Source organism: Cryobacterium adonitolivorans (assembly GCF_004402695.1).
GTDB lineage: Bacteria > Actinomycetota > Actinomycetes > Actinomycetales > Microbacteriaceae > Cryobacterium > Cryobacterium adonitolivorans.
Genome location: NZ_SOFL01000049.1, coordinates 1 through 54771, shown reverse-complemented (window position 1 = coordinate 54771; position 54771 = coordinate 1). Strand labels below are relative to the sequence as shown.

Genomic DNA, 54771 nt, shown 5'->3' with positions numbered 1-54771 from the left:
ATCGGAGTGCGACCCGGTTTGCCGAGCTCGTCGAAGGTGGCGCCATTGCCATTGCCGCGCCGACGGAGCGCGACTGGGGTCACCTGACCGGCTTCTTCGCCGACCCGGAGGGCAACATTCATTCGCTCTTCGCGGTCATGCCCGCCTGACGCGGAGGGTTGGGTGGTGACTCCGACACCACCCCTAGGCTGGGCTTCATGCGATTCGGACTCTTCATTCCCCAGGGCTGGCGTCATGACCTCGTCGGCATCGACCCCGCCCAGCAGTGGGCCACCATGAGCGGCCTCGCGGCCCACGCGGACGCCGGCGCCTGGGAATCGATCTGGGTGTACGACCACTTCCACACGGTTCCGGTGCCCAGCGAGGAGGCCACCCACGAGGCGTGGACCCTGATGAGCGCCTTCGCCGCCACCACCAGCCGGGTGCGGCTCGGCCAGATGTGCACCTGCATGAGCTACCGCAATCCCGCATACCTGGCCAAGGTTGCCTCCACGATCGATGTCATCTCCGGCGGCCGCGTCGAGATGGGCATCGGCGCCGGCTGGTACGAGCACGAGTGGCGTGCCTACGGCTACGGCTTCCCCCGCGCGGGCGAGCGACTGGCCCGGCTCGACGAGGGCGTGCAGATCATGCAGCAGGCCTGGACCAAAGGAACCGCCACCCTCGACGGCGAGCACTACCAGGTGGACGGCGCCATCGTGCGTCCGCTGCCGCTGCAGGAGGGCGGCATCCCGATCTGGATCGCCGGCGGCGGCGAGAAGGTCACCCTGCGCATCGCGGCGCAGTACGCGAACTACACCAACTTCGACGGCACCCCCGAGGGCTTCACGCACAAGAGCGACCTGTTGCGCGAGCACTGCGCCACGCTCGGCACGGATTTCGATGCCATCGTGCGCTCGGCCAACTACAACACCGTGATCGGCCGCGACGAGGCCGAGGTGGCCGAGCGGCTGGACGCCATCCAGGCCCGGGTCACCCCGTACCTCGGCGTGGAGGGCGCGGCGAGCTTCATGGCCGAGTACCGCAGCGGCGAGGCGCAGGGCGTCGGCACGCCCGAGCAGATCATCGAGCGGCTGAACGGCATGAAGCGGCGCGGCCTCGGCTACGCGATCCATTACTTCCCCGAGGCGGCCTACGACCGGTCGGGCCTCGAGCTGTTCGAGCGCGAGGTCATGCCGGCCCTGCTGTAGCGCCGCCCCTTTTCCGCGATGTGCCCCGCTGCGGACGGGTTGGCGACGGATGCGATAATCGAACAGGTCGCGAGAGCCTTCTGCCAGGGCTGGTTCCGACCGAGCGTCCCCCGTGCACGAACCCGGGCGCACCGAAACCCAGCGGCACAAGATCGGACACCATGTCCAGCATGAACACCCCCGACAGCGCCGACGCCCCCGAATCCGGCCTCACCGTCGCGCGCGCACCCGACGCGGCGGCAAGCGATGCGGCCGCAAGCGATGCGGCCGCCGGGGCCGCACCGCACACCGCGCCCGCCGACATCCGCTGGCGCACCGGCGACGCCGAGCACACCGCCCGCTGGCACTCCGAGGGCGGCTGGCCGGCCCCCAAGCGGGTGGTCGTCGTCGATGACACCCTTACCGCGGATGCCGCGTACAGGCTGGCGAAGTCCGGTACCGGCCTGCTCTGGCAGGGCGACTTCCAGAACGCCCGGCAGTTGCTCACGGCGATGGCCCGTCGCGTGGACCGGCGCCGGCGCACCCCCGCCGACACGCTCAAGGCCGCCTTCGAGGTGCACCGCGCCGAGGCCCTGCGCCGCGCCCGCCTGTTGGGCCTGGTGCTCGTGTCGCTCGACGCCGACCACACCCTGGGCCTGCGCCGAGCCCCCGACGTGCGGCAGGCCTGCGATGAGGCGTACGGCCCCGGCACCGAACCATCGATCCTGTCACTCCGCGAACTGCTCGGCGTGATCGGCGCCCACGAGTGGCGCGTCAAGGGCGTGCCTGTCGCGGCGCTCGGGGACCGCATCCACCCGCACTACGGTGTATTCTCACCGGTCCGCGGCGAGTACCTCGACCTCGTCGCCACCGCCCCCCTGCCCGCGACCGGGGTGGCGTTCGACATCGGCACCGGCTCCGGAGTGATCGCCGCGATCCTCGCCCGCCGCGGCATCGACCGCGTCGTTGCCACCGACATGGAACCGCGCGCGCTGGCCTGCGCCCGCGAGAACCTTGGGCGCCTGGGCTTGGCCGACCGGGTCGACGTCATCGAGGCCGACCTGTTCCCGCCGGGCCGCGCCGACCTGGTGGTCTGCAACCCACCGTGGTTGCCGGCCTCGGCCGCGACGAGCACCGACGCCGCCGTCTACGACCCCGACAGCCGCATGCTCCGCGGCTTCCTCGCCGGGCTCGCCGGCCACCTCACTGGCGACGGTGAGGGCTGGCTGATCATTTCCAACCTGGCCGAGCTGCTCGGGTTGCGCTCCCGCGGCGAACTGCTCGACCTCATCGACGACGCGGGCCTCTCGGTGGCCGCACGCCTCGACACACGGCCCACCCATCGCAAGGTTTCCGACGCGACCGACCCGCTGCACGACGCCCGGGCGGCCGAGGTCACCTCGCTCTGGCGGCTGCGCCCAGCCTGACCAAAGGTCCGCCCCGGTCGGCCGCCCCGCCCGTGGTGTCTATTGGGGCGCGCCCGGCGCGCCCGGCGCGCCCGTCTTGCCCGTCATCCGCCAGCGCGCCCACGGCCACACGCCGTCCATCTCCACCTCGAGCGAGAAGCTCAGCAGCACCCGGATAATCACGATCGCCCCGAGCACCAGCACGCTCTCCACCGTGGGTTCCACCACGATGGTGCGGATGATGTCGGCCACGATCAGCACCTCCAGGCCCAGCAGGATGGCCCGGCCCAGCTCGCGCCGCATGCTCTGGTACGCCGTCGGCCGGGTGTCCGCGCGAAGCGCCCGCGGAATGCCCGCCAGGAGTGCCGCCAGACCGCCGAACACCATGATGCCCGCACCGACCACCTCGACCACCCGCACTGCCGCTTCTACCACTGCCTCGAACGTCATCCGTTGTTCTCCCGCCATCACCCTTGGCGCGAAGATACTCCACCTCGAAGGTCGGGCGGTACTCGACCAACCGCGCCGTAGGCTGATCGACACCCGCACACACTCGGCCGCACCGCCCACGCAACGATCAGGGATCCCGATGACCACACCCCGCCGTCCCTCCTCCGACACGGATGCGAGCGCGCACCCCCGACTGCAGCGCAAGGTCGTCAAGGTACTCATCCTCGGCCAGATCCTCGGCGGCATCGGCATGGGCGCCACGCTCTCGCTCGGTGCGCTGCTCGCCGCCCAGCTCTCCGGGTCCAACGCCTGGTCGGGCATGGCCGCCACGATGAGCACCCTGGGCGCGGCCCTGGTGGCCGTGCCGCTAGCCCGCCTGGCCCAGGCCAGCGGCCGCCGCCGGTCCCTCGCCACCGGCGCCGGCATCGCCGGGGTCGGCGCCGTTCTCGCGGTGACCTCGGTCGGGCTCGACACCTTCCCCCTGCTGCTGCTCGCCCTGATGCTGCTGGGCGCCGGCTCGGCCACCAACCTGCAGGCCCGGTTCGCCGCCACCGACCTGGCCGGCCCCACCACCCGCGCCAGGGATCTCTCAATCGTCGTGTGGTCGACAACGATCGGAGCGGTCCTCGGGCCCAACCTGTTCGGTCCGGGCGAGGTCGTCGGGGCGCAGCTGGGCCTGCCGCCGCTCACGGGTGCGTTCGCGTTCTCCCTCGCCGCGCAGGTCGGCGCAGCCCTGGTCTACACGGTCGGGCTCCGGCCCGACCCGCTGCTCACCGCGCTGTCGGTGCGCGAGGCCCGGCCGACGAGCACCCTGCAGCACGGCGGACTGGCCATCGTGCGCTCCAACCCGCTGGCGCGCTACGCCGTCGCGGTCATCGCCCTCAGCCACGCCACCATGGTGGCACTCATGTCGATGGCGCCCGTGCACCTCTCGGAGCACGGCGCCTCGCTCACGATCGTGGGCCTGACCATCAGCCTGCACGTAGCCGGTATGTACGCGCTCTCGCCGGTATTCGGCGCCCTGGCCGACCGGGTGGGACGAATGCCGGTGATCCTGGCCGGGCAGGCCCTGCTGCTGGCCGCGCTCGTTCTGTTCTGGCTCGCCGGAGACACCGCGACGGCCATGACGGTCGGGCTGATCCTGCTCGGGCTCGGCTGGTCGGCATCCGTCGTGGCCGGCTCGACGCTGATCACGGAGGCCGTGGGGGTGCACGACAGATCGGCGCTGCAGGGGTTCTCCGACCTGTCGATGAACGCCGCGGGAGCGCTCGGCGGCGCCCTGGCCGGCCTGGTCCTGCTGCTGGTGGGCTACTCGGGACTCGGCGTCGCCGCGATGGCCCTGGTCGCGGTGGTCGTGGTCTGGTCCCTGCTCCGCAGCGGCCGACCTGCAGATGCTCAGAATCGGTGACAGGGTCTGGCGCATAAAACCATGCAGCACTAGGTTTGTTTCTGCAGAAGAATCCTTCGCGCCATCACTTCCAAAGGAGCAAGTATGTCCAGCACACCCTCGGTCCAGCTTTACACCGTGAGGGATGCCATCTCCGCAGACCTCCAGGGCGCCATCGCCCGCGTCGCCGAAATCGGCTTCACCCAGGTCGAGCCGTACGCGTTCGTCGAACGCGCGGATGAGTTCGAGAAGGCCTTCGCGGCATCCGGCGTCACGGCGCCGTCCGGGCACGCACCCGTCATCGACTCCGACGACCCCACCCGCGCCTTCGACGCCGCGGCGCAGCTCGGCATCGGCACCGTCATCGACCCTTTCGTCCCGAGCGACCGTTGGCAGAGCATCGACGACGCCGCACGGATCGCCGACCGAGTGAACGAGCTCCAGGCCATTGCGGCCGAGAGGGGCTTGCGCTTCGGCTACCACAACCACCAGTGGGAGTTCGCCAACCACGTGGATGGCCGCAGCATCTACGAACTGTTCCTCGAGCGGCTCTCACCCGACGTCGCCCTTGAACTCGACACCTACTGGTCGACCGTCGGAGGCGCGGACACCCCCGAACTGCTGCGGCGGCTCGGCGACCGCGTGCAGTTCCTGCACATCAAGGACGGCCCGATCCAGGGCGACATCGCCACGTCGCTTCCCAGCAGCGAGAGCGCCCTCACGGTGCCCGAGGCCCTCGCCACGGCCTTCTCCAACCAGCTGCCGGCCGGCAGCGGCGACGTCGGCGTCGCCGCCATCCTCAAGGCAGCCCCGCATGCCCTGCGCGTCGTGGAGTTCGACGGCTACGCGGGCGATGTCTTCGAGGGCATCGCGGCGTCGTTCGCCTGGCTTGCGGAGAACGACAAATGAGCCGCACCGGACGGGTCGGCGTCGGCGTCATCGGCGCCGGGGTCATCAGCGGCACCTACCTTCAGAACATGACGGCGTTCGCCGACCTCGACGTGCTCTTCGTCGCGGACCTCGACCTCGATCGCGCTCGGGCGCAGGCAGAGGCCTACGGAGTTCCCGGCCACGGGTCCGTCGACGACCTGCTCGCCAGGGACGACATCGAGATCGTCGTGAACCTCACCATCCCCGCCGTGCACACCGAGGTGGGTGAGCGGATCATCGCCGCCGGCAAGCACGTCTGGAGCGAGAAGCCGCTCGCCCTGGATCACGAATCCGGCTCCAGGCTGCTCACCGCGGCGAGCAACGCGGGCCTGCGGGTCGCCTGCGCGCCCGATACCGTGCTGGGCGCGGGCATCCAGAGTGCCATGCGGGCGATCAAGCGCGGCGACATCGGGGAGCCGCTGACGGCCACCACGATGTTCCACGTTCCCGGCCCCGACGCCTGGCACCCGAACCCGGAGTTCCTGTTCGCGCTCGGCGCCGGGCCGCTCTTCGACATGGGGCCGTACTACGTGACGACGCTCGTGCACGCCTTCGGCCCCGCCAGCCGGGTCGGCGCGGTGTCGTCCACGTCCGCTGCCGTCCGCACCATCGGCAGCGGTCCCCGGGCCGGCACCGAGTTCCCGGCGGAGGTACCGACCCATCACGCCGCGGTCATCGCGTTCGCGGGCGGCCAGTCCGCGCAGTCCACGTTCAGCTTCCAGAACGCCCTGCCCCGGATGGGCTTCGTGGAGATCAGCGGCACCGAGGGCACCCTGGTGCTGCCGGACCCGAACACGTTCGAGGGTGATTCCACCCTGTGGCGGTTCGGCCATGAGGAGCCGAGCGTTCTCACGGCGACCGGCTCCATCTACGGTCGCGGGTCCGGCGTGCTCGACCTGGCCCGGTCCATCCGGGCCGATGTGCCCGAGCGCGCCAGTGGCGCGGTCGCGGCGCACGTGCTCGATGTGCTGCTGGCCGTCTCCGAGGCCGCCGAGACCGGTCGCACGGTCGACGTGGCGTCGAGCGTTCCCCAGCCGACACCGCTGGCCGAAGACTGGGATCCCGCGGCGGCCACGCTGTAGCCGGCGCTCGATCAGGCCGGGGACCCGCTCGCCGGCGGGCGGTTCCCGGCCCGGGCCAGGGCGATCACGGCCTCGACGTGGGCACCCATGTCGCGGGTCTCGTCGAACATCCACTGCACCTGCATGCCGTCGCTGACCGCCATCAGAATCGACGCCAACATCTCCGGGTCGACCGCGGCGTCGAGGCGACCGGATGCCTGCATCCGGCCCAGCCCGGCCGCGATAGTGCTCCGCGAGTGCGCGTAGCGTTCCCGAAAATAGCCGTGCGCCGGATGCTCAGGGTCAGTCGCCGCGGCGGCCGACAGGTTGGCGAACATCTGCACGAGTCCTGGCACCTCGGCATTGTGGCGGATCAGGGCCGCGAAGGTGGCCGCCGGGTCCGGGTCCTCGGGATCCTTCGCCTTGTCGATCTCGTCCCGGGTACGGAGGATGGCCACCCAGAGGTCGTCCTTGGACTCGAAGTAGTGCAGCAGGCCGGCCTGCGTGAGCCCCACCGCGGCGGCGATGTCCCGCACCGAGGTCTGGTGGAAACCCTGCCGAGCCACGAGCGCCAGCGCGGTCTCGAGGATCTCGGCGCGCTTCGCAACGCCTTTCGGGTATTTGCCCAGGGTCGCCATGGTGCAAGGCTAGCGAGGTTCCGCGAGCCGTGAGTTAAGCCCCAAAAACTCGCGTTCTTTGGGGCTTAACTCACGGCTCGCGGGATGGTGGGGGCGCTGGATCGCTGCATTCCGGCGTCAGTGCACCAGGATCTTCAGCAGCATGGCGAGCATCCCCAGGGCCGCCGTGGCCAGCGACCCACAGACCCGCCAGTACCAGGCGACCTTGAAGCCGCCGAAGGCGATCCAGCCCACTGCCGCCAAAATGGCCACCTCGACCCAGAGCGCGGTCCAGTAGGCCACTTCACCGTCGCGCACCCCGACGAGTCCGAACAGCAGGAAAATCAGCGGCGGGATTCCCGCCAACAGCAGCCCCTGGGAGCTGTGCAGCGCCAACCGCACCGACGCCCTGACCTGCACGGTCTCGGTATCCGGTCGACGCCGTTGCGCGGCGACGGCGTGCGCGAAGACCTCGGTGGCCCAGAAGACCAGCACGCTGATCAGCGTGATCGCGAAGACATCGAGGATGCCGCCCGACTCGTCGGCAACGGCGATCACGACGCTCACCAGCACGGTCCCTGAGACCAGCTCGGGAGTGATGAACCGCTCCCGCAGCCGAGCGGTCGACCAGGGCTTCGTTGTGTCTACATTCACCGGTATCCATCCCGCGCCGGCCACCCGGCGTTCATCGGTACGATCTTTGCCCCGACCATCCGGCGGTGTCTAGGCCCGCTCCCGTCGGTTGTGCCGCAGAATGGATGGACAGCGGAGGGGGCGGTATGTCGCGGAAGAGGCGAGCGGAACAACTTCGGGCTATCGCGGCACACGTTCTGACCGCACCGATCCTGCTCGAGGGGGATGCCGACGAACTCCTGACCGTGCTACGCACCGGCGCGCGAGCAGCGGAAATCCCGGTGACCGACCACGCGTCGGCCGAGCGTCCGGCGCGCGTCGTCGTGCTGGCCATCGACCGGGACGCCCGGCGATCCTCACTCGTGAAGGCCGCCACGCTGCTTCGAGAGCTGGAGGACCACATCGCCTCCGACGCCGTGCGGATTGTCGTGGTGCAGAGCGCCCGGTCCCGGCTCGCGCCCCCGAAGCTGCAGCGCCTGGTCGCGTCGGAGGTCCTGTTCCATGTGGCCCTGGCGCTCTCGAACGTCGTGCCGGGCCAGAAGGAACGCACCCTCCGGCAGCGGTTCGGTCTCACCACCCTGGACGCCGCGGGATTCCGCATCTTGCGCTTCGGCTAGCCGCACCCCGGCATTGCCAAGTGAGGGTTACCTAACTTAGAGTTGGTCTGGATGACTACTCCCACTCTTGCACCGGCCCGTCCCGTCAGGCCGCAAATCACCCTCTCGGTCGTGCGACGCGAGCAACTGAGTCCCCATTTGGTGCGGATCGTCCTCTCCGGCGAGCAGTTCGAGAGCTTCGTGACGAACGATGCGACCGACAAGTACGTGAAGATCTACTTCGCCAAGCGGGAGCTCGGCCTCACGCCGCCGTTCGATGTTCCGCTCCTGCGTGAAACCCTCGCCGCGGAGGACCTTCCGGTCACGCGCACATACACGGTGCGGAAAGTGGACACGATCGCTCGCACTCTCTCGATCGACTTCGTGGTGCACGGCGACGATGGCCTGGCCGGTCCGTGGGCCGACGCGGCCCAGCCCGGCGACCTGCTCACGTTCTCCGGCCCCGGCGGCGGCTACGCCCCCGACCCCGGTTCGGCGTGGCACCTGTTCGCCGGCGACCAGTCCGCACTGCCCGCCATCGCATCCGCCCTGGCGTCGTTGCCCGCCACGGCAGAGGGACTGGCCTTCATCCAGGCGGCCGGCCCGAGCGAAATCCTGGAGCTGGCGGCGCCCACGGCGGTGCAGATACAGTGGCTCTTCGGCACGGACCCCGCTCATCTCGCCGCCGCAGTGGATGCCGCGACCTGGCTGCCCGGCCGGCCGCAGGTCTTCGCACACGGCGAGCGCTCGGCGATGAAGGGTCTGCGCGATGTTTTCACGGCGCACGGCGTGCAGAGGTCCGAACTCTCCCTGTCGGGCTACTGGGCCCAGGGCCGCACCGAGGACCGGTTCCAGGCCGAGAAGCGTGAGCCGGTCGGCCAGATCCTCCCCGTTCCGGAGCAGTCACCGTCGCTCGGTCGATGACGTCGACGTCGAGCACCGCGGCGACCGCCTCGATTTCGACGAGCTGGTCGGTGTAGCCCAAGACCGTGACACCCAACAGGGTCCTCGGCGCGTCGTCTGCGCCGCACAGTCGCCGACCCCCGCCGGCTCCCGTCGAGGTTCACCGGGTCGGTCTGCCCGACCCGCACCACCCGACCCGTGAGCGGCGCGTTCGGCCGGGGTGGCCTCGGTAATGTCCCACTCGATGCCGGCATGGCCGAAAAGGGCCGTGATCGCGCGAAAGGACAGGGCGTGCACCCGGTTGTGGTCCCATTTGATGTACCTGATGCCGTACTCGGTGAGAATCGCGTCGACCTGGCCGAGCACGTGCGTGTCGGCGCCCGGGTGCCCGAGGTCGAGCACCTGCTGGTGCCGGGCCTCCGGCGGGATCCGCCCGCCGGCCCAGACCGACGGGTCCACGATCCAGTCGCCGAAACAATCTGACGCGCGGCGAAAGCACCTAACGACCCCTCCCCGGCACTGAGCCGACGTCACACCAGCGCCGCCCTGGATAGGGCCTACCGCGCTTCGGGGTCTTCTGTCACTCTGGGCGCCATGAACATCCGAGCCCGAGTGGTGGTGGGCGTCTATCCAGGCCAGGCCGACGGCGTCGTGCTGCAGGCCGCGGTGTTCGCCGCGCGGTTCGACGCCGAGCTGGTGTGCGCCTGGGTGGACCCGGGCCGGCATCCGCGGGCGGACCACGCCGAGGCGCCCGCACCGGGCGACGGCGCGGGCATCGACCCGTACCTCACCGCGCACCTGACCCGCATCCTGGGCGGCCACGACATCGAATGGAGCACCCGCCAGCTCTCCGGCGACCCGGCCAGAGCGCTTGGGCAGCTCGCCGAGACGCTCCGGGCCGCGATGATCGTGGTCGGCACCCGGGACAGCGCCGTGCGCGGCAGCTTGCAGGAGTTCTTCGCGGGATCGATCGCGATGCACTTGGCCCACCGGCAGAGCCGTCCTGTCGTCGTCGTCCCCCTGGCGCCGGTGTCGTTCGACGATGACGTGCCGTGGGAGTCCGATTGAGCGGTGTAGCCTTTTGCGTGGTGATGGATCCCACCTGAGCATCTGCTCGAACCGCCGACCGCGCTGATGGTTCCTACCGACTTCTTAGTCGCGCCGTCGCCGGCCGACGAGACTGGTGGGTGACGGTGACGAGCATGCCGAGCGGTGGTTCCCTCGTTCTGCTCCGCCACGGCCAGAGCACCGCGAACGCCGCCGGTCTCTTCACCGGCATCCTCGATCCGGGGCTGTCAGCGTCGGGCGCCGACGAGGCGCTGGCCGCGGCCGGCTTGCTCAAGGCGAACGACCTGGTGCCGGATGCCGTGCTCGTTTCCCCGTTGCAGCGCGCCGTGCAGACCGCGGCGGTCGTCGCCGCCGCGCTGGACCTGCCGGCGCACGAGGTCGGCACCGACTGGCGCCTGAACGAGCGCAACTACGGCGCGCTCACCGGCCGACACAAGGACGACGTGCGCACCGAGGCCGGCGAGGCCCAGTTCCTGGCCTGGCGCCGCTCGGTCGACACCGCGCCACCGGCCATGTCCGACGAGCAGCTCGCGGTCTTCGCGGCCACCGCCCTGTTCCGCGGCCTACCCCGGCGGGCGCTCACCCGCACCGAGTCGTTGCGCGACGTGATGGGCCGGGTGGCCGAGATCCACACCGAGCGGGTGCTGCCACTCCTGGCCGACGACCGCACCGTGCTGGTCGTGGCGCACGGCAACTCGCTACGTGCGTATTGCGCCGTGCTCGAGGCCCTCGATAAGTCGGCCATCCACCGGCTCAACCTGCCCACCGGGCATCCGCTTGTGTACCAGGCCGGCGGCCGGCGCTACCTCGACGCCCCGCGTGCCGAGGCGGCCGCGCTCGCGCTCGCCCTCGACGGCGGCACCTGATGGCCGTCCCGAACGATCGGTCACGCCCCGTGCACCTGCGCTGGCATCACCTCGCCCTCGTCTTCGCCGGCGGCACGGTGGGCACCGCGCTGCGCGAGCTCCTGGCAATCTCGGTCCCGCCGGTCGCCGGGGTGACCGTTTCGATTGCGGCCATCAACATCGTCGGCGCGTTCCTGCTCGGGTTGCTGTTGGAGACCCTGGCCCGCCGCGGCCCCGACGAGGGCAGGCGCCGGCAACTGCGCCTTCTGCTCGGCACCGGCGTGCTCGGCGGCTTCACCACATATAGCGCCCTGGCCACTGACACCAGCCTGCTGCTGGCCGACAGCCGGCTCGGCACGGCGCTGCTCTACGCGCTGGGTACCGTCCTCGTCGGCGCGGCCGCGTCCTGGGCCGGGATCGGCGCGTCCGGCGCCCTGCACCGCCGGCGCCCGGACCATCGCGAAGCGGTGGCCCGATGACCCCGGTGCTCTTCGTCGCCGTGGCGCTGGCGGGCGGTCTCGGCGCGACCCTGCGGCTGGTCGTCGACGGCGGCGTGCGGGCCCGGGTGCGCACGGCACTGCCGGTCGGCACCCTGCTCATCAACGTGGTGGGCTCCCTGCTGCTCGGCCTGATCACCGGGCTCGCCCTGGCGCTCTGGCTGCCGGGGGCATGGCACCTCGTGCTGGGCGGCGGCCTGCTGGGTGGTTTCACCACTTTCAGCACCGCCAGTTACGAGTCCGTGCGACTGGCGCAGGATCGTCGTTCCCTCTCCGCACTGTTCAACGGGTTCGGGATGCTCGCCCTCTCGGTGGGCTGCTCATTCTTCGGCCTGTGGCTGGGCCTGGGCGGGTAGCCCAGCGCACCGGTCAGATCGACTCGTTGTGCCGGGCCACCGCATCGGTCACCCAGGAGAGCTCGTCGACGAAGCGGCCGAGCAGCCGCGAGAACTCGGTGCGGTCTTCTTCCGTCCATTTGCCGACCAGGGTCTCGTAGACGCCCTGGGCGAGCTGGCGGTGCCGGGCGATTGCAGTACGACCTTCTTCCGTCGCGGTGATGAGCACGGCGCGGCGATCGGTCGGATCGGATCGCCGACTCACCAGCCCCGATTTTTCCAGCCGCCGGATCTCGGTTGTCATGGTGGATTTGTCGACCGCCATCCAGCCCGCGAGCTTCGACATCCGCAGGGGCCCGGCGACCACGACGCGTTCCAGCAACCAGGAGTCCGTGCTGGAGAGGGCGGCGCCGGTCGAATCGTGCAGCATCCGCTTGTTGTCGGCGCGCGTCGACCAGCGGAAGATCGTCGACAGGGCCGATTCCAGGGCCTCTCCCACCGTTGGAGGGGTTTCCCGGCTGTGCACCATGGCTGAAAGTTTCCTGACTTTTCGGAGGCTGTGCGATTAGTTGGACGGACCCAACTAATATAGTGGAGCTACCTTACCTTTCGGTAGGCATGCGAACGGTTGGGCGACCCCAACTAAATCACACCACTACCCTCGCGGAGAACACCACCCATGGACATACCCGGATACGTCTGGCTCCTCACGATCCTCGGCATCGTCGCCCTGCTCACCTTCGACTTCTTCTTCCACGTGCGCAAGGCGCATGAGCCGACCCTCCCCGAGGCCGCCAAATGGTCCGCCATCTATGTGGGAATCGCGATCGTCTTCGGGCTCGGCGTTCTCTTCTTCGGCGGCGGCACGCTGGGAACCGAGTACTTCGCCGGCTACATCACCGAGAAGGCGCTGTCTGTCGACAATCTCTTCGTCTTCCTCATCATCATGGCCAGCTTCAAGGTGCCCCGCGCCGACCAGCAGAAGGTGCTCCTCTTCGGCATCGTCTTCGCGCTGATCGCCCGCACGGGGTTCATCTTCCTCGGCTCGGCGCTGATCAACTCGTTCGCCTGGCTGTTCTACCTGTTCGGCGCGTTCCTCATCTACACCGCGGTCAAGCTGCTCAAGCCTGAAGCCGAGAGCGACGAGGCCGACAACTTCATCATCCGGCTCGCCAAGCGCCTGTTCCACACCACCGAGCGCTATGACGGCGACCGGTTGTTCACCATGGAGAACGGCAAGAAGGTCATGACGCCGATGCTTCTCGTCATGGTCGCCATCGGTGGAACCGACCTCTTGTTCGCGCTGGACTCCGTGCCCGCGATCTTCGGTCTCACCCAGAACGTCTACATCGTCTTCACCGCGACGGCGTTCTCGCTGATGGGCCTCCGTCAGCTCTACTTCCTCATCGACGGCCTGCTCGACCGCCTGATCTACCTCAGCTACGGCCTGGCCGCGATCCTCGGTTTCATCGGCGTCAAGCTCGTGCTGCATGCCCTGCACGAGAACACGCTGCCGTTCATCAACGGAGGCGAGCACGTACCGGTCTTCGAGATCAGCACCGGCCTCTCGCTCGCCGTGATCATCGGTGTTCTCGCGGTCACCGTTGTCGCCTCGCTCGTCAGCCCGGCCGGTCGCGCGCACAGCGCGATCGCGCTCAGCAAGGGATCGGCCAAGAAGTACCTGACCGGCGACTTCAGCGGCAAGGGTGAGACCCGCGACGAGACCTACGCACTCGTCGTGGCCCACGAGCGCGCTCTCGGCCTGCTTACCCCCAAGCACCAGGCTGGTGCCGCCGAAGACGTAGAACTTCAGGCCCTGCTCGCCGAGGCGCACGAAGCACACAGCAGCTTCGCGAAGTAGTAACAAACACCCAGGAGTGGGCGGCGACTCGCGGCTGTAGCCGTCTCGCCGCCCGCTCCATACAGGATTTTCCGTGCCGGCGGCCTCTAGACTGGGCGCGCACTGGCGCTGACCAACACAAAACGTCATACGAAGGAGTACACAATGGGTTTGAGCTTGTCAAAGGGCCAGTCGCTCTCGCTGACCAAGGCGGATGGCGGCAACCTCTCGAAGGTCCGCATGGGCCTCGGTTGGGACAGCGCCGCCCCCGTCAAGCGCGGACTGTTCGGTCGCGGCAAGGCACCAGAGGTCGACCTCGACGCCTCGGCGATCTTCTTTGACGCCTCCGGCAAGGTTCTCGACACCGTCTGGTTCCAGCAGCTCAGCAGCAAGGACGGATCGACCCGCCACACCGGCGACAACCTGACCGGGGCCGGAGATGGCGACGACGAAACGATCCTCGTCGACCTCACCAAGGTGTCCGCTGCGGTCTCGCAGATCGTCTTCGTCATCAGCAGCTACAGCCAGCAGACCTTCGACGCCGTCCAGAACGCGTTCAGCCGCCTCGTCGACGACTCCTCAGCCGGCACCCCCGAGGTCGCCCGCTACCAGCTGACCGACAGCGGCCCGCACACCGCGATGATCATGTCGAAGGTGTCCCGCGACGGCACCGGCTGGACCTTCAAGGCCATCGGAGAGCGCGCCACCGGCCGTTCGGCCATGGACCTGCTCACTGCGGCGGCGAAGGTCCTCTAAACCGCGCCCCACCGCACGGCTCGTTCACCCACATCATGCATACAAGGAGACAATTCCCATGGCAGGTCTGACACTCGCAAAAGGCAACAACCTCTCGCTGACCAAGGTCAGCCCCGGACTCACCGTCGCCACGGTCGGCCTCGGCTGGGACCCGCGCACGACCAGCGGCGAGTCCTTCGACCTGGACGCTTCCGCGCTCCTCGTCGGCGACAACGGCAAGGTGCGTTCCTCCGCCGATTTCATCTTCTACAACCAGCCTGCCTCGGCAGACAAGTCGGTCGTGCACCTCGGCGACAACCGGTCGGGCGCCGGCGACGGCGACGACGAGCAGATCACGATCGACCTGCGTCTTGTGGCCAGCGACGTCTCCCGCGTGGTCATCGTCGTCTCCATCGACCAGGCCGACGCACGCCGCCAGAACTTCGGCCAGGTGCGCGGGGCGTACTGCCGCATCGTCGACCAGGACGACCAGGAGATCGTGCGCTTCGACCTGAGCGAGGACGCGGCACCCGAGACCGCCATGCTCTTCGCCGAGGTCTACCGCAACGGCACCGACTGGAAGTTCAAGGCCGTCGGCCAGGGCTACACCTCCGGACTCGCCGGCATCGCCACCGACTTCGGCATCTCACTGGACTAACCGGCCCTCCCGCGTCGCCGCCCGCCGAATCAGAATCAGACAGGAAGTCGCATGAGTTCACCTCTCTCTCCCCCGGACGCCTCCGAGATGGCGCTGGTGCTCAAAGCACCGGATGCCCCGGACATCGTGGTGGCGGACGACGCACCCGGCATGGTTCCTGTTCCGGCCGAGCGCCAGCAGGAGATCGCCCGTCAGGCGCGCGAGTTCGTGGCGGATGTCTCGTCCCTCGACCCGCGCACACCCGAGTTCAGCGCCAAGATCGAGGGCATCTCGGCCCTCGCCGGCGCCGAGATGGTGCAGTCCAGCGGCTACTCCACCCGCATGCTGGAACGCTCGTCGACCTCGGTCGCCGGTGCCAAGCGCACCGGCAACAGCGCGCAGATCACCGTGGCGAATACGCTGGGCGAGCTGCGCTCGACCGTCGAAGACCTGACGCCGAACGACGCCGACCTCGGAATGGGACGCAAGATCCTGGGCTTCATCCCCGGCGGGAACAAGCTGGCGAAGTACTTCCAGAAGTACGAGTCCGCCCAGACCCAGCTCGACGCCATCATCAAGTCGCTGATGAGCGGGCAGGACGAACTCCTCAAGGACAACGCGTCGCTCGCCGGTGAGAAGGTGCAGCTCTGGGAGACCATGCAGACCCTGAGCGAGTACGCGGTCTTTGCCAAGGCGCTGGACAATGCCACCGTAGAGAAGATTGACGCCTCACGCTCGGCCGGCCGCATCGACGAAGCGCAGAAGCTCGAGGCTGACGTGCTCTTCCCGATCCGCCAACGCCACCAGGACATCCTCACCCAGCTCGCGGTATCGGTGCAGGGCTACCTGGCGATGGACCTGATCCGCAAGAACAACCTGGAACTCATCAAGGGCGTCGACCGGGCGCGCACGACGACCATCGCCGCCCTGCGCACGGCGGTCATCGTGGCCCAGGCCCTGGCCAACCAGAAGATGGTGCTCGACCAGATCGACGCGATCAACACCACCACCAACAACATGATCCTCAAGACCAGCGAGATGCTCAAGGACCAGACCGTGCGCATCCACGAGCAGGCGTCGAACTCCGGGGTGAGCGTCGAGACGCTGCAGAAGGCCTTCGACAACGTGTTCGCCACCATGGACGCCATCGACACCTTCCGCGCCGACGCCGCCAAGAACATGGAGGGCACCGTCACGGCCCTCGAGGTCGGGCTGCAGAAGGCCAAGCCCTACCTGGAACGCAGCAAGCAGGGCGAACAGCGGGAGCTACGCTAGTTAGTCGGGCGATACAACGGGGACGGTGAGGGCATGGCATTCGGCAAGTTCGTAGACTCGCTGTTCAAGGGTCCGGCGACGCCGGAGATGCCATCGGTCCTGGCGGAGCCCCGGGCCGCGGAATCGGAGGACGAGGCGACGGCGCGCGCGCTCGACCTCCTGCGCACCGCCGTGCGGAGCGCCGGCGGCGAGCTGCCCACGCTACTCAGCTCCAGGCTGGCGCAGATCGACGACCTGCTGCGTGTCGTGATCGAGATGGTGGCCGCCCAGAACGCCTCGACCGAGCAGCGCGTGTTGCTCGACGCGATGATCCGGGACTACCTGCCGACTCCGCTGCGTTCCTTCCTGGCCCTGCCGGAGGGCGAACGCACGAACACCTCGGCCGCCACCCTGCAGTTCTCCGCCCAGCTCGGAATCCTCGAAGAGACGATCAACGACTTGCTCAACCAGATCCGCATCGGTGCCATCGCGGAGCTCTCCACTCACGGGCGCTTCCTCGCCGATAAGTTCGCGGCTCCCTCCCTCACCCTGGACGGACGGTCGTGAACACACTGATCCCGGGGGCCAACGCGGCCCTGACCGCCGAGAATCCGGGGCTCACCGACCTGATGGTCGGCTTCGGTTGGGAGATCATCCCCAGCCGCGGGCCGCAGGCCGAGCTCGTGCCCCTGGCCATTCTGTGTGACGCGCACGGTAAGTCGCTCTCCAACGATCACCTGGTGTTCTTCAACCAGATCGTCAGCCAGGATGGCTCGGTCGGCTTCCGCGATGACCGGGACGTCGAGGAGATCGACGTCGACCTCGCGCGGGTGCCCGCCGACGTCTCGAAGATCGTGTTCGTCGTCTACGTGGACCCCGACGTGCGTGGAGCCGTCAACTTTTCGTCGGTGCGCTCGGCGTATGTGCGGGTGGCCACCGGCGACAACCGGGAGCTCGTGCGCTTCGTTCTCCCGGCCGGCGAGAATCGCACCATCAACGTGCTGATGTTCGGCGAGCTCTACCGCCACCGCGACGACTGGAAGTTCCGTGCCCTCGGCCAGGGCTATTCGACGGGCCTGGCCGGTGTCGCCGCCGATTTCCGAATCGACCTCTGACCGGTGGCGCTGAACAACTCCCCGGTGCGCACCGACATCGGGTATCTGCGAAGGCGGGTCAGGCCCGCGCCTGCGGCCGAGAGCGCCGCGCTGGTCAGCACCGCACCCGAGAATGCCGCGCCCGAGCCGGAACCCCGCCGGGCAGCGTCCGCCGGGTTGTCGCTCGCCCCCGCGACGCCGGGCCCCGCGTCACCCGCCGGCACGGCCCCCGTCGCGGCGGCACGGCCCGTCGTTTCGCCCGACTCGCTCCCCTTCCCCGCCCCCACGATCGATGATGTCCGCGAACTGGGCCACTCCGAGCCGGTCCTCCGGCTCAACGCCCGTGAGTCCGCCGTGGGCAGCCTCATCGTCAGCGGCGCCGATGTTGCGGTGTGGGAGGACGCCGACCGGGTAACTGGCTCAGCGAACGCCGCCGGCGACCTCGCCGGCACCCCGGTGACGACCTCCGGCAATCGGCCGCTCGTGGGGTTCGATGAGGCCGACGCGGTCGTTTCCCTGCGTCACGTGCAGGAACTCCGCCGGGCGTTGTTCGTCGCGCGCGGCCCACACCCACTCGGCGTGCAGATCTTCGACGGGTCCACGGTCACGACCGCTCGGGGCGATGACTCGCGGATGTTCGTGCTCTACCTCCTGAGGATCGGCAACCTCATCGAGTTGCGCGCCGAGCCGGTCGACCGCACCTTGTCGGACGACGCGATCCTCCAGCAGTTCGGTTTCACCCTCACCCCCCATGTCGTCACGCGAGAGTCCCGGAGCCGATAAGAACCATGCGCCACTTTGGATTCCTGAAGAACTCCCAGGCCACTCAGCTCTTCCACCGGCAGCCGCAGGAGGTGGCGATCGACTCGCCAGCACCGCTGCTCGCCGCATTCCTCGGTGCCACGCTCTATTGCCCGGGCGACCGGCCCAAAATCGCCAAAGACGTGGTGAAACAGGCCTCACGCGGCTGCGTCAGCATGGTGCTCTGTCTCGAGGACGCCATCGCCGACAGCGCCGTGCCCGCCGCGGAGGTCAACGTCGCCGACGCGATCAGGACGCTGCATCACTTGTCGGTGGACAAGCCGGACACCGACCTCCCACTGCTTTTCGTGCGCGTGCGCACCCCCGAACAGATGTTGCGGGTCGCCGAGGCCTGCGGAGCCGGCCTTGCACTGTTGAGCGGATTCGTGGTCCCCAAGTTCGAGAACGAAACCGGCTATGCCGAGGCGTTCTTCGTCGCGCTCCGCCAAATCCAGCGCCACAGCGGCGCCGACGGCTCGCAGGGAGGTAAGCGGCTGCGGCTGATGCCGATCCTCGAGTCGCCGAGCATGATCCACAGCGAAACGCGCGCCTCGGCGCTCTCCTCGATCCGCAGGATCCTGCACGACAACCGCGACGACGTGCTGGCCGCGCGCATCGGCGCCACCGACCTGTCCAGCGCCTTCGGGCTTCGCCGCTCCCGCGATCTCACGGTATACGACGTGCAGGTGGTCGCCTCGGTGATCTCCGACATCGTGAACGTGCTTGGCCGGTCCGAAGACAGTTTCGTGATCACCGGCACCGTCTGGGAGCACTACTCGACCGAGCGCATCCTCCGTCCGCAGCTGCGCCTCACCCCGTTCGTCGAAGCCAACGAGCGGGACCTGCGCCACCGGCTGATGCTCGGCGGCCTGGACGGGCTGATCCGCGAGATCTCCCTCGACCAGGCGAACGGGCTCCTCGGCAAGACGGTGATCCATCCCACCCATGTGTCGGTTGTGCACGCCTTGTCGGTCGTGAGCCACGAGGAGTTCCTCGACGCCTCGGTCATCCTGGGCAACGTCGGCGGAGGGGCGAGCGCGTCCCCGTACGGCAACAAGATGAACGAGGCGAAGCCGCACTCCGCGTGGGCGCACAAGACGATGCTGCGCGCCCAGGCCTTCGGTGTCGCCTCGGAGTCCACCACCTTCGTCGACCTCCTCGAAGCGAGCATGCGGTGACGGTGGCAACAGCCCTCGACATCCACGTGGAAACCGATCACGACCGGAGCATCCTCGGTGTCGACGAACTCGTCGGCATAGCCCTCCGCCACAACCCCAAGCGCGCCCACCTGCTCGTCTCCACGGTGCTCGCCAAACACGTACCGACGGTGCCCGGCATCGCCCTGGCGGCCGGTGAACTACTCGGTCTTCTCGTCTCCGGCGTCGTCGGCGGCGGCGCCCATCGGGGTGCGCGCGCACTCGGCGACCGATTCGCTGTCCTGGTGGCCCGGCTGGCCGAGAACGCCGATTCGACGGATGCGGAAACCCTGGCGCAGGCCCACCGCGAACTCACGGGCCTACGCCGAGACATCCGCGCCGCGACAACGCCGCAACCCGGCGTGGTCACCTTCGGCTACGCCGAGACGGCCACCGGCCTCGGCCAGCTTGTCGCAGACGCCCTCGGCGCCTACTACCTGCACTCGACGCGGCACGCGCCGGCCGGGGCCACATCATTCGCCGGCTTCGCGGAGGAACACTCCCACGCCACCGACCATGCCCTGCTGCCGACCGACCCGCACTGGTTGCGCCCGGGCGGCACGACGATTCTGGTCGACGACGAACTGAGCACCGGCACCACGGTGATCAACACGATCACGGCGCTCCAGGCGCTCATCCCGCAACGGCACTGGGTGATCGCCTCCCTGATCGACCTGCGGTCCCCCGCCGATCTCGGTCGTTTCGACCAGCTGGGCACCACGCTCTGCACCCGCATTTCCGTTGTCTGCCTGGCCGCCGGCTCGATCGGGCTCCCCGCCGACGTGCTCCCTCGCGCCGGCCGGATGATCGCGTCGATGCCGACCGTCGCCCCGGCAGCTGCCGGCGGCGGAGAGGTGAGCCTGCTCGACTGCACCGACCTTTCGCCCCTGCGAAGCGCCCGGTTCGGCACCACGGCACCTACGGACGCCGGCGTCGCTTCGGCGATCGCCGATCGTGTGTGCGCCCTGCTCCCCACCGGGCAGCCGGCCACGGGCGACCGGGGGGTCCTGGTCCTCGGCTCGGAAGAATTCATTGCCCTGCCGATGCTGACCGCGGACGAATTGGGGCGCGCCGCAGCGCCGCTGGCCGTCAGGTTCTCCACCAGCACCCGATCGCCGATCGCCGCGCTCGATGCCGCCGACTACCCCATCAGAAGCGCCATCCGCTTCCGCAGCCACGACACGACCTCCGACGGCGTGGGCGTGCGCTTCGCCTACAACCTCACCGCCTCCGGCCGCCGTTTCGGCACGGTCGTGTTCATGCCGGAACCCGGCACCGACCCCGCCGGGCTCGACGGCGACGACGGCGTGATCGAAACCCTCCGCCGCGTCAGCGACCGCATCGTGGTCGTGCTGCTGACCGCGTCCGCCCCCACCGATGGGATACCCAACCCGTGACCAGCCCCATTCCTCCGGCGGCCGTGCTGCCCCACCCGCTCAGCGGCCCCGCCTTCGGCTCATACGCCGCCGAGGACGTGAGCTGGCTGCTGCAGGACCTGCAGGGCGCCGCCCTCGAGGCACCGGCCGAGGAGCGCGAGCACGCCATCCAGAGCGGGGCGGCGAATTACGCCGAGTCGCTGCCCATCGAGTACCTGCCGTCGCCGGAATACGAGGCGCTCTACCGTGAGGCCCTGGAACGTTCGGGCCGCCGGCTCGCGGTCGCCGTCGGCGTCGTCACCGACCTCGCCCTCGCCGCCCGCGGCGACCGGCCGGTGTTCGTCTCCCTCGCCAGGGCCGGCACCCCGATCGGCATCCTGATGCGGCGTTGGGCCCAACACGCACGCGGGATCGACGTGCCGCACTACACGATGAGCATCGTGCGCGGCGTGGGGCTCGACCAGACCGCCCTGCGCTACCTCGCCGCCCAGCACGATCCACAGCAGGTCATCTTCGTCGACGGCTGGACCGGCAAGGGCGCCATCGCACGTGAACTGTCCGCGGCGATCGCCCTGTTCAGCCAGACCGACGGCGTGTTCTTCAAGGACGACCTGGCGGTACTGGCCGACCCTGGGCACTGCGTCACCATCCACGGCACTCGCGAGGACTACCTGATCCCGTCCGCCTGCCTGAACTCCACGGTGTCCGGGCTCGTGTCCCGCACCGTCTTCAACCGGGATCTGATCGGCGAAGACGAGTTCCACGGCGCCAAGTTCTATGCCGAGTTGAGCCACAACGACGTCTCGCGCGACTTTCTCGACACGGTCTGCGGCTACTTCCCTGACGTCGCGGACGACGTCGCCGACGGAGTCGCGGCGGCGAACGCAGAAGACCGCACCCCGTCGTGGGTCGGCTGGAAGGCGGTCGAGCAGATCAGCACCGAGTACGGCATCAACGACGTGAACCTGGTCAAGCCGGGAGTCGGCGAAACCACCCGGGTGCTGTTGCGCCGGGTTCCGTGGAAGGTGCTGGTGCGGGCGGATGCCGTGGCGGATGTCGCGCACGTGCTGCTGCTGGCCGAGCAGCGCGGCGTCCCGATCGAGATCGTGCCCGACCTGCCGTACAGCTGCGTCGGGCTCATCCGGCCCGGCCATGGGCTTGCGGGTGCCCAGTGACCGTCATGCCCCTGGTTGCCTGCGACCTCGACCGCACGCTCATCTACTCGTCGCGCGCCTTCTGGCTCGAGACGCCGGACGCCCAGGCTCCCCCGATTGTCGTTTCCGAGGTCTACAAGGGTGTGCCGATCTCCTACATGACGCGCGCCGCCGAGCAGCTTCTGCTCGAGCTCGCCGCGGCGGCCACCTTCGTGCCGGTCACCACCCGCACCGTGGCCCAGTACGGCCGTGTGCAGCTGCCGGGCCCAGTCCCGCGTTTCGCCATAACCACCAACGGCGGCGCGATCCTGGTCGACGGTGAGGTCGATCCGGTCTGGTCACGCTCCCTGCGGGCTCGGTTGGGCGCGGAAGCGGCTCCGCTGGCCGAGGTCAGGTCCTTGCTCGAGGACCCGGCCGCCGCGGCGTGGATCGTGCGGGTACACACCGCCCAGGACCTGTTCAGCTACGCGATCATCGACCGTGAGGCGATGCCCGCGGAGTGGATCGCCGCGTTGCACGTGCAGTGCCGGGTGCTCGGCTGGACGGTATCCGTGCAGGGGCGGAAGCTCTACTGCGTGCCGGAGGCCGTGAACAAGAGCGCTGCTGTCGCCGAGGTGCACCGCCGACTCGGCGCACCCACGGTGCTCGCCGCCGGCGACTCGCTCCTCGACCAGCGCATGCTGGAGGAGGCGCACTTCGCCTTCCGCCCGGCGCACGGCGAACTGCACGACGCGGCCTTCACGAGGCACAACCTCGAGGTGACCGCGAGGCGCGGCATCCTGGCCGGCGAAGAATTGCTGAGGTCCATCACGCGGCAGGTCCTGACGAGCTGAGTCTTTCTTCACCGACCTGTCGATCCAGGCCGGCCCCGTTCGACGCATCATGTAGAGGGACGCACTCGGCGCCCTGAGAAGTGAGGAGAGCCCGATGAAGTACATGCTGATCATGCGAGCAACCGAAGCGGCCCGTCAGGACTACGAGACGGCGGACATCAACGAGATCATCGAGAAGATGGGCGCATACAACGAGGCCCTGATGAAGGCCGGCGTGATGCTCGCCGGTGACGGCCTGGCCGACTCGATGACCGACAATTTCGTCGTCGACTTCGCGGCCGACCCTCCCATCGTGACCGACGGACCCTACGGTGAAACCCACGAACTCTTCAGCGGCTTCTGGATGATCCAGGTCGCGTCGAAGGAGGAGGCCATGGAGTGGGCGAGCCGGTGCCCGCTCGGACCGGGGTCGAAGCTGGAGGTGCGCCGGGTCACCGAAATGAGCGACTTCGGCGAGGCGGCCGACAACCCGATCCTGCAGCAGCAGGAACTGTGGCGCGCCGAGAGCGGCCAGGCCTGACGGGACTTCGGCGGGCAGGCTCGGACCATGGCCGATGCGCGGCGCACCGTGGAGGCGGTCTGGCGCATCGAGAGCGCCAGGATCGTGGCCACGCTCGCGAAGATGACCAACGACGTGGTGCTGGCCGAGGATCTCGCCCAGGAGGCTGTGCTCGACGCGCTCAGGCAATGGCCGGAGTCGGGCATCCCGCAGAACCCTGGGGCCTGGCTCACGGCCGTCGCCAAGCGCAAGGCCATCGACACCTGGTGGCGGCGCGAGCGCCTCGATGACAGGTACCGAGCAATCGCCCACGACCTGGCGGCGCGCACCATCGAGGGCATGAGCCCCGAGGACTGGCAGCCGATCGATGACGACGTGCTGCGCCTGGTGTCCATCGCCTGTCACCCGGTGCTGGCGCGCGAGGCCCAGGTAGCCGTGGCGACGGGTCCGGCATCCGCACGGCTCATCGTCGACGGCCTGGCCGACGCCGGCGTGATGCGTGGCTCGGCCCTGCTGCCGAGCGTGCGCGGCGAGCTGCTGACCCGGCAGCCTCCTCTCTGATCGATCAGAGGATGCGCTCAGGCGGGCTGCCAGAGCTCGATCCGGTTGCCCTCAGGGTCGGTGACCCACCCGAATCGACCGACGCCCTCCATGTCCTGCGTCTGGGCGGCCACGTCCGCTCCCGCGGCACGCAATTGCGCGAGCATCGCGTCGAGATCACGCACCCGGAAGTTGAGCATGATGGCTTGAGCCCGGGAGCCGAAGTAGTCGGTCTCGGGCTCGAAGGTCGCGAACACCGTCGGCCCTGCTTCCTGCTGCCACAGGCCATTCTCACCTGCGTCCAGGCCGAGGCAATCGCGATACCAGGCGTTCAACGACTCAGGGTCCGCGGCCCGCGGCCCGCAGGAAGTATCCGCCGATTCCAAGCACATTTTACATGCCCACAGCTTGCCACGGCAGCTCCGGATCCGGCGGTTCACTTCCAAGCCAGCGCGCGCCCATCGGCCGGGCGGATTCGACGACCATGCGCCCGTTCTACGCCGTCCCGATAGGGAAGACTGGCACGACACCACAGAAAGACAGGCACCATGGACGTCCAGCTGCTCCTCGTGATGACCGGTGCTCTGGTCATCGCCGCCTTCGCCCACCTCCGTGGCCTGCAGGCCGGCATCGTCACCGTAACCCTGGCGGCGGCTATCTCGTTCATCCCCGGCCTGCCCCGGCTCGAGCTCGACCCCGAGTTGATCCTCGGGGTCGTGATCCCGCCGCTGCTCTACTCGGCCACGCTCAATTTCTCGTTCTTCGCCTTCCTCAAGAACCTGCGCAGCATCCTCGGCCTCGGCGTGGGCCTGGTGATCTTCACCACCGTGGTCGTCGGCTTCCTCACCTCGTGGATCGCGCCGGAGCTCGGCCTGGCCGGGGCCTTCGTGCTCGCCGCCGTGGTCTCGCCGCCGGACTCGGTCACCACCGTCAGCCACGGCCGGGAGATCGGTTTGCCGCGGCGCACGATCTCGATTCTCACCGGCGAGAGCCTCGTCAACGACGCGGCGGCGCTCACCCTGTTCGCTGTCGCGGTAGCGGCCGTCACCGGCGACCGGGAGTTCATCGAAAACCCCTTCCTGCTCTTTGGCTGGGAGGCCGCGGTCGGCCTGATCCTCGGTGTGGTCGTCGGACGGGTCGTCGTCGGGGTGCGGGCAAAGGTGGGCAACCCCACCATCGAGAGTGGGCTCAACCTCCTGGTGCCGTTCCTGGCCTACTTCGCGGCCGAGCAGCTGCAGGCCTCCGGCATCATTGCCGTCGTCGCGGCCGGCTTCGCCGTGAGCCTGTCCCACTTCGGCAACAGAACGTCGGCCCTGCCCGCCACCGCCTACCGCACCAGGTTGCAGGAGGCGGCGCTCTGGCCCGTTGTCGACCTGATCCTGGAGGCGTTCGTTTTCGCCTACATGGGGCTGCAGCTCCGGTTCGTGTTGGAAGACCTCGCCGAGTCGAACACTCCAACCTGGTCCACCATCGGGTTGGGCCTGATTGTGCTGCTCGCCGTCATCCTCTGCCGGTTCGCCTGGGTGTACTTCAGCTACAGCCGCGCGCAACTCTCGCTGCTCATCTACGCCCGGCGGATGGCCGCCTCCATCGATCCCCGGGCCCGGCGCCGGCGGCGCGGGCGGGGCGGTCCCGGGCGGGGCGGCCGGACCGGTCCGCTGGGGCGGCAGGGCGGACGCAACAACGGCCACGTCACGGTGCTGACTCCCGCGGAGAACCTCCTGGTCTCCTGGACCGGCATGCGCGGCATCATCACCCTCGCCGCGGCCGGCGGCATCCCACTCACCATCGCCTCCGGGGCTCCCTTCCCCGGCCGCACCATCATCCAGACCGTCGCGTTCATCGTGGCCGTCGGCACCCTGCTGCTGCAGGGCTCGACGCTGCCGCTGCTGGCCAAGACGCTGCGGATCGACACCAGCGCCGAAGACGCCGAGGTGGAGGAGGGCCGTGCGGCCGCCCGCGCCGTGGCCGCCGCCGCGGTCGCCGGCCGGGATGACCCCACCAGCGGCGAGTACTTCGACCTGCAGCGGACCGCCCTCACAACGGCGGTTCGGGCGCGGCAGGTCTACCCGGGCAGCGCGCGCGACGTGCGGTGCGAGATTGATGCCCTGCAGGCCGGGGTGACGCCGCTTCTGGACTAGCGGCGGTGCATCCGCCCCGTGGGTTACCGTGCCAGGTCACCGAACAATCTGCGGTCGCCGACGGATGCCCGCCCTGGGGAAGAACGAAATCGACAGCCACGAATCGAGTTGGTTAGTGATTCTTCGGTTGAAACCCATTCGAAACAGGAAAACAGCATCATTTCCTGCAGGGAGCAGTTGATTGTTCGGGCTGAACCCGCGTCCATTCCCTACTCACACTGGAGCCATCATGCGCGTCGGAGTCCCCACCGAAATCAAGAACAACGAGAACCGCGTGGCCATCACCCAGGCTGGAGTGTCTGAGCTCACCCGCCGCGGCCACGAGGTGTTCATCCAGCGCGGCGCCGGACTCGGCTCCTCGATCGCCGACGACGCCTACGCGGTGGCGGGCGCCACCATTCTCGAGACCGCGGCAGAGGTCTGGGCCACCGCGGAGCTGCTGCTCAAGGTCAAGGAGCCGGTCGCGGGCGAATACGGCCACCTCCGCGCCGGCCAGGTGCTCTTCACCTACCTGCACCTGGCCGCCGACCGCGCCCAGACCGAAGCGCTGCTGGCCTCGGGCACCACCGCGATCGCCTACGAAACCGTGCAACTTCCCAACCGCACCCTTCCGCTGCTGTCACCCATGAGTGAGGTCGCCGGGCGCCTGGCCGCGCAGGTCGGCGCCTATCACTTGATGAGCGCCGCGGGCGGCCGGGGCATGCTCCTGGGCGGCGTGCCCGGCACCCCCAAGGCCAAGGTCGTCGTCATCGGCGGCGGTGTGGCCGGCGAGCACGCCGCGGCCAACGCCTTGGGCATGGGCGCAGACGTCACCATCATCGACCTCTCGGTGCCACGCCTGCGCGAACTGGAGACCCGCTTCGAGGGCAAGATCCAGACCCGGGCGTCCTCGGCCTACGAGATCGCGGCCCAGCTGGCCGACGCCGACCTGGTGATCGGCTCCGTCCTGATTCCCGGGGCGGCCGCGCCCAAGCTGGTCACCGATGAGATGGTCGCCGGCATGAAGAAGGGGTCGGTGCTGGTCGACATCGCCATCGACCAGGGCGGCTGCTTCGAAGGGTCCCGGCCGACCACGCACGACGCGCCCACCTTCGCCGTGCACGACTCCGTCTACTACTGCGTCGCCAACATGCCCGGCGCGGTGCCGGAGACCTCGACACGGGCGCTCACCAACGCCACGCTGCCCTACGTGATCGCCCTGGCCGACAAGGGCTGGGAGCGGGCGATCGCCGACGACGCCGCGCTGGCGGCCGGCCTGAACATCCACGCCGGCACTGTCACCAACGCCGGTGTCGCCGCCGCGCTCGGCCTGCCACTGGCCGTAGTGCAGGCCTGAGGCCGAACGGTGCGCGTTGCGCTGGCCGGCCCCGAGGCAACGCGCGCCAGACGCGGGAGCTACGCCGGCAGACGCGCGTCGTAGGCTGGACCCGTGGGGGACACGAGAGAACGCGCAGTGGTAGCCGGGGCATCCGGGTTTATCGGCCGGAGGCTCGTTCGCGAGCTTGACGACCGCGGCTACGAGGTCGTCTGCATCGGCCGGACCGGGCCCGACGCGCGCTGGGACGACGACACCGCAGTTCGGGCGCTGATTGACGGTGCCGCGCTGGTCATCAACCTGGCCGGCAAGAGTGTCGACTGCCGGTACACCGACCGGAACCGCAACGAGATCCTACGCTCGCGGATCGACACCACCCGCCAGCTGCGCCGGGCTATCAAGACGAGCACGCAGCCGCCGCGAGTGTGGCTGAACGCGAGCACCGCCACGATCTACCGCTACGCGCTGGATCGCCCGATGACCGAGACGCACGGTGAGCTCGGCACCGGGTTCTCGGCGGACATCGCCCACAACTGGGAGAACGATTTCTTCGGTGGTGACCTGCCCGGGACCCGGCGGATGGCGCTACGGATGGCCATCGTGCCCGGTGACGGTCCCGCCACCGCGATTCTCGTGCGCCTGGCCCGCCTCGGGCTGGGTGGGCCGCAGGTCGACGGCCGGTGGTTTCCGCACCGGCGCTACCGCGGCATCGGCGTCGCCCAGCCGACCGGCGACGGCAAGGCTCCGACCCATCACTCGCGCGGGCGGCAGCGCTTCAGCGGGATCCACATCGACGATGTTGTGGCCTCAATTCGTTTCATCGTCGCCCGCGACGAGCTCACCGGGCCGGTCAACCTGGCCGCGCCGCACCCCAGTGACAACCGCAGGCTCATGTCGACGCTGCGCCGCAGCGTCGGCGCCAGGCTCGGTATGCCGGCGTTCCGTTGGATGCTGGAACCGGCCATGTGGCTGCTGCGCACCGAACCCGAGTTGGTGCTCAAGAGCCGCTGGGTGGAGCCGGAACGCCTGGTCGCCGCCGGGTACAGGTTTCTCTGGCCGGACCTCGAGCCCGCCATCGACGATGTGGTCACCCGAACGGCACGATCGTGACCGGGAGTCGCGCCCGAGGTCCGTTCACCGCACGAGTGATACACCTGGGGCGCACGATCGTTCAGGCGGCACTGAAAACGGCGCTGGTGCTCTTCGACGCACTGAACATCGGCCCCGGTTCCGCGACGTCGTCGGTGGCGCACCTGCCCGTCGTCCTCCCGCGCCTGGGTGAGGACGAACCTCCCGCCGTTCAGCCCCGCTGGAAGCCGCGTTTTCCGCGCCGGCGCCCGCGGCGGTCCAACTAGGCATCGGCCCGGCGGCCCCACGCACCAGACCGTCCATGACGGCTATCCGAGCGCGGATGCGGGCCGCAACCCGGCTTGACTCCGCGAAATCGGAGCTAGAGTGTTTCCCATGCCTCAGATACGCATTAAAGACGCCGCGGCGTTCTTGAGTGTCAGCGACGACACCGTGCGCCGGTGGATCGACAATGGAGTGCTGCCCAGCTCGAAGGACGCCTCGTCACGCACCGTCGTCGACGGTTTGGCGCTGGCCCAGCTCGCGCGCAAGAACGCGGTGCTGCCGGAGGACCCGTCCGTCATCGGCCGGTCGGCCCGCAACCGGTTCGTGGGCCTCGTGACGGATATCGTCATGGACACGGTGATGGCCCAGGTCGAGATCCAGTGCGGCCCGCACCGGGTCGTGTCGTTGATGAGCAGCGAAGCTGTGCGCGAGCTCGGCCTGGAACTCGGCTCGGTCGCGATCGCCGTGGTCAAGGCCACGACGGTCATCGTCGAAACGCCACAGGGACGAGTATGACCGTGACCCGCGCTTCGCGTGTCCTCGTTGCCGCGACCGTCTTCGGTATCGCCCTGGCCCTCACCGGATGCGCACCCGCGACCCCCGCGGCCACCGCACCGACCGGCTCGGCCGCCACGCTCGAGGGTGACATCACCGTGTACGCCGCCGCGTCGCTGCAGGCCACCTTCACCGACCTCGCCGAGACCTTCGAAGCCGACAACCCGGGCACCACGGTGGCGCTGAACTTCGCCGGCTCTTCCGCACTCGTCACCCAGATCATCGAGGGCGCACCGGCCGATGTGTTCGCTTCTGCGGACACCACGAACATGACCAGGCTCACGGATGCGGCGCTCACCGACGGCACACCCGTCGACTTCGCCACCAATGTCCTGACGATAGCGGTGCCGCCGGGAAACCCCGCGGGCATCACCGACTTCGCCGACCTGGCCGGCCCGGACGTCAGGCTCGTCGTCTGCGCGCCCGAGGTGCCCTGCGGCCGGGCGGCCAAGACGGTGGCTGCGACCGCCGGCGTCACGCTCACCCCGGTGAGCGAAGAATCCTCCGTCACCGATGTGCTCGGCAAGGTCACTTCACGTGAAGCGGACGCCGGCCTGGTCTACGTCACCGACGTCGCCGCCGCGGGCGACGCCGTCGAGGGCATCGAGTTCACCGAGTCCGCCAGCGCCGTCAATACCTACCCGATCGCGCCCGTGACCGGCTCGGCATCCGCCGACGTGGCCCGGGCGTTCGTCGACTTCGTCACGGGCAGCGACGGCGCCGCGGTGCTGCGGGCCGCGGGCTTCGGGGCGCCGTAGCCTCATGACGCTTCCCCGCTGGGTCATCGCCATGGCCGCCATCGGCGCGGCCTTCGTTCTGCTGCCGCTCGTGGCGATGGTTCTCAGGGTGAACTGGGCGGAGTTCGTGCCGCTGATCAGCTCGGAGTCCTCGGTGGCCGCCCTGCTCCTGAGCCTGCGCACGTCGCTGGCCGCCACGGTGCTGTGTGTGATCTTCGGCGTGCCGATGGCGCTGGTGCTGGCACGCACCGACTTCTGGGGACAGAAGGTGCTCCGCTCGCTGGTGCTGCTCCCCCTCGTGCTCCCCCCGGTCGTGGGAGGCATCGCCTTGCTATACACCTTCGGCCGCCGCGGGCTGCTCGGGCAGACCTTCGAACTCCTTGGCATCGAGATCGCCTTCTCCACTACCGCCGTCGTGATCGCTCAGACCTTTGTCGCCCTGCCGTTCCTGGTGCTGAGCCTGGAGGGTGCCCTGCGCACGGTGGGCAGCCGATACGAAGCCGTCGGCGCCACCCTCGGCGCGAGCCCCACCACGGTGCTCCGCCGGATCACCCTGCCCCTGGTGCTGCCGGCGATGCTGTCGGGCGCGGTGCTGTCGTTCGCCAGGGCACTCGGCGAGTTCGGGGCCACCCTCACCTTCGCCGGCAGCCTGCAGGGCACCACCCGCACCCTGCCGCTGGAAATCTACCTGCAGCGGGAGACCGACCCCGACACCGCCGTGGCCCTGTCGCTGGTGCTGGTGATCGTGGCCGTCATCATCGTGAGCCTGGCCCATCGCACCGGTGAGCCCTCCCGTCGGCGGGCGCGGGCGCTCTCGTGACCTTCTCCCTCGACCTGCACGTCGCCGAACGCGACGTGCGCCTGCACCTGGACGTGGCTTCCGGCGAGACGGTCGCGATCCTGGGGCCCAACGGCGCCGGCAAGTCCACCCTGCTCAACACCATTGCCGGGTTGGTCACACCCGACTCCGGGCGCTGCGAACTCAACGGCACCGTTCTGTTCGACCTGCCGGCCGGGCCCGGTCGCCGTTTCTGGCGGCCACCGCACCAGCGCGGCGTCTCCCTGCTGGCGCAGGAGCCGCTGCTGTTCCCGCACCTGAGCGTGCTCGACAACGTGGCCTTCGGACCGCGCAGCGCGGGTGCGCCGGCGAGCCGCGCGCGCCAGAGAGCGACCCGGTGGCTGCGCGAGGTGGATGCCGAGGCGCTCTCGGCCCGGCGCCCGGCCGAGCTCTCGGGCGGGCAGGCCCAGCGGATCGCGGTAGCTCGGGCGCTCGCGTCCGACCCCGGCCTGTTACTGCTCGACGAACCGCTGGCCGCGCTGGACGTATCGGTGGCACCGGCGGTGCGGCGGATGCTGCGCCGGGTATTGGCCGATTGCAGCGCCGTGATCGTGACCCACGATGTGCTCGACGCGTACACCCTCGCCGACCGCGTGGTGATCGTCGAAGACGGCAGGGTCGTCGACCAGGGAACACCCGCGGAGGTGCTCGATCGTCCGGGGAGCGCCTTCGCGGCCGGGCTCGCCGGGCTGAACCTGATCACCGGGATCCGACGGGGGAACACCCTGGTCGTCGCAGATCCCCCGGCGTCGATCCCCATCGACGCCGGCTCGGCCGGCGCCCAGGGCGAACAGATCTCCCTCGCGGTGAGGCCCGCAGCGGTCACGGTGTCGTTGGAAGAACCGGCCGATCCGGCCCGCACCAGCGTGCGCGCCGAGCTGATCGACCTCGAACCCCGGGGTGATTTCGTGCGGGCGCGAAGCGCTCTGCTTGCCGCGGACGTGAGCCCGAGGGACGCCGCAGGGCTTGATTCGGCCGTGGGGTCTGCGCTCTGGTTCTCGATTCCGCCTGCTGCCGCCATGGTCTACCCCACCGGCAGATCCGAAAGGTCCACACCATCGTGATGCATCCAGAGGTAGCACTGGCCATGACGCTGTTCGAGCCGCTGGGCGGTGTGGAGCCCGCGATCGCCGAAACCGACAACGGTGAGTACGGCGCGGCTGTGACCCGGATCGGCTCGCAGCGCCTGCGCTTCCGCGTCGGCAAGCTGACCCCGACCAAGGTCGGCCTGTTCGTCGCCGTCTGGCGGCGCTCGACCACAGGAGCCACGGAACCGTTCCCCGCCGACGACGTCGACCTGCTGGTGATCATCACCACGGAGGGCCAGAACGCGGGACAGTTCGTGTTCCCCCGGTCGGCGCTGCAGCGCCACGGCATCGGCTCGGTGGCCGGCGTCGGCGGCAAGCGCGGCCTCCGGGTCTATCCTCCGTGGTCCCCCACCGACAACGCCCAGGCCATCCGCACCCAGAAGTGGCAGGGCGAGTACTTCGTCGACACCCGGGACGGGGTCGATCTCGACCGGCTGCGGGCACTCTTAGAAACCTGAGCCCGGTCGCCAGCACCGGCAGGGTACAGGCGCGCTCCCGCCGCGACTGACGTGCTTACTGAAGCGCGGTAGTGATGAGGCGTTCCAGGCGCACAATACCGGCGTAGCGGCCGGCGTTGTCGGTGGCGATCAGAGGATCGAAACGCTGCGTGCTGTCGCGGGTGATCGCGCGCAGCAGGGCATCCCGCACGGGAGTGTCGAGGTTCACCCGCACGGCGTCGGTGGTGACCCCGAGGTGGGCGCTCTCGCTGTCGAGAACCGAGCGAGGCCGGCCGTGGTGGTCGATGAGCACCACGGTGCGCACCTCCGCGTGATCGGTGAAAATCCTGGCTGCGGCGGCCACCGACTCCACGGCGGGAGCGACGTCGAGCAGGTCGCGCACGACGGGAACGGGCTGCGGCACCGCACTCGGCAACACCGGCTTGGCCAGAGCGGGCCACGCGGGACCGGGCCGGGCGAGATAATAGCCCTGCGCGAGCGGCACCCCGAGCGCGGTGATGGTGTCGTACTCAGCCGCGGTTTCGATGCCCTCGGCCAAAACCCAGCAGTCGATGCGGTTGGCGAAGGTGCCGATCATCTCGACCAGCGCTCGTTTCGCCTCGTCGGTGTCGATGCCCTGAATGAGTTCCCGGTCGAGTTTGATCAGTTCGGGTTTGAGCGCGAGCAGACGGCTGAGACCGGCGTAGCCCGAGCCGAGGTCGTCGACGGCGATCAGGCCGCCCGCTCCCCGGATAGCGTCGAGCTCGGGTTCGAGGTCGGCGGCGGATTCAATGGCGGACTGTTCGGTGAGCTCCACGAACACTCCGGCGAGGTCGGCATTGTCCTGCCACACCTGCCGGATGGACTCGTGTCCAAGCACGTGGGGCGATACGTTCACGGTGATGAAGCAGTTGGCCGGAACCGAGCCGCGTTCCGCGAGAATGATCCGCAGGCAGCGCGCTTCGACCTCCGCGGACCGGTTCGAGGCGCGCGCCTGGGCGAAGAGGTCCTCGACGCTGATCCCCGCGGGCATCTCGAAACGGGCCAGGCCCTCGAACCCCACCACGATGCCGCGGGCGGTGTCCACAATCGGCTGGAAGGCGGCTGATACCCCGGTTCCGGCGGCGACCACATCCAGTAGTTCGGCCCACCCGGACGGGGACAGTGGTGTCGTCAGGAGACGACCACGATCCGGTCCATGACGCTCTGGACCAGCTCGGGGCTCACCGCGTCGATGGCGTGTACGGCGCTCGCATGCTGAGCAACGAGAACGAGAATTTCGTCATCTGTGGAACTGACCCAACTCGCCGTGCACCCTGGCACCACATCTCCGCACGCGAAAGACTTCATGACACTCTCCCCTGTCGTTGGCGCCACATGGGCGATTCCCTGGTTGTTTAGGCTTCTGAGTGTAGTTCGGGGACCACGTGATTCCGGATTGGGCTAGCTAGTAGCGCACCTCGTCGACAGGCCCGCCGCCGGCCAGGTCTTCGAGCAGCAGTTCGGGGTGGTCGCGCACGGTATTGCGCAGGCGCCACGGGGTGCTGAAAAGGGCCAGCAGGGTGCCGTCGCTGCGGCGGAGCACCTCCACCTGACGGTCGTGGCCGAGGATCAGCGCGCTCTCCTTGTCGGTGCGGCGGGCCAGCTGGTACGGCAGCACGTCGCTGCGGATGGCGGCGCCGAAGTCGTGCGACATCCGCTCCTCGACGACCTCGAACTGCATCGGGCCGACGGCGCCGAGCACAGGCGCCTGGTCGCCACGCAAGTCCGAGCGCATCACCTGGATGACGCCCTCGTGGTCGAGCTGGTCGATGCCGCGGCGGAACTGCTTGTGCTTGCTGGTGTCGGCGGGGCGCACGGCACGGAAGTGCGCGGGCGCGAACATCGGCAGCGGCGGGAAGGTGACGGCGGGGGCGCCCTCGTGGATCGAGTCACCGACCCGCAGCGCGGAGGCGTTGACCAGGCCGACGATGTCGCCTGGCCAGGCCTCCTCGGCCACCTCACGGTCCTTGCCGAACAGCTGTTGGGCATACTTGGTGGCGAACGGCCGGCCGGTGGCGGAGTGGGTGACGACCATGCCGCGGCGGAACTGGCCGGAGCACACCCGCACGAACGCGACGTAGTCGCGGTGCGAGGAGTTCATGCCGGACTGCACCTTGAAGACGAAGCCGGAGAACGGGCTGGTCACCGGGCGGTGGCCGCCGGCGGCGTCCAGGCGCGCCTCGGCGGGCGGGGCGAAGTCCACCAGGGTGTCCAGGATGTGCTGCACACCGAAGTTGAGCACCGCGGCGGAGAACAGCACCGGGGTGGTCACGCCATCCAGGAACATGTCCTCGTCGTGGTTCTGGCCCTCCTCTGCGAGCAGTTCGGACTCCTCGGCGGCGGTGACCCAGGCATCGCCCTCGGCCTCGGCCGCTTCGTCGGCGGTGGTGCGCTCGAAGTCAGCGCGGGTGGCGCCACCTGCGGTGCGGTTGAAGCGGATGAAGTCGGAGCTGTCACGCTCGATGACGCCGCGGAAGTCGCCCGCGATGCCCACCGGCCAGGTGAGCGGGGTGGGGATCAGGCCGGTGCGGGTGCGGATCTCGTCCATCAGGTCGAGCGCGGCGGAGCCCGGCCGGTCCCACTTGTTGATCACGGTGATGACGGGAAGGTTGCGCTGCTTGCACACCTCGAAGAGCTTCATGGTCTGCACCTCGAGGCCCTTGCTGGCGTCGACGAGCATCACGGCGGCATCCACCGCCGAGAGCACCCGGAAGGTGTCCTCGGAGAAGTCGGCGTGGCCGGGGGTGTCGACGAGGTTGATCACGCTGTCGCGGTATTCGAACTGGATGGCGGCGGAGGTGATCGAGATGCCACGTTCCTGCTCCATGGTCATCCAGTCGGAGACAGTGCCGCGGCGGCCGGCCTTGCCGTGCGTGGCGCCGGCGGTGGTGATGGCGTGCGCGTGCAGCAGCAGTGCCTCGGTGAGCGTGGACTTTCCCGCGTCGGGGTGGGAAATGACGGCGAAGGTGCGCCGGCGCACGGCCTGGGCCTCGACCTCTTTCGGGGACACCTCGGTGCCCGGGGTCACGGTTGCTTCAGCCACTGCTCAGTTCCTACCTCTATATGTCTGTCAATACGGCGCTTGCGCGCACGCGTTCTTCAAACCTAACCTGCGCGACTGGCCAACTCCTCCCCGCTAATTGTTACCATCCTTTACAAACAGCGTCGGCGCATGGGATGATGTCCTCACAGGCAGTTGACGCAGCACGAGCACACTCTTGGCCGGTTTCTTGCCCCGCCACACTCGCCTACCGCTGAGGAGCCCCCGCCATGACCGCCGTGACCCTCACTTCGGCTGTCGACCAGGCCCTCCCGCTCGGCAACGGCGAGGCCGTGATCGCCGTCGATGTCGGCGGCACCGACACCAAGGCCGCGCTCTTTGACGCATCCGGCCGCATGCTGGGCCTCAGTCGCACGCCGACACCGCTCGACGGCGAACGCACGGCCTTCTCGGTCATCGCCCGGGTGCAGGAGCTCACGCTGCAGTTCGCCGCGGACTTTCCGGGGGTGCACCCCCGGGCCGTGGGTCTGCTCGCCCCTGGCGTCGTCGACGACGACGCGGGTATCGGCGTGCTGTCCACCAACCTGCACTGGTCGAACGTGCCGTTCAAGCGACTGACCGAAGAGCTCATCCACCTGCCCACCACCTTCTCGCACGACGTGCGGGCCGCCGGGGAGGCCGAGTTCCGGCTCGGCGCCGCCCGGCCCTATCGCAACGTGGTCGTGCTGGTCATCGGCACCGGAATCGCCGGTTCGCTGTTCATCAACGGCCGGGCGCACACCGGTGGGGGCTACGCGGGCGAGATCGGCCATTCGATCGTTCACCCCAGCGGAACGCTCTGCGGCTGCGGCTCCCGGGGCTGCCTGGAGACCGTCGCCTCGGCCGGCGCGATCGTGCGTCGCTACGAGGAGGTCACGGGTATCAGTTTGCGCGGCGCGCGCGCGGTGCTGTCACTGGCCCGCTCCGGCGACCCCGCGGCGTCGATGATCTGGCACGAGGCACTGGACGCACTCGCCCTGAGCATCGCCCAGCTGGCCGCGATTCTCGCGCCGGAGGCGATAGTGATCGGTGGCGGGCTGGCACAGGCGGGCGACCAATTATTCGTTCCGCTGCGCGAGCGGGTGAATGCCCTGTTGAGCTTTCACCGGCGTCCCGAGATCCTGCCGGCGTCGATCGGCGAAAACGCCGGCCTGCTCGGCGGCGCCCTGCGGGCACGCGACCTGGTGAGTTGAGCGGTCACCGCACCTCGCCCACCCCACTTGGCTCACCCCACTTCGCCCCCTTGCCCGGCCCACCTCGTTCACTGCACCTCGTATGGCGCAGTGCGCCCGCTATAGCGGGCGCACCGAGCCAGAGGGGGCGCACCGAGCCACAGCGGGCGCGCCGCCGCCGCTCGCGCCGCCCGCGCGACCTGCCGCAGCCGGCGCGAATCTACGCCGGTACGGCCGCCAGCAACTCGAGCAACGCGCGCCCGGCAAGCCTGGATGCACCGAAGGTGGCGATGTCGGCGTAGGTCAGCTCATCCGACGGCCAGCCCATGTCGACCACGAGCACGTCACGGCGGTCGGCCCGCAGCGCATCGACCAGGTCGCGAATGAACGGATGCCGATGGTTGTCCTTGCCGATCACGACCACGGGTGTCCGGGCGGGAAGCTCCAGCGCCCCACTGTCGTCCACGGTGCGTCCGACGAGAGGCCTGGCCCGCCACGCGGCCGCGAGGTCTGACTCCGGGTGGGCGGCCACCTCGGCGAACGGGCCCCAGGGCGCAGCGCCAACGGCGATGTTCGTCACCGTGTCGAGCCGAACCACCGAGAAGGTCTCCGGCGTCGCCGCGAGCCACAGCTTCGCGTGCTCGTTGACGGCGAAGGAGGCGATGATGCGCCCGGTGTCGAAACCCGGCTCGGGCGCGGCCAGCGCGGCATCGGGCAGAGGGATGTTCAGGGTCTCGTCGGTGATGCCGGCGGCGAGTCGGTGAACGCGGCCGGCGGCCTCGGCGAGCCGGGCCTCGGTGAGGGTTCCGGCGTCCACGGCGGCCAGGACCTCGGCCTCGATCTGATCGAGCTGTGCGGGGGTGTTCTCGGTGCCGATGCAGAGCAGATCGCAGCCGGCGGCGAGCGCGGCGACGGCGGCCCCCGGAATGCCCAGGACGCCGCTGGCCCCCTTCATGTCCAGGGCGTCGCTGACGATGACGCCCGAAAAGCCCAGTTCGGTGCGCAACAGACCGCCGAGCACCCGCGAGGAGAGCGTCGCGGGGTTCTCCGGATCGACCTGGGGCAGCAGGATGTGCGAGGTCATGATGGCCTTCGCGCCGGCGGTGATGGCGGCGCGGAAGGGCACCAGTTCCCGCTCGCGCAGGGTCGCCGGCGGCAGGTCGACGACGGGCATGGCCAGGTGGGAGTCGAGGGCGGTGTCACCGTGACCAGGAAAGTGCTTGGGGCAGGCGGCGACCCCGGTGGACTGCACCCCGCGCACCCAGGCGGCGGAGTGCCGGCCCACCCGGGCCGGGTCGACGCCGAAACTGCGCACGCCGATCACGGGGTTGTCGGGGTTGGAGTTGACGTCGGCGTCAGGCGCGAACGTGAGAGTGCAGCCGGCCTTGCGCAGCTCCCAGCCGACGAGGCGACCGACCTCCTCTGTGTACCCGACGTCGTCGATCCGGCCGAGGATGGCGTTGCCCGGATAGGGCGAGCCGGAAGAGAAGTAGAGCCGGGTGACGTCGCCACCCTCCTCGTCGATGGCGATGACAGCGAGCGGGTTCGCGTCGCGGATCGAGTCCGTCAGCTCGCGCAGCTGGGCGATGGATTCGATGTTCTGCCCGAACAGGCACACGGCGCCGAGTCCGTCCTGCAGGCGCTGGCGCAGCCAGCCCGGCAGCACCGTGCCGACGAAGCCCGGCATCAGGGTTGCCCTGATGTGCGTGCGCACCAGGGACTCGCCGCCGATAAGGCCGGTCATCCCTTGACCGCCCCGCTGACCAGTCCGCTGGTCATCCTGCCCTGCACGAAGAGGAAGAAGATGATCACCGGAATGGCCACCATGGTGGAGGCCGCCATCACCTGACCCCAGTCGGTTGCCCGGCTGGCGCTGGCCTGGATGAAGCCGCGCAGCCAGAGCGGAAGCGTCTGGCTGGAATTGTCCTGCAGCAGCACCAGGGCGACCGTGAACTCGTTCCAGGCCTGCAGGAAGGCGTACACACCGGAGGCCACCAGCCCGGGAGCGAGAAGGGGGAAGGTGATGCGCATGAAGGCCTGGGTGCGGCTCAATCCGTCGATCATGCCTGCCTCCTCGAGGTCGGCGGGCACGCCGGCGACAAAGCCGCGCAGCATCCAGATCGTGAAGGGCACGACGGCGGCGATGTAGATGATGCTCACGCCCACGATCGAGTTGAGCATGTTCAGGCTGCCCATCAGCTTGTACTGGGCGATGAAGAGCCCCTCGGCGGGGAGCATCTGGATCAGCAGCACGGCCAGTACGAACGCCTTGCGCCCGCGGAACCTGAACCGGCTGATCGCCAATGCGCCGAGAAACGCGAAGAACAGGCAGAACACCACGGTGATGATGGCGATGGCCGTGCTCATGCCCAGGGCGGGAAGGAACGTTCCACCGGAAAAGACCGCGACGAAGTTGTCGAGGGAACCGCCGAACGGCAGCCAGGTCGGCGTGGTGCTCTGCAGCACCACATTGGGCAGCAGCGAGGAGTTGAGCATCCAGTAGACCGGGAAGACCCAGATCAGCGAGACCACGATGCCGACGACGCCGAGCGCGATCCGGCCGGGCCGGAAGCGGCGGTTGCCGCCCCTGCTGCCCGGCCGCCGTGTCGGCGGATCGCTGGGTCGGGGCCGGGAGCCGGCCTGAAGGGCATTCACGCCGGTGGATTGGCCGCTGGAATAGACCGTCGAGGTCATGATTCGTCCTCCTTGAGCATGCTGCGTACGTAGAACCAGCTCAGGGCCACGGTCAGCACGAGCACGAAGATCGAGACGGCGCTGGCCATGGCAAAGTCGCTGGAGCCGACGCCGAGTTGGTAGATGTACGTGCCGAGCAGGTTGGTCTCCGAGGCGATCGATCCGACATCCTGGAGCAGCCGGATCTGGGTGAACACCCGCAGGTCCCAGATCACCTGCAGCAGCAGGATGATGGCGAGCACCGGTCGGATGATCGGGACGATGATGAACCGGAGCCGCTGGGACAGGGTGGCGCCGTCCAGCTGGGCGGCCTCGAGCACCTCGGTGGACACCTGGGTGAGGCCGGCGAAGATGGAGAACGCCACGAACGGAACGCTCATCCAGACCACGATGACCATCGCCACGAAGAAGAACGACAGCGGGTTGGCCAGCCAGTTGTGGTTCTGGAAATCCAGGCCCATGCCGGTCAGGACCGAGTTCAGGACGCCGCGGCGCCAGTCGATGAGCCAGTTCCAGACCGTCATCGCCGCGACGACTGGCATCGCCCAGGCGAGCAGCATCGAGATCTGCAGGGTGATGCGCACGGCCGTGTGCACGGCGTTCATCAGGAGGGCCATCAGGGTACCGATGGCCATGGTGACCGCGGCGGTGACCAGGCAGAAGGCCAGCGACCGGGCCACCACGGTCCACATGTACGGGTCGGTGAACAGGGTCACGTAGTTGTCGAACCAGACGAACTCCGGGGGCTGGCCGAATTGCTGGGAGAGTCCGAACCTCTGCATCGAGGTGATGAACTGCCAGACGAGCGGGTAGCCGAGCGCCAGGATCAGGATGCCGCAGGCCGGGATGACCAACAGGTACGGCGTTGATCTGCCCCTTTTCCGGGGCCTGACCGGGCGCGGCCGATCGGCCTGACCCAGCACGAGGTTCTGCGTTGTCACGCCGACCCTCCTTTCATTGTTCGTCTGGTTCGACAGGCGCCGGTTATTCGCCGTTCAGCATCGGCGTGAGCTTCTCGTCGTATTCCTTCGCGAGGGCCTTGAGGTCGCTGGCACCCTCGATCTTGCTGAAGAACTCTTCCATCACGAGCGAGCCCTCCACCGTGGCCCAGCCGGGCGCCGCCGGGGTGAGCTTCGAGTTCGAGGCCGAGGCGATCAGCGCCTCGGCGAACTGGTCGTCGCCGAGCGAGTCCACGTAGTCGCCGTTTGCCGGGCCGAGGCCGTTCTGGCCGAGCATGGTCTGGTACTCCTTCGAGTAGATGATCTTGAGGAGGCTCTTGGCCAGCTCGGGGTTCTTGCTCGCCGCGGAGATGCCGATGTTGGAACCGCCGGCGAAGACCGGGGCGGGCTTGCCGTCGTTGCCCGGGAGGGCGAAGACCGCGTTCTTGGTGTCATCCCAGGTGCGGGTGGCCTTGCCGTCGGCATCAGTGCCGAGGGTTCCGATCGACCAGTGCGCCCAGGTGGGTGCCATGATCGAGGCGGCGGACAGCGAGGTGTTCGACGTGACGGCGCCCTCGGCGTCCTTGATCTCGTCGCTGTCGTTGAGGTAGATGTACTGGTTGGAGTCCTTGGCGTCGTTGGGCGCGTTGGAGGCGGACTTGTACAGGTCCTGCAGCTGGGCGAGGCCCTTCAGGCTGTTCTCTGAGGCGAGCGTCGAGGTCCAGGTGCCGTCCTTCACGGTGGCGAGCTCGCCGTCGTTGGCGAAGATCCAGGAGATGCCGTTGCGCCAGTCCTGCCCACCGAGGTAGAAGCCGGAGAAGTCGGGGATGTTCAACGGGTTGGCGGCGTTGACTGCGGCGACGCCGGCGTTGAACTCGTCGAGGGTCGTGGGCTGCTCGACTCCGGCCGCGGCCCAGACGTCGGACCGGGTGAACACGGCGCGGGAACCGAAGTAGTAGGGCAGGGCGTAGTTCTTGTCGCCCACCATGCCGGCGTCGACGAAGGACTGCAGCAATTTGCTGCCACCGAGCTCCTCGTACAGGTCTGAGATGTCGAGGAAGGCGCCCACGTTGGTGAAGGTCGACGACTGGGTGTTGCCCAGCTCGGCGACATCCGGCGTGTTGTTGGCGTCGGGCAGTGAGGTCGTCAGCTTGGTGACGAGGTCTCCCCAGTCCTGCTGCTGGATGTTCAGCGTGGCGCCGGTCTGTGCGGCGAATTCGGACTTGAGGTAGTCGCGCAGTTCATCGGGGGTGTCACCGCCGGCGAGCCACAGGGTGATGGTCTTGTCGCTGTTGTCGGTGGAGGCGTCATCGCCTTCATCGGCGGCGGACGAACATCCCGCCAGCACGAGCGCGGAGGCAGTGGCCAGCGCGGCGAGAGATACGAGCTTTCTCTTCATGAGATATTCCTTTCGGGGATTGCCGATGTTGGCGGGCGCCACATCGTTGGTGCAGGGAAATGCTTCGGCTACGAAACTCCGAGTTGTGCGGAAAGAACCATGACGGCCGCGCCGCGCAGAACGATGTCCTCCCCCTGCGCGGTCATTCGCAGGGTGAGGTCACCGGTTTCGGTGGCCATGGTCCTCGACCGGAGGGTCTCGACGGTGGCCGCGGAGAGCGCCCCGTCGAGAAGTTCGGGTGGCCCGCTCAACACGATTTCGAGCAGGTTGAGGGCACCGACGACGGGAGCGAGGATGATGCCGAGCCGGCGCCCGGCTTCGGAGAGGATGTCAAAGATGGCGCGCTCGGCATCCGCCGGTGTGGCGGCTGCGGCGGTGGCATCATGGATCGCCGCGGTCAGCCGCGGTACCGAGAGCCAGGCCTCGAGGCACCCGGACTTGCCGCAGGCGCAGAGCGGTCCGTCGTCTGTGCCGACGACGACGTGGCCGATCTCACCGGCGGCGAAGCGCTCGCCGAAGATGGCGCGACCGCCGATCAGCAGCCCTGCGCCGACGCCGTGGCCCACCTTGACCAGTAGCAGATCATGGTCGGCGCCACCGAAGCTGTGTTCGGCGAGCACCGCGGCGTTGGCGTCGTTGACCACCCGCACCGGCAGGCCGGTCGTGTCCTGGAGCCTGGCCTGGAGCGGCTGGTCACGCCAGCCGAGGTTGGGCGCGTTGCGCACGACGCCCGCCCGGTCGACGATCCCGGGAGACCCGATCCCGACACCGAGGATCGGGGCGGTGGCCCGGGCGATCACCTGGGCGAGCAGCTCGGCGACCTTGTCGAAGGCGGCCTCGCCGCGGGCTCCGGCCAGGTCCAGTCCCGAGCTGGAGAGCACCGCGCCGTCCAGGCTGAGCACGGCACCGCGCAGGCGGGTGTGACCGGAGAGGTCGAGCGAAATGATCTGGAAGGCGGCCCGGTTGATGTCGAGCAGTGTGGCCGGCTTGCCGGGGCGCGATTCCTGGCGCTGGCCGAGCTCGATGACGAGGTTCTCCCCCATCAGCTCGCTGATCAGGTCGGACACCGTCACCCGGGTCAGTCCGGTCTCGCGGGCCAGGTCCGCGCGACTTTGCAGACCGGTGCGGTACAGCGTCTGCAGCACCAGGGTGCGGTTGTTCAGGCGGATGTGCTCGGGCAAGACCTTCGTGTTGGGGCGAAGGGCTCGGTCCTGGATCATCCGCGGGGCACCGAGAGCTGTCATGTTTGTTAGTAAACCTTACGAACGAAATGCGCGCAAGGGAGAACAAACTATTGATTCACTTGTTTACCAAGTCGTGACGCGCCTCTGCTATCCCCGTCGGAACGGCCTCGGACGCTCAGTGGGCTGGCCACGATAGTGCGCCCGCAGCTCGGCGCTCAGGTGCTCGGTCGCGTGGCTGAGCATGGAGCGCGGCATCTGGCCCGCGTGCAGGTCAAGGAAGCCGATCAGCAGGTCCCGGTCGACGCGGGCGCCCACCTCGCGCAGCATCCAGCCCGAGGCCTTGTGCATCAGCGGCTCAGGGTCTCTCAGCAGCCGTGCGGCCAGGTCGAGGGTCGTGGTCGCATCGCTGCGGCGGATGAAGGCCTGGGTGGCGATCGCGGCGAGCGCCGCCCGCACGTCGCCCGCGGCGGATATGCCCATAGCGTGCCCGGCATCCGTCATGGCGGCAGGCTAGCGCCTGGCGGGCCGGTCAGCGCCTCGTGGTGCGAATCCTGCCGTAGGCACGCATCAGCTGGGGCACAACGAGGTACACGGCGATCGGCACCACGACGAGGGAAAGCACGAAGGCGCGCAGGACAGGGTTCCAGTCGGTCGCGAATGGGGCAATCGCAAAGAATCCGAGCGTCACCAGCGGGAAGATGGCGATCCAGGTGATCACTGCCCGCGCGTGCACCGAGGGGGGTCCGACACTTCCGCGGGGAGCTGGGGGTAGTGACATGGTGTGTTCCTTTCGAGGGATGGGCGGCCGATGTTCACGACCTCCTTCCCTACAGTGCGGCCACCCGGAAAATACTGAAACTATCGTTGCCAAAAGTGGGACACGCTGCTTAGCTGTCTCCATGAGCACGACACCGCGGATCAATGACGAGCTGAGTCAGATCGCGCCGCGCCTGCGCCGCGCCCGCGAAAAGAAAAACGTCACGTTGGCAGAACTCGCCACCGCCACCGGGATCTCCAAGAGCACGCTGTCCAGGCTCGAGTCCGGTCAGAGGAAGCCCAACCTCGAGCTGCTGTTGCCCATCGTGGCCGCCCTGGCGGTGCCGTTCGAGGAGATCGTCAGCCCGCCCAGGGTGCAGGACCCGCGAGTGCCGCAGAAGTCCACCCGCACGGATGGCCGGACCCTCACGCCCCTCTCGCAGCATCAGGGAGAGCCCCAGGCCTTCAAGATCGTCATCCCCGCCACCGATCGGGAACCCGCTCCCCGCACCCACACCGGGTACGAGTGGATCTACGTGCTCTCCGGCCGCCTCCGGCTGATCCTCGGCGAGCACGACGTGGTCCTGGGCTCGGGTGAGGCGGCGGAGTTCGACACCCGCAATCCACACTGGTTCGGCTCCACCGGCGCCGACTCGGTGGAGATCCTCTCCATGTTCGGCAAGCAGGGCGAACGGATCCACGTGCGCGCCCGGTCCAAATCGGCGACGTCGAGCTAGCCGCGACATGCCTGTTCTCGCAACGAAGCTCTTCATCCCGCAGCTCCGACCCCACGCCGTTCCCCGGCCGCGCCTGATCGAGAAGCTCAACGAGGGGCTGCGCTCCGGGCGCAAGCTGACGCTGGTGGCCGCCCCCGCTGGATTCGGCAAGACCACGCTGCTCAGCGAGTGGATAGCCGATGCCCAGCACCGGGACCCGGCGCTCATGGTGGCCTGGTTGTCCCTCGACGAGAGCGACAACGAACCGTCCCGCTTCCTCGCGTATCTGCTCAGCGCCGTGAACCACGCCGATCCCACCCTGGGCGTTGAGGCGCCGAGCGACCAGCCGACCGGCATGACGGCCACACTGACCACCCTCATCAACGAGTTCAGCCAGGCGTCGCAACACATCCTTCTCGTGTTAGACGACTTCCAGTTCATCGAGGACCCGTCGCTCCTGGGCGCCGTCGTCTTCCTGCTCGACCACCTCCCGGCGAAACTGCATCTGGTGATCATCAGTCGTTCCGACCCGCTGCTGCCCGTGGCCCGGCTGAGAGCAGGCGGCGAGCTCACCGAGTTGCGCGCGGCCGACCTGCGCTTCACGCCGGACGAGGCCGCCACCTTCCTCAATCAGATGATGCACCTGGGCCTGTCCTCAGCAGAGATAACCGCCCTCGAGACCCGCACCGAAGGGTGGATCGCGGGACTGCAGCTGGCAGCGCTATCCCTGCGGGAGCGCACCGACGTCTCCGGCTTCATCCAGGGGTTCACCGGCAGCAACCGTTTTGTCATTGACTACCTCGTTGAAGAGGTCCTGCAACGCCAGCCAGCCCACATCCGAGACTTCCTGCTGCACACCGCCATCCTCGACCGGCTCAGCGGACCACTCTGCGACGCCGTGACCGAGCTCACGGGCAGCAGCGAGATCCTCGCCTCGCTCGAGCGGGACAACCTGTTCGTCGTCCCCCTGGATGATCGACGCCAGTGGTACCGCTACCACCACCTGTTCGCCGACATGCTCCGGGCGCGCCTGGCCGGTGATGGCCCGGCCCTCCCGGCCCGGCTGCACACTCTCGCCAGCGTGTGGCTCGAGCAGAACGGCCTCGCGGAGGACGCCGTCACGCACGCGCTGGCGGCAGCGGATTTTGAGCGGGCGGCGCGACTGATCGAGCTCGCGGTGCCGATGGTGCGGCAAAGCAGGCAGGATGCCACGCTGCTGCGGTGGTTGACGCTGTTGCCGAGAGACGTCATCACGCGACATCCCGTGCTGGGCGTCTACTACGCCTGGTCGTCGCTCGTGTCCGGTGACCTGCAGGCCGCCCAATCCCGCCTGGTCGACGCGGAGCACGCACTGGCCGCCACCACCGCGGACGGAGCCCCGGCGCACGATTCAGTGCTCAGCGAGGAACTGCGGACCCTCCCCGTGACGATCGCGGTCTATCGGGCCGCCCTGGCGCAGGCGCGAGGCGATGTGGGCGCGATGAGGGAGCACGCCAGCCAGGCCCTGGACCTCACCCAACCCGGCGACCATCTCGGGCGCGGTGCGGCCGCCGGTTTCCTGGGGCTCGCCTCGTGGGCCGCCGGCGATCTCGACGACGGGGTGCGGGCCTTCGGCGAGGTCCAAACGAGCCTCCGCCTGGCGGGCAATCTGGCGGATGCGCTGGGGACCACGATTCCGTCGGCCGACATGCTCATTTCCCAGGGCCGGCTGCGCCAGGCGCGGCGCGCCTACGAGCAGGCTGTGCGGCTGGCCGGCGAACAGGGCGATCCACCCCCGCTCTCCACGGGCGACCTGCATGTCGGGCTCAGTGAACTGCTGCGGGAGCTGGGCGACCTGCCCGCGGCCTCCGAACATCTGGCGACGAGCGAAGCGCTGGGCGACCGGTCCAACTCCCGGGAGAACCGGTATCGGTGGTACGTGGCGATGGCGCGCATCCGGCAGGCGGAGGGCCACCCCGATGTCGCCATCGACCTGCTCGGCGAGGCGGAGCGCCACTATCTGCGCGGGTTCTTCCCCGAGGTGCGCCCGATTCCGGCGATGAAGGCTCGGGTCTGGATCGCGCAGGGGCGACTGAATGAGGCCCTCGCCTGGGCCGACGAGCACGGCCTGTCCGCCGGGGCCGAATCGGCCGCTGTGGATCTGAGCTATCTCCGCGAGTTCGACCACCTCACCCTGGCGAGACTGTTGATCGCCCAGCTGAAGACGCCGGAGGCGTTGCGGTTGCTGGATCGGCTGCTCGATGCGGCGGAAACCGGGCGCCGCAGCACAACCGAGATCCTCATCCTCCAGGCGCTGGCGCACGGAGCACACGGCGACACTGCGCTGGCGCTGGCGCCCCTGGCACGAGCTCTCGCCCAGGCCGAGCCTGAAGGCTATGTGCGGCTCTTTGTGGATGAAGGGGCGGCCATGGCGGCGCTGTTGCGCGAGGCTGCGACCAGGGGCATCGCCCCGAACTACGTTCGGCGGTTGCTGCGCGACATCCGGCCCACCGATGGCCGGCCAGGGGGCATCCAGACCCTGACGGAGCCACTGAGCGAACGCGAGCTGCACGTGCTCAGGCTGCTGGCCAGCGAACTGAGCGGTCCCGACATCGCCCGCGAGCTGTACATCTCCCTGAATACCCTACGCACACACACCAAGCACATCTTCACCAAGCTCGAGGTGAATAGTCGCCCCGCGGCCGTGCGTCGCGCAGACTCGCTGGGCCTGCTGTAGAACCCCTCCGGGCACAATCACCACGTCGGTCACCACGCCGTGTGATGCCGCGTCACCACCTCCCTCCGTAGATTCAGGTCGTCATCAGGAACCGGCCTGGGCCACTCACAATCACGGAGAGACACCATGAACATCACACCGTCCACCCTCACGCGTGCAGCCGGCATCTTCGCCGCGCTCTCGGGGCTCCTCTACATCGTCATCCAATTCATCCACCCCAGCGACGTGGTCGCATCTCTCACCACGCCGGCCTGGGTGATCGTGCACGTCCTCAGCCTCAGCATGGCCGTCCTGGGTCTCGTGGGCCTGGCCGGCCTGTATCTGAGCCAGGTGAAGAAACTCGGCCTGCTGGGCCTGATCGGCTACCTCATGTTCAGCCTGTTCTTCATCCTGCAGGCGGCGTTCAACTTCGCCGAGGCGTTCATTGCGCCCCTGCTCGCCGGAACCGCCCCGCAGCTCGCCGAGGACTTCGTGGGGCTCTTCGGCCGCTATGCCAGCGAGACCGACCTGGGTCCGCTCGCGTTGGTCGTGCCGGTCGGGAGTGCGCTGTACATCCTGGGCGCGCTGCTGCTGGGGATCGCGATACTCCGGGCGCACGTACTTTCCCGCGGTGCGGGCATCCTGCTCATCGCTGCTGCCGTGCTCACCCCCGTCTTCGGCCTTCTCCCGCACAACATCGAACGGCTGGCCGCCATCCCGATGGGCCTCGCCCTGATCTGGCTCGGCTACTCCCTGTGGTCGACAGAGCGTAAGAACGCGGCACTGAAGGAGGGGCGCGATGAGCGACGCACCCAGGATGCCGCACCCACCCGCTGACCTCGTCAGCTACGAGATTCGTCTCCAGGGCCGGCTCGATGACCGGTGGGGGACCTGGTTCGACGGCTTCCAGCTCAGCGCTGGAAGCGACGGGACCACCACCCTGACCGGCCCCGTCACCGATCAGGCGGCACTGCACGGGCTCCTGCGCCGCATCGGTGACCTCGGCGTCACCCTGATCTCGATCAACGCCACCCTCCCGAGCAACGGAGACTTCGATGAATGACCTCGCGACCGCCCCGGCACCCGGACTCGATCGACGCCCCCGGGCGCCGTGGCTCGCGCCCACCGGGTTGATCCTTCTCAGCCTCATCCCGGTGCTCGCCGGTGCGGCACGGATCACCGAACTGACCGGCGGAGCCGTCGCTACCGAGCAGAACGCCCGGTTCCTCGACTCCCCGGTTCCCGTGATCACGCACATCATCAGCGTCACCGTCTTCAGCCTCGTCGGAGCGTTCCAGTTCGTCCCCGCCCGCCGCCGAGGTCCTGTCCGGGGGCGCAAGCGGGCGTGGCACCGCATCGCGGGCCGCATCCTTATCCCGGCCGGCCTGCTCGCCGCGCTGTCCGGGGTGTGGATGGCGGTCTTCTACCCGCACCCGCCAGGGGACGGCCCGCTCCTGCTGGCGTTTCGGGTGATCTTCGGGTCGGCGATGGTGGCGAGTATCGCGCTGGGCGTCGGCGGGATCGTCCGCCGGGACTTCATCCTGCACAGCCAGTGGATGACCCGCGCCTACGCGATCGGCGTGGCCGCAGGCACGCAGGCGCTGCTGCTGATCCCCGGAGCGATGGCCTTCGGGTCGACAGATGAGCTCTCCAGGGCCGTTCTCATGGGTGCCGCCTGGGTGATCAACCTCCTGGTGGCCGAGTACCTGATCCGTCGACGGGCCCGGCCGGCGCAATCACGCGCCAAATCGGGCGAAGACGGCGATTCACTGCGGATGCTCGCATGAAAACGCCGTCAGCCCCCGGTTACGCTGGGGGCGGCGCACACCGATGTGCGCCGCACGCACGTCGCGCCCGCGGCACTCACGAGGACGGGAGGTTCCCATGTCGAATTACATTGCAGATGCACTGGTCGGTGAGCCCGAGGTTCTCGAGGACACCGCTACCACCGCCACCGCGGCCGACCTGACCAGATCGGACCTGACCGGCTCTCCCGCCTGGCTGCGACTCAAGACCGCCGCAACCGCCCTGCAGGCCGTGCAGGCCCAGGACGGCTCGATCCCCGAGGCCGGCGCACACGCGGCTGCGCAAGCGTCCGTCGCCGGGATCACCGCAGCGGTGACCGAGCTGTCGCCGCACTTCCCGCACGATGCCGCCTACCTGGCCGCCGTCGTGGTCGACTTCGACCGCTGGGTGGCCGGCGGCTTCGGCGTGCCCGACTTCTACGACTCGCTGCTGGCCTTCCAGCCGCAGCAGAACCGGGTCGACGGCATCCGGCATCTGGTGGTGTTCCCGATGTACACGCAGAACGGCAGCCCCAACCGGCTCGTCGAGGCGGTGTTGATCGAGGTGCTCTGGCCGGAGTTCGTGGCCGAGCTCGAGCTCGAGTACACCAACAAGCTGTTCGTGCCCATCCGCTTTCTCGACTTCACGGCCGGCTACGACACCAACTCGGCGGTGCTCTTTCCCGAGACCGTGGCAATGCGGCAGATCCCCACGTTCACCTGGGGGGCGATCTTCGCCGACCGGGAGGCCGCGAGGTTCCGCCGGGTGGTGCGCGCCGCGGCTGGGATCACTCGGCTGGAGCTGCCCGCCGAGGCCGAAGCGCTGCTCGAGGACCAGCACCTCGCCGAGGAGACCTTTGTGATGTGGGACCTCATCCACGACCGCACCCACATGCGCGGGGACCTGCCGTTCGACCCGTTCATGATCAAGCAGCGGATGCCGTTCTTCCTGTATTCACTCGAGGAGCTGCGCTGCGACCTCACGGCGTTCCGCGAGTCGGTGAAGATCGAACGCGACGAGGCCGCCAGCCCCGAGGCACGTCGGCACGCCAGACTCGTGCAGTACGCGGTGATTTTCGACCGCATCTTCAGGTTCTCGATCACCGGCAGCCGGGTGCGCAATTATGACGGTCTCGGCGGGCAGTTGCTGTTCGCCTGGCTGCACCAGCACCACGTGCTGCACTGGACCGACACGGCGCTCTCCTTCGACTGGGAGGCGGTGCCCGACGTGGTCATCGCGCTCGGCGCCCAGATCGACGACCTGTACTGGGAGTCGATCGACCGGCCGAAGAAGGCGCACTGGCTGGCCGCCTACGAGATGCTCACGAAGACGCTCACGCCCAACCCGGCGTCGACGTGGGCACGCGGTCTGCCGCTCGAGGTGCTCGCCGGGGCACCGAAGGGCTACACCGACCTCGTCCTCGATGACGAGTTCCCGCTCTCGATGTTCTTCGAAGCGCTCGACAAGAAGATGAAACCGGTCATCGAGTCGACCATGGGCATCACGGCGGATGCATAGGCTCACGATGGCCGACCCATCCGGTGACCCGGGCGAGCACGGGGCCGCCGGGCACACCGTACTGATCGCCGGGGCCACCAGCGCCGCCGGGGTGGCCGTCGCGGCCGCCCTGGCGGGGGTCGGCGCCCGGGTGCTGGCCGTGGGCTCCAACGAGGAGCGCCTGGCGCGCGTGCTCGAGGCGGCGCCGGAGGCATCCGTCTACGTCTGCGACCTGACCGATTTCGCCGCGGTGACCGCGCTGGCCGCCACCGTGCACGCCGAACACGGGCCCGTCGACGGGCTCGTGCACATGGTGGGCGGCTGGCGAGGCGGCGGCGGACTCGACGGGCAGACCGACGAGGACTGGGACTTTCTGCACGAACGCGTCGTGCGGACGCTCCGCAACACCACCCGCGCCTTCAACGCCGACCTGCTGGCCTCGTTCACCGGCCGGCTGGCGATCGTGTCGTCGGTGTCGGTGGATGCGCCCACCCCCGGCGGTGCCAACTACGCCAGCGCCAAGGCCGCCGCCGAGACCTGGACCCGGGCGGTTGGCCACGGCTTCGCCAAGGCCGGCGACACCGCCGCGGCCGTGATCTTCGCCCTGCGCGCCCTCGAGGGCCTCGAGCGCCGGCTGGCCGCCGATGTCGTGGCCCTCTGGGACTCCCCCGCGGCAGCCCTGAACAACACCCGCCGCATCCTCACCCCCTGACCCCGCAGACGCAGGCGGCAGTCCGCGACGAGGCCTGAGCCGTGACGGCTGTCCGGGCCGACCTCCGCCTTGGGGCTGATCCGCCCGCGGCGCCGCGGCGCTAGCGTGGGGGCATGACTGCCGAATCCCGCACCGAACGGGTCGCCGATCCCCTGGCCGACGGATGGCGGCGGCCGCGCGGCCCCCGCACGGCGTACCGGGTGGATGCCTGGGTGGCGCTGGCGCTGGCCGGCGGCACCGCCCTGAGCATCTCGCTGACCCTCGGCACCGGGCTCATGGGCGATGCGCCGTGGTGGCAGGTGGTGATCTGGGTGGCACTCATTGCGCTCCCCCTGGCCGCCCGCCGCCGCTGGCCGGAGGCCGTGGCACTGTTGGTCTCGCTGGTCTTCGCCGTGTTCGGCAGCATGGGCGTCACCGACGGACTCTTTTCGAGCATCTGCCTCTATGTGGCCATCTACTCGGTGGGCGCATGGAGCCACCATCGTACAATCGCCCGGTGGACGCGGCTGGGCATCATCGCGGGCATGTTCATCTGGCTGTTCTGGAGCTTGTTGGAGACCGCCAACCAGTCCACCGCCATCCCCGAACTGTCCAGGGACGGTTTCTTTTCACCCTATGCCGCCTACGGCCTGCTGCAGGTGCTGCTCAACCTGGTCTACTTCTGGGCCGCCTATTACTTCGGCGGCGCCGCTTGGCAGGCGGCCCGGCGCTCGGCGGCGCTCGAGGCACTCACCCGTGAGCTCGCCACCGAACGAGAACGCACCGCGGCCCAGGCCGTCAGCCTCGAACGGGTGCGGATCGCCCGGGAGCTGCACGACGTCATCGCCCACCACGTGTCGTTGATGGGCGTGCAGGCCGGCGCGGCCCGGCGCATCCTCGACCGCGACCCGGCCAACGCCGCCCGCGCGATCACGGTGATCGAAGAGAGCGCCCGCAGTGCGGTCGACGAACTGAACACCATGCTCGGTGCCCTGCGCGCCGATGATACCGACGGCGCCCAGCCCGCCCACCAAAGCACCAGCACCCGTGGCGTCGACCAGCTCGCAGAGCTCGCCCAGGAGAACACCGACGCCGGACTGGCCGTGCGGCTCCAGGTGATCGGCGAGCCGCGCCCGGTTCCCGGCACCATCGGTCTCAGCCTCTATCGCATCGCGCAGGAGGCCCTGACCAACACTCGCAAGCACGCCGGTACCGGCGCGACGGCAGAACTGCGACTGCGTTACGAGGCGGATGCCGTGGAGCTGGAAGCCACCGACACCGGTCGCGGCGTGCGCCCACCGGCCGGCACCGCCGCCGAGCAGCGCGCCCCAGGCGGCCTCGGCCAGCAGGGCATGCGCGAGCGCGTCGCTGCTGTCGGCGGTACCCTCGAGCTGGCCAACCGGCCCCGCGGCGGCTACCTGGTGCGCGCCCGCGTTCCGCTCGCCGCCCCGCCGGTGGCCGCCACCGAGTCGCCCTCCCTGCCCCTGCCCGCCGAGGCATTGGCGCCGGCGTCCGTTCAGGACACCGAATGAGCGCGCCGATCCGGGTGCTCCTCGTCGACGACCAGGCCCTGGTGCGCGCCGGATTCCGCATCATCCTCGAGTCCGAACCGGGCATCGTGGTGGTCGGCGAGGCCGTGGACGGCGCCGCCGCGATCCGCCAGGCCGCCGCTCTGCAACCAGACGTGATCTGCATGGACGTGCAAATGCCGGGCATGGACGGACTCACCGCCACCCGCGTGATCGTGGCCGACCAGAGCAGCCGCGCCGCGGTGCTGGTGCTCACCACCTTCGACAGGGAGGACTACCTCTTCGCGGCCCTGCAGCACGGCGCCAGCGGGTTTCTGCTCAAGAACGCCTCGCCTGAATCCCTCGTCGAGGCGGTGCAGGTGCTCGCCCGCGGCGACGCGCTGCTCTCCCCCGAGATCACCCGCCGGGTGATCGCCCGCTTCGCCGGCCTTCCGGGCTCCCTGCCCGCCGCCGCGCCGGATGCCGAACCGGCGCAGGATACGCACCGGTCGGAGCCGGCGGCCGTGGGCATGCTCACCGACCGGGAGCGGGAGGTCTTCGAGCTGATCGCGCTGGGCCTGGCCAACGCCGAGATCGCCGGTCGACTGTACCTGGGCGAGGCCACGGTGAAGACCCATGTTTCGAAGGTGCTGCAGAAACTCGATCTGCGCGATCGCATCCAGGCCGTGGTCTATGCCTACGAACACGGCATCGTGGTGCCGGGCACCCCGCAGCATCGGTGACCGGCTGCCAGCCCCAGCTCGGCCGAACGAGGGTGCGGACACCGGGATTTCGTTCGCTCCCGCACAGCGTGAAATACGCCCCCGTTTGGGGCCGCTGTTCGCGACTCTCCACTCTCCACATCCCGACCTGAATGAGACACGAACCCTGACGACAAGAACCACACGGAAGTGGACGCACCGCACAGCAGCGTTCGGCCTTGGCCTGGCCCTGATCGGTGGGATGGCCCTGGTTGCCAGCCCCGCACAGGCAGAGGAAATCCAGCCGGTCGCCGCAACGGCCGCGCCCGTTCCCGCCGAACCTTCCGACGTTCCGACGCCCTCTCCAGCGCCTCGACCCGATCGTGGGAAACACCCTCACGTACCAGTGGACCGTCGGCTTCGGCCGCTACGGCGGCGAGGTCGAAGGTGCCACCTCGATCAGCTACACCCTGACGTCGGCCGAGGCCAACGGCTCGATGGGGCTGGCTGTCACCGGGTCGCTCGACGGCTTTGCCTCAACGACGGTGCGCGAGTTCATGGAGGCATCGGTGACCCAGCCTCTCAAGCCCGCCGCTCTGGCGCCCGATTCAGCCGCGCTGAGTCAGTACCTGGCAGCCGCAAAGGTCACCTTTGAGCCACAGACGTCGGCTGGACTGCCGACTGGTGCTCTCAACCCGAAGAACGCTCGTACACAGCGAATATCACGTGGATGGAAATGAGCGACTCCTACGTCGACGTCTACGTGCACTCACAGCCGACGCTGGTCGGCAGCTTCCTGGTCATCGACAGTGCCCTGCAGATCCCGCCTGACCGCCGCACTGATCAGCTCCCTCACAGCCGACACACACCCTGGTGATCACAGGACAGACCTCAGGCCTGACCCAGGCCGTGGCGCTGAACGTTGCCGCGTCCCCCGTCCGTGCCGTCAGTGCCGTCCGCACCGGTACCGCGCTCCGAGACCGGCGCCTCAGTGGCCGGGCCGCTGACCGCCTCCGCCGTGCTCCTCATGCTCGGTGCAGTTCTGGTCCTGCGTCGCCGTCGCGTGACCGCCTAACGGTTCGATCTGCCACCGGGCGCGGCCCAACGGCCGCGCCCCTTTTTGCCGTGCTTTCGCCGGTGCCGTTCCTCCACAGGCCGGTCTTTTACGACCTTTCCACAGCTGGTTTGTGGGGCCTGGGAGTGTCGGTGGTGGGTGGTTCACTGTCCCTATGGCCACCTCAGCTGCCACACCCGAAGACACCCCAGATGACGCCGCGGACCCCGCAGTGGATCCCGCGGTGGATCCTGTCGCGGCGGCGATCAGCGCCGTCATCAACCCGCTGATCGAGAACGAGAAGACCATCGCGGCGGGTTACGCCGAGCGCACCCGGCTGCTCGCGGAGCTGGACCGCCTCGGCCATGAGCCGCGCATTATCGCGGGCCTGGGCGGTGACCCTGTCGAGTCCGGCCGGAACGATCCCGACACCGGCGCGCACGGCCCAGCCTGGGACGACGAAGAACTCTCCCGCCGGTGCATGGCCGCCGAAGCCGGCGGTGCACTGCGTCTGACAGCCACCACGGCGGGCATCATGATCTTCAACGCCGCCCGGTTCACCCGCCAGCTCCCCGCCTT

Annotated in this window: 62 protein-coding genes, 2 pseudogenes and 1 riboswitch (1 of these 65 only partly in view); of the genes and pseudogenes, 46 read left to right on the top strand and 18 right to left on the bottom strand. The window is 68.9% G+C overall.

Translation table 11 applies throughout. The features are described 5' to 3' along the window. Positions 1-122 carry the 5' portion of a hypothetical protein gene (locus tag E3O42_RS18120; RefSeq protein ID WP_166788018.1) on the bottom strand. 22 nt of this gene lie to the left of the window's left edge, so only the first 122 of its 144 coding nucleotides appear in the window; its start codon is at positions 120-122; its stop codon lies beyond the left edge, outside the window. Positions 123-197: 75 nt separating this feature from the next. Between E3O42_RS18120 and E3O42_RS15250 the strand changes: the two genes are divergently transcribed. Continuing rightward, a complete protein-coding gene (locus tag E3O42_RS15250) occupies positions 198-1190 on the top strand; it encodes an LLM class F420-dependent oxidoreductase (RefSeq protein ID WP_134454755.1) in 993 nt (330 codons plus the stop codon). 170 nt (positions 1191-1360) lie between these two features. Continuing rightward, complete coding sequence (locus E3O42_RS15245) at positions 1361-2596, top strand: methyltransferase (protein WP_134454754.1); 1236 nt, start codon at positions 1361-1363, stop codon at positions 2594-2596. A 39-nt stretch (positions 2597-2635) separates the two neighbouring features. Here E3O42_RS15245 and E3O42_RS15240 read toward each other — a convergent pair whose 3' ends face one another. Continuing rightward, complete coding sequence (locus E3O42_RS15240) at positions 2636-3025, bottom strand: DUF1622 domain-containing protein (RefSeq protein WP_134454753.1); 390 nt, start codon at positions 3023-3025, stop codon at positions 2636-2638. Positions 3026-3164: 139 nt separating this feature from the next. Between E3O42_RS15240 and E3O42_RS15235 the strand changes: the two genes are divergently transcribed. The 3 genes from E3O42_RS15235 (at position 3165) to E3O42_RS15225 (ending at position 6424) form a co-directional block, all read left to right on the top strand. Then, positions 3165-4433, top strand: coding sequence for an MFS transporter (locus E3O42_RS15235; RefSeq protein ID WP_134454752.1), 1269 nt, complete (start codon positions 3165-3167; stop codon positions 4431-4433). An 84-nt stretch (positions 4434-4517) separates the two neighbouring features. Next, entirely contained in the window at positions 4518-5321 is an 804-nt protein-coding gene (locus E3O42_RS15230) for a sugar phosphate isomerase/epimerase family protein (protein WP_134454751.1), read from the top strand. Next, positions 5318-6424 carry a Gfo/Idh/MocA family protein gene (locus tag E3O42_RS15225; protein ID WP_134454750.1) on the top strand — a complete coding sequence of 369 codons (1107 nt, stop codon included), beginning with the start codon at positions 5318-5320 and terminating at the stop codon, positions 6422-6424. The genes E3O42_RS15230 and E3O42_RS15225 overlap by 4 nt, the downstream gene beginning before the upstream one ends. An 11-nt stretch (positions 6425-6435) precedes the next feature. On the opposite strand, the gene E3O42_RS15220 is transcribed toward E3O42_RS15225, so the two are convergent. Further along, a complete protein-coding gene (locus E3O42_RS15220; RefSeq protein WP_134454749.1) occupies positions 6436-7041 on the bottom strand; it encodes a TetR/AcrR family transcriptional regulator in 606 nt (201 codons plus the stop codon). Positions 7042-7158: 117 nt separating this feature from the next. Continuing rightward, complete coding sequence (locus tag E3O42_RS15215) at positions 7159-7674, bottom strand: hypothetical protein (RefSeq protein WP_134454748.1); 516 nt, start codon at positions 7672-7674, stop codon at positions 7159-7161. Between the two features lie 125 nt (positions 7675-7799). Here E3O42_RS15215 and E3O42_RS15210 point away from each other — a divergent pair, with 125 nt between their 5' ends. Together E3O42_RS15210 and E3O42_RS15205 are read left to right on the top strand one after the other, a co-directional pair. Then, positions 7800-8270 carry a hypothetical protein gene (locus E3O42_RS15210; protein ID WP_134454747.1) on the top strand — a complete coding sequence of 157 codons (471 nt, stop codon included), beginning with the start codon at positions 7800-7802 and terminating at the stop codon, positions 8268-8270. Between the two features lie 51 nt (positions 8271-8321). After that, positions 8322-9173 carry a siderophore-interacting protein gene (locus tag E3O42_RS15205; protein ID WP_134454746.1) on the top strand — a complete coding sequence of 284 codons (852 nt, stop codon included), beginning with the start codon at positions 8322-8324 and terminating at the stop codon, positions 9171-9173. 7 nt (positions 9174-9180) lie between these two features. On the opposite strand, the pseudogene E3O42_RS18630 reads toward E3O42_RS15205, so the two are convergent. Next, positions 9181-9270, bottom strand: a pseudogene (locus E3O42_RS18630) (RidA family protein); the annotation flags it as partial. 239 nt (positions 9271-9509) lie between these two features. Further along, a pseudogene (locus tag E3O42_RS18850) lies at positions 9510-9611 on the bottom strand (hypothetical protein); the annotation flags it as partial. 135 nt (positions 9612-9746) lie between these two features. Here E3O42_RS18850 and E3O42_RS15195 point away from each other — a divergent pair. The 4 genes from E3O42_RS15195 (at position 9747) to E3O42_RS15180 (ending at position 11918) form a co-directional block, all read left to right on the top strand. Continuing rightward, positions 9747-10220 carry a universal stress protein gene (locus E3O42_RS15195; RefSeq protein WP_134454744.1) on the top strand — a complete coding sequence of 158 codons (474 nt, stop codon included), beginning with the start codon at positions 9747-9749 and terminating at the stop codon, positions 10218-10220. Between the two features lie 10 nt (positions 10221-10230). Beyond that, a riboswitch (Fluoride riboswitch) is annotated at positions 10231-10303 on the top strand. Positions 10304-10339: 36 nt separating this feature from the next. Further along, positions 10340-11086 (top strand): 2,3-bisphosphoglycerate-dependent phosphoglycerate mutase, encoded by a 747-nt coding sequence (locus E3O42_RS15190; protein WP_241984864.1) that lies wholly within the window; start codon positions 10340-10342, stop codon positions 11084-11086. Then, positions 11086-11544 (top strand): fluoride efflux transporter FluC, encoded by a 459-nt coding sequence (locus E3O42_RS15185; RefSeq protein WP_134454743.1) that lies wholly within the window; start codon positions 11086-11088, stop codon positions 11542-11544. The genes E3O42_RS15190 and E3O42_RS15185 overlap by 1 nt, the downstream gene beginning before the upstream one ends. Beyond that, the gene (locus E3O42_RS15180) at positions 11541-11918 is read left to right on the top strand and encodes a fluoride efflux transporter FluC (protein WP_134454742.1); all 378 of its coding nucleotides are present in this window, start codon (positions 11541-11543) and stop codon (positions 11916-11918) included. Before E3O42_RS15185 ends, E3O42_RS15180 begins: the two co-directional genes overlap by 4 nt. A gap of 13 nt (positions 11919-11931) precedes the next feature. On the opposite strand, the gene E3O42_RS15175 is transcribed toward E3O42_RS15180, so the two are convergent. Beyond that, positions 11932-12426, bottom strand: a complete 495-nt coding sequence (locus E3O42_RS15175) for a MarR family winged helix-turn-helix transcriptional regulator (protein ID WP_134454741.1) — start codon at positions 12424-12426, stop codon at positions 11932-11934. Positions 12427-12576: 150 nt separating this feature from the next. Between E3O42_RS15175 and E3O42_RS15170 the strand changes: the two genes are divergently transcribed. From E3O42_RS15170 to E3O42_RS15110, 13 genes are all read left to right on the top strand, one after another. Continuing rightward, positions 12577-13758: a TerC family protein gene (locus E3O42_RS15170; protein WP_134454740.1), complete on the top strand. Its 1182-nt coding sequence runs from the start codon at positions 12577-12579 to the stop codon at positions 13756-13758. 144 nt (positions 13759-13902) lie between these two features. After that, entirely contained in the window at positions 13903-14493 is a 591-nt protein-coding gene (locus tag E3O42_RS15165) for a TerD family protein (RefSeq protein ID WP_134454739.1), read from the top strand. 58 nt (positions 14494-14551) lie between these two features. Further along, on the top strand, positions 14552-15130 hold the full coding sequence (locus E3O42_RS15160; protein WP_134454738.1) for a TerD family protein: 579 nt from the start codon (positions 14552-14554) through the stop codon (positions 15128-15130). A gap of 51 nt (positions 15131-15181) precedes the next feature. Beyond that, the gene (locus E3O42_RS15155; RefSeq protein ID WP_134454737.1) at positions 15182-16384 is read left to right on the top strand and encodes a toxic anion resistance protein; all 1203 of its coding nucleotides are present in this window, start codon (positions 15182-15184) and stop codon (positions 16382-16384) included. Between the two features lie 33 nt (positions 16385-16417). Beyond that, a complete protein-coding gene (locus tag E3O42_RS15150; RefSeq protein ID WP_134454736.1) occupies positions 16418-16930 on the top strand; it encodes a hypothetical protein in 513 nt (170 codons plus the stop codon). Further along, positions 16927-17478 (top strand): TerD family protein, encoded by a 552-nt coding sequence (locus E3O42_RS15145; protein ID WP_134454735.1) that lies wholly within the window; start codon positions 16927-16929, stop codon positions 17476-17478. Before E3O42_RS15150 ends, E3O42_RS15145 begins: the two co-directional genes overlap by 4 nt. A gap of 3 nt (positions 17479-17481) precedes the next feature. Next, entirely contained in the window at positions 17482-18240 is a 759-nt protein-coding gene (locus tag E3O42_RS15140; protein ID WP_134454734.1) for a hypothetical protein, read from the top strand. A gap of 5 nt (positions 18241-18245) precedes the next feature. Continuing rightward, positions 18246-19436, top strand: coding sequence for an HpcH/HpaI aldolase/citrate lyase family protein (locus E3O42_RS15135; RefSeq protein WP_134454733.1), 1191 nt, complete (start codon positions 18246-18248; stop codon positions 19434-19436). Beyond that, on the top strand, positions 19433-20851 hold the full coding sequence (locus E3O42_RS15130; RefSeq protein ID WP_134454732.1) for a phosphoribosyltransferase domain-containing protein: 1419 nt from the start codon (positions 19433-19435) through the stop codon (positions 20849-20851). The genes E3O42_RS15135 and E3O42_RS15130 overlap by 4 nt, the downstream gene beginning before the upstream one ends. Next, the gene (locus tag E3O42_RS15125; protein WP_134454731.1) at positions 20848-22005 is read left to right on the top strand and encodes a cysteine protease StiP family protein; all 1158 of its coding nucleotides are present in this window, start codon (positions 20848-20850) and stop codon (positions 22003-22005) included. Before E3O42_RS15130 ends, E3O42_RS15125 begins: the two co-directional genes overlap by 4 nt. 5 nt (positions 22006-22010) lie before the next feature. Beyond that, positions 22011-22817, top strand: coding sequence for an HAD family hydrolase (locus E3O42_RS15120; protein WP_134454730.1), 807 nt, complete (start codon positions 22011-22013; stop codon positions 22815-22817). Between the two features lie 94 nt (positions 22818-22911). After that, a complete protein-coding gene (locus E3O42_RS15115; RefSeq protein ID WP_134454729.1) occupies positions 22912-23337 on the top strand; it encodes a YciI family protein in 426 nt (141 codons plus the stop codon). A gap of 27 nt (positions 23338-23364) precedes the next feature. After that, on the top strand, positions 23365-23877 hold the full coding sequence (locus E3O42_RS15110; protein ID WP_134454728.1) for a sigma factor: 513 nt from the start codon (positions 23365-23367) through the stop codon (positions 23875-23877). A gap of 17 nt (positions 23878-23894) precedes the next feature. Here the strand turns inward: E3O42_RS15110 and E3O42_RS15105 are convergent, their stop codons facing one another. Further along, positions 23895-24191 (bottom strand): VOC family protein, encoded by a 297-nt coding sequence (locus E3O42_RS15105; protein WP_241984863.1) that lies wholly within the window; start codon positions 24189-24191, stop codon positions 23895-23897. Between the two features lie 213 nt (positions 24192-24404). On the opposite strand from E3O42_RS15105, the gene E3O42_RS15100 reads away from it, so the two are divergent. The 9 genes from E3O42_RS15100 (at position 24405) to E3O42_RS15060 (ending at position 32341) form a co-directional block, all read left to right on the top strand. Further along, positions 24405-25997, top strand: a complete 1593-nt coding sequence (locus E3O42_RS15100; RefSeq protein ID WP_134454727.1) for a cation:proton antiporter — start codon at positions 24405-24407, stop codon at positions 25995-25997. Positions 25998-26226: 229 nt separating this feature from the next. After that, positions 26227-27333: an alanine dehydrogenase gene (gene ald, locus E3O42_RS15095; protein ID WP_134454726.1), complete on the top strand. Its 1107-nt coding sequence runs from the start codon at positions 26227-26229 to the stop codon at positions 27331-27333. 93 nt (positions 27334-27426) lie between these two features. Next, on the top strand, positions 27427-28422 hold the full coding sequence (locus E3O42_RS15090) for an epimerase (RefSeq protein ID WP_134454725.1): 996 nt from the start codon (positions 27427-27429) through the stop codon (positions 28420-28422). Between the two features lie 35 nt (positions 28423-28457). Further along, positions 28458-28667: a hypothetical protein gene (locus tag E3O42_RS15085; RefSeq protein ID WP_134454724.1), complete on the top strand. Its 210-nt coding sequence runs from the start codon at positions 28458-28460 to the stop codon at positions 28665-28667. 109 nt (positions 28668-28776) lie between these two features. Beyond that, positions 28777-29181, top strand: a complete 405-nt coding sequence (locus E3O42_RS15080; RefSeq protein WP_134454723.1) for a TOBE domain-containing protein — start codon at positions 28777-28779, stop codon at positions 29179-29181. Next, the gene (gene modA, locus E3O42_RS15075; RefSeq protein WP_134454722.1) at positions 29178-29978 is read left to right on the top strand and encodes a molybdate ABC transporter substrate-binding protein; all 801 of its coding nucleotides are present in this window, start codon (positions 29178-29180) and stop codon (positions 29976-29978) included. The genes E3O42_RS15080 and modA overlap by 4 nt, the downstream gene beginning before the upstream one ends. 4 nt (positions 29979-29982) lie before the next feature. Further along, positions 29983-30777 carry an ABC transporter permease gene (locus tag E3O42_RS15070; protein WP_134454721.1) on the top strand — a complete coding sequence of 265 codons (795 nt, stop codon included), beginning with the start codon at positions 29983-29985 and terminating at the stop codon, positions 30775-30777. Continuing rightward, a complete protein-coding gene (locus tag E3O42_RS15065; RefSeq protein ID WP_134454720.1) occupies positions 30774-31859 on the top strand; it encodes a sulfate/molybdate ABC transporter ATP-binding protein in 1086 nt (361 codons plus the stop codon). The genes E3O42_RS15070 and E3O42_RS15065 overlap by 4 nt, the downstream gene beginning before the upstream one ends. Next, on the top strand, positions 31859-32341 hold the full coding sequence (locus E3O42_RS15060) for a MepB family protein (RefSeq protein ID WP_134454719.1): 483 nt from the start codon (positions 31859-31861) through the stop codon (positions 32339-32341). Before E3O42_RS15065 ends, E3O42_RS15060 begins: the two co-directional genes overlap by 1 nt. Positions 32342-32396: 55 nt before the next feature. Here E3O42_RS15060 and E3O42_RS15055 read toward each other — a convergent pair whose 3' ends face one another. The 3 genes from E3O42_RS15055 to E3O42_RS15045 all read right to left on the bottom strand — a co-directional run bounded on the left by E3O42_RS15055 (position 32397) and on the right by E3O42_RS15045 (position 35405). After that, positions 32397-33452, bottom strand: coding sequence for an EAL domain-containing protein (locus tag E3O42_RS15055; protein ID WP_241984862.1), 1056 nt, complete (start codon positions 33450-33452; stop codon positions 32397-32399). Positions 33453-33493: 41 nt separating this feature from the next. After that, complete coding sequence (locus tag E3O42_RS15050; protein ID WP_134454717.1) at positions 33494-33670, bottom strand: DUF1059 domain-containing protein; 177 nt, start codon at positions 33668-33670, stop codon at positions 33494-33496. Between the two features lie 97 nt (positions 33671-33767). Continuing rightward, entirely contained in the window at positions 33768-35405 is a 1638-nt protein-coding gene (locus E3O42_RS15045; RefSeq protein WP_241984861.1) for a peptide chain release factor 3, read from the bottom strand. Between the two features lie 227 nt (positions 35406-35632). Between E3O42_RS15045 and E3O42_RS15040 the strand changes: the two genes are divergently transcribed. Then, complete coding sequence (locus E3O42_RS15040) at positions 35633-36595, top strand: ROK family protein (protein ID WP_134454716.1); 963 nt, start codon at positions 35633-35635, stop codon at positions 36593-36595. A gap of 199 nt (positions 36596-36794) precedes the next feature. Here the strand turns inward: E3O42_RS15040 and E3O42_RS15035 are convergent, their stop codons facing one another. The 7 genes from E3O42_RS15035 to E3O42_RS15005 form a co-directional block, all read right to left on the bottom strand. Beyond that, the gene (locus E3O42_RS15035) at positions 36795-38318 is read right to left on the bottom strand and encodes a glycoside hydrolase family 3 protein (protein ID WP_134454715.1); all 1524 of its coding nucleotides are present in this window, start codon (positions 38316-38318) and stop codon (positions 36795-36797) included. Then, positions 38315-39268 carry a carbohydrate ABC transporter permease gene (locus tag E3O42_RS15030; protein ID WP_134454714.1) on the bottom strand — a complete coding sequence of 318 codons (954 nt, stop codon included), beginning with the start codon at positions 39266-39268 and terminating at the stop codon, positions 38315-38317. The genes E3O42_RS15035 and E3O42_RS15030 overlap by 4 nt, the downstream gene beginning before the upstream one ends. Beyond that, the gene (locus tag E3O42_RS15025) at positions 39265-40209 is read right to left on the bottom strand and encodes a carbohydrate ABC transporter permease (protein ID WP_134454713.1); all 945 of its coding nucleotides are present in this window, start codon (positions 40207-40209) and stop codon (positions 39265-39267) included. The genes E3O42_RS15030 and E3O42_RS15025 overlap by 4 nt, the downstream gene beginning before the upstream one ends. 43 nt (positions 40210-40252) lie before the next feature. Beyond that, positions 40253-41605, bottom strand: coding sequence for an extracellular solute-binding protein (locus tag E3O42_RS15020; RefSeq protein ID WP_134454712.1), 1353 nt, complete (start codon positions 41603-41605; stop codon positions 40253-40255). A gap of 68 nt (positions 41606-41673) precedes the next feature. After that, positions 41674-42849, bottom strand: a complete 1176-nt coding sequence (locus E3O42_RS15015) for an ROK family transcriptional regulator (RefSeq protein WP_134454711.1) — start codon at positions 42847-42849, stop codon at positions 41674-41676. A gap of 87 nt (positions 42850-42936) precedes the next feature. Further along, entirely contained in the window at positions 42937-43290 is a 354-nt protein-coding gene (locus tag E3O42_RS15010) for a DNA alkylation repair protein (RefSeq protein ID WP_134454710.1), read from the bottom strand. A 28-nt stretch (positions 43291-43318) separates the two neighbouring features. Continuing rightward, positions 43319-43567 carry a putative antibiotic biosynthesis monooxygenase gene (locus tag E3O42_RS15005; protein WP_134454709.1) on the bottom strand — a complete coding sequence of 83 codons (249 nt, stop codon included), beginning with the start codon at positions 43565-43567 and terminating at the stop codon, positions 43319-43321. Positions 43568-43688: 121 nt separating this feature from the next. Between E3O42_RS15005 and E3O42_RS15000 the strand changes: the two genes are divergently transcribed. The 12 genes from E3O42_RS15000 to E3O42_RS14945 form a co-directional block, all read left to right on the top strand. Further along, positions 43689-44282: a helix-turn-helix domain-containing protein gene (locus E3O42_RS15000; RefSeq protein ID WP_134454708.1), complete on the top strand. Its 594-nt coding sequence runs from the start codon at positions 43689-43691 to the stop codon at positions 44280-44282. 7 nt (positions 44283-44289) lie between these two features. Then, the gene (locus E3O42_RS14995) at positions 44290-46977 is read left to right on the top strand and encodes a winged helix-turn-helix domain-containing protein (RefSeq protein ID WP_134454707.1); all 2688 of its coding nucleotides are present in this window, start codon (positions 44290-44292) and stop codon (positions 46975-46977) included. A 126-nt stretch (positions 46978-47103) separates the two neighbouring features. Beyond that, positions 47104-47793, top strand: coding sequence for a hypothetical protein (locus tag E3O42_RS14990; RefSeq protein WP_134454706.1), 690 nt, complete (start codon positions 47104-47106; stop codon positions 47791-47793). Beyond that, positions 47756-48019, top strand: coding sequence for a hypothetical protein (locus E3O42_RS14985; protein ID WP_198414155.1), 264 nt, complete (start codon positions 47756-47758; stop codon positions 48017-48019). Before E3O42_RS14990 ends, E3O42_RS14985 begins: the two co-directional genes overlap by 38 nt. Then, positions 48012-48743, top strand: coding sequence for a DUF2306 domain-containing protein (locus E3O42_RS14980; protein WP_134454705.1), 732 nt, complete (start codon positions 48012-48014; stop codon positions 48741-48743). Before E3O42_RS14985 ends, E3O42_RS14980 begins: the two co-directional genes overlap by 8 nt. Positions 48744-48840: 97 nt before the next feature. Then, positions 48841-50259: a DUF6421 family protein gene (locus tag E3O42_RS14975; RefSeq protein ID WP_134454704.1), complete on the top strand. Its 1419-nt coding sequence runs from the start codon at positions 48841-48843 to the stop codon at positions 50257-50259. Between the two features lie 7 nt (positions 50260-50266). Then, entirely contained in the window at positions 50267-50950 is a 684-nt protein-coding gene (locus E3O42_RS14970; RefSeq protein WP_134454703.1) for an SDR family NAD(P)-dependent oxidoreductase, read from the top strand. A 113-nt stretch (positions 50951-51063) separates the two neighbouring features. Continuing rightward, positions 51064-52461 (top strand): sensor histidine kinase, encoded by a 1398-nt coding sequence (locus E3O42_RS14965; RefSeq protein WP_134454702.1) that lies wholly within the window; start codon positions 51064-51066, stop codon positions 52459-52461. Then, on the top strand, positions 52458-53180 hold the full coding sequence (locus E3O42_RS14960; protein ID WP_134454701.1) for a response regulator: 723 nt from the start codon (positions 52458-52460) through the stop codon (positions 53178-53180). Before E3O42_RS14965 ends, E3O42_RS14960 begins: the two co-directional genes overlap by 4 nt. A 341-nt stretch (positions 53181-53521) precedes the next feature. Then, positions 53522-53878 (top strand): hypothetical protein, encoded by a 357-nt coding sequence (locus tag E3O42_RS14955; RefSeq protein WP_134454700.1) that lies wholly within the window; start codon positions 53522-53524, stop codon positions 53876-53878. Beyond that, on the top strand, positions 53875-54015 hold the full coding sequence (locus E3O42_RS18105; RefSeq protein ID WP_166788016.1) for a hypothetical protein: 141 nt from the start codon (positions 53875-53877) through the stop codon (positions 54013-54015). The genes E3O42_RS14955 and E3O42_RS18105 overlap by 4 nt, the downstream gene beginning before the upstream one ends. A gap of 352 nt (positions 54016-54367) precedes the next feature. Further along, positions 54368-54771, top strand: a 404-nt coding sequence (locus tag E3O42_RS14945; protein ID WP_134454698.1) for a hypothetical protein, incomplete at its 3' end; no start/stop codon positions are given.

Coding starts and splice junctions, on each gene's coding strand:
- E3O42_RS15230 (WP_134454751.1), top strand. CDS start 4,518: ATGTCCAGCACACCCTCGGTCCAGCTTTACACCGTGAGGGATGCCATC.
- E3O42_RS15000 (WP_134454708.1), top strand. CDS start 43,689: ATGAGCACGACACCGCGGATCAATGACGAGCTGAGTCAGATCGCGCCG.
- E3O42_RS15030 (WP_134454714.1), bottom strand. CDS start 39,268: ATGACCTCGACGGTCTATTCCAGCGGCCAATCCACCGGCGTGAATGCC.
- E3O42_RS14990 (WP_134454706.1), top strand. CDS start 47,104: ATGAACATCACACCGTCCACCCTCACGCGTGCAGCCGGCATCTTCGCC.
- E3O42_RS14980 (WP_134454705.1), top strand. CDS start 48,012: ATGAATGACCTCGCGACCGCCCCGGCACCCGGACTCGATCGACGCCCC.
- E3O42_RS15185 (WP_134454743.1), top strand. CDS start 11,086: ATGGCCGTCCCGAACGATCGGTCACGCCCCGTGCACCTGCGCTGGCAT.
- E3O42_RS15110 (WP_134454728.1), top strand. CDS start 23,365: ATGGCCGATGCGCGGCGCACCGTGGAGGCGGTCTGGCGCATCGAGAGC.
- E3O42_RS15220 (WP_134454749.1), bottom strand. CDS start 7,041: ATGGCGACCCTGGGCAAATACCCGAAAGGCGTTGCGAAGCGCGCCGAG.
- E3O42_RS15135 (WP_134454733.1), top strand. CDS start 18,246: ATGCGCCACTTTGGATTCCTGAAGAACTCCCAGGCCACTCAGCTCTTC.
- E3O42_RS14965 (WP_134454702.1), top strand. CDS start 51,064: ATGACTGCCGAATCCCGCACCGAACGGGTCGCCGATCCCCTGGCCGAC.
- E3O42_RS15245 (WP_134454754.1), top strand. CDS start 1,361: ATGAACACCCCCGACAGCGCCGACGCCCCCGAATCCGGCCTCACCGTC.
- ald (WP_134454726.1), top strand. CDS start 26,227: ATGCGCGTCGGAGTCCCCACCGAAATCAAGAACAACGAGAACCGCGTG.
- E3O42_RS15015 (WP_134454711.1), bottom strand. CDS start 42,849: ATGACAGCTCTCGGTGCCCCGCGGATGATCCAGGACCGAGCCCTTCGC.
- E3O42_RS15010 (WP_134454710.1), bottom strand. CDS start 43,290: ATGACGGATGCCGGGCACGCTATGGGCATATCCGCCGCGGGCGACGTG.
- E3O42_RS15050 (WP_134454717.1), bottom strand. CDS start 33,670: ATGAAGTCTTTCGCGTGCGGAGATGTGGTGCCAGGGTGCACGGCGAGT.
- E3O42_RS15020 (WP_134454712.1), bottom strand. CDS start 41,605: ATGAAGAGAAAGCTCGTATCTCTCGCCGCGCTGGCCACTGCCTCCGCG.
- E3O42_RS15060 (WP_134454719.1), top strand. CDS start 31,859: ATGCATCCAGAGGTAGCACTGGCCATGACGCTGTTCGAGCCGCTGGGC.
- E3O42_RS18105 (WP_166788016.1), top strand. CDS start 53,875: ATGAGCGACTCCTACGTCGACGTCTACGTGCACTCACAGCCGACGCTG.
- E3O42_RS15115 (WP_134454729.1), top strand. CDS start 22,912: ATGAAGTACATGCTGATCATGCGAGCAACCGAAGCGGCCCGTCAGGAC.
- E3O42_RS14995 (WP_134454707.1), top strand. CDS start 44,290: ATGCCTGTTCTCGCAACGAAGCTCTTCATCCCGCAGCTCCGACCCCAC.
- E3O42_RS15160 (WP_134454738.1), top strand. CDS start 14,552: ATGGCAGGTCTGACACTCGCAAAAGGCAACAACCTCTCGCTGACCAAG.
- E3O42_RS15035 (WP_134454715.1), bottom strand. CDS start 38,318: ATGACCGGCCTTATCGGCGGCGAGTCCCTGGTGCGCACGCACATCAGG.
- E3O42_RS15070 (WP_134454721.1), top strand. CDS start 29,983: ATGACGCTTCCCCGCTGGGTCATCGCCATGGCCGCCATCGGCGCGGCC.
- E3O42_RS15205 (WP_134454746.1), top strand. CDS start 8,322: ATGACTACTCCCACTCTTGCACCGGCCCGTCCCGTCAGGCCGCAAATC.
- E3O42_RS15210 (WP_134454747.1), top strand. CDS start 7,800: ATGTCGCGGAAGAGGCGAGCGGAACAACTTCGGGCTATCGCGGCACAC.
- E3O42_RS15170 (WP_134454740.1), top strand. CDS start 12,577: ATGGACATACCCGGATACGTCTGGCTCCTCACGATCCTCGGCATCGTC.
- E3O42_RS15240 (WP_134454753.1), bottom strand. CDS start 3,025: ATGACGTTCGAGGCAGTGGTAGAAGCGGCAGTGCGGGTGGTCGAGGTG.
- E3O42_RS15175 (WP_134454741.1), bottom strand. CDS start 12,426: ATGGTGCACAGCCGGGAAACCCCTCCAACGGTGGGAGAGGCCCTGGAA.
- E3O42_RS15165 (WP_134454739.1), top strand. CDS start 13,903: ATGGGTTTGAGCTTGTCAAAGGGCCAGTCGCTCTCGCTGACCAAGGCG.
- E3O42_RS15235 (WP_134454752.1), top strand. CDS start 3,165: ATGACCACACCCCGCCGTCCCTCCTCCGACACGGATGCGAGCGCGCAC.
- E3O42_RS15250 (WP_134454755.1), top strand. CDS start 198: ATGCGATTCGGACTCTTCATTCCCCAGGGCTGGCGTCATGACCTCGTC.
- E3O42_RS15100 (WP_134454727.1), top strand. CDS start 24,405: ATGGACGTCCAGCTGCTCCTCGTGATGACCGGTGCTCTGGTCATCGCC.
- E3O42_RS15120 (WP_134454730.1), top strand. CDS start 22,011: ATGCCCCTGGTTGCCTGCGACCTCGACCGCACGCTCATCTACTCGTCG.
- E3O42_RS15155 (WP_134454737.1), top strand. CDS start 15,182: ATGAGTTCACCTCTCTCTCCCCCGGACGCCTCCGAGATGGCGCTGGTG.
- E3O42_RS15080 (WP_134454723.1), top strand. CDS start 28,777: ATGCCTCAGATACGCATTAAAGACGCCGCGGCGTTCTTGAGTGTCAGC.
- E3O42_RS15005 (WP_134454709.1), bottom strand. CDS start 43,567: ATGTCACTACCCCCAGCTCCCCGCGGAAGTGTCGGACCCCCCTCGGTG.
- E3O42_RS15150 (WP_134454736.1), top strand. CDS start 16,418: ATGGCATTCGGCAAGTTCGTAGACTCGCTGTTCAAGGGTCCGGCGACG.
- modA (WP_134454722.1), top strand. CDS start 29,178: ATGACCGTGACCCGCGCTTCGCGTGTCCTCGTTGCCGCGACCGTCTTC.
- E3O42_RS15225 (WP_134454750.1), top strand. CDS start 5,318: ATGAGCCGCACCGGACGGGTCGGCGTCGGCGTCATCGGCGCCGGGGTC.
- E3O42_RS14975 (WP_134454704.1), top strand. CDS start 48,841: ATGTCGAATTACATTGCAGATGCACTGGTCGGTGAGCCCGAGGTTCTC.
- E3O42_RS15195 (WP_134454744.1), top strand. CDS start 9,747: ATGAACATCCGAGCCCGAGTGGTGGTGGGCGTCTATCCAGGCCAGGCC.
- E3O42_RS14960 (WP_134454701.1), top strand. CDS start 52,458: ATGAGCGCGCCGATCCGGGTGCTCCTCGTCGACGACCAGGCCCTGGTG.
- E3O42_RS15180 (WP_134454742.1), top strand. CDS start 11,541: ATGACCCCGGTGCTCTTCGTCGCCGTGGCGCTGGCGGGCGGTCTCGGC.
- E3O42_RS15040 (WP_134454716.1), top strand. CDS start 35,633: ATGACCGCCGTGACCCTCACTTCGGCTGTCGACCAGGCCCTCCCGCTC.
- E3O42_RS14985 (WP_198414155.1), top strand. CDS start 47,756: ATGAGCGACGCACCCAGGATGCCGCACCCACCCGCTGACCTCGTCAGC.
- E3O42_RS14970 (WP_134454703.1), top strand. CDS start 50,267: ATGGCCGACCCATCCGGTGACCCGGGCGAGCACGGGGCCGCCGGGCAC.